Raw genomic sequence first — 57,671 nt, 5'->3', positions numbered from 1 at the left:
GATCAACTATTGCACAAATGGGGTTTATGCTGATTCAATGCGCATTAGGAGCTTATTTAGCGGCTGTTATTCATTTAATGTTACACGGTTTGTTTAAAGCTACACTGTTTTTACAAGCTGGTTCTTCCGTACAACGTTTTGGGGAAGTGAAGCAGTCTAATGAAAAGATGTCCAATTTATGGATGATAGTCGGGCGTGTTTTCGGATTATTTATAGTGATTGCATTTTGGTTTACGACTTCTGGAGAAGGGTATCAATTCGTTAGTGCGTTCGTCTTAGGGTGGTCATTATACTTTTCATGGAAACAGCTTGTTGTTTTTGGAGAGGGAAGAATGGGAAGAATTGTTGGTCTATTTATTTTAGCTGGATTTTCTCTCATTTACTTTACAGTTCATAATTCTCTTTATAAATGGTTGCATACTGACATGTATCAAAGCGTTCAACCTTCAGCTCCAGCCGTTATTTTTGTTATATGTCTCTTATTATTTGGTAGTGCTATTAGTACTCTCGTTACTCGTAACCAATCCTCTACTATATTTGCTGTAATGTACCTTTGGTTCGTTCGAGTAGGTGAGGCGAGAAGAAAGTCAGTAGAAAGTCATCCGAGCTATCTGCAACATTATGTATCAAAAGGAGGTAATCAGTGATGGGCATATCGTCAATCGTAACGAAAGAAACTTTAAAAAAGAAAGAGACAAACATTGAAGTACAAGAAAATAATATGAATGATTTAGTTGAATCTGCTAGCCGAGTGATTGCACCACTTTGGCCGATCGCTACATTTGCAGCTCATCACCCTTGGATGGGGCTTGAAAAACAATCATTTGAACAAGTTGCAGATTGGTTAAAAGAAATTCGTAATGTGGATATATATCCGAGTGCTTCTATGATTCATTCGGCAAAGGCAAAAGGGGAGATTGAGGAATCATTTTTACAAAGTGGCTTGTCTCGTTGGCTTGATTCACAATCTTTTCATATTCCGCGAGAGAAAGCGGAGCGTTTTTGCCAAGAAGCTTTAAAGTTAGAAAGATTACCTTCTAGTTTGTTATCATCGCCAGAAGTAAATAAACTGGCAGAAGAAATGAGCTATATAAATACAAGAAGTATGAAAGACTCTTCTATGCAACCTGTAAGTGCACTTATAGAGAGTCAAAAGGGTGAAAACCTATCTGATATTCTTAATTATCACATCATTAAATGGTGTAAATTATATTTGGATGACTCCGGGGCAAGCTGGACGATGCCAAACCGAGAGAAAGGCTTGTATCGTGCATGGCACCACCTTATTACATTTGATCCAGCGCTCAGTAAAAATGAGCGTAAAGTTTTAAAAGATTGGCCACAGGATGCCCAGGTAGCTTTAACAAGAGCTTTATCTGAATTAGGAATCTCTGAATCTAACATGCAAGCTTACCTTGAAGGGCACTTGCTTGCTTTGCCTGGGTGGGCAGGAATGATACGATGGCGTTCCCGACAATCAATTCAGGAACAGGAACTCGTTATCGAATATTTAGCAGTTCGAATTTCTATGGAGCTAGCCATTGTAAAACCTTATTTACCTTTAACAAATCAAAAGGCTGAGAAAAAAGTTGCGATTGTCCCACTTATAGCTTCTTGGATTTATTGGGGGAATATTTCAACCCAGGAATGGTCACAAATGCCTGCAGCTGAACAAAGTGAATTATTAGCATTTGCATATCATTTTGATGAAAATATTCGCAGGAAACTTTGGTTGGAAGCTTGGGAACAGACGCATGCAGAGCAATTAAGGGAGAAGATCGCTTCTAAACAACGTGCAACGAATGATAAAAAACATGTATTAGCTCAATTAGCATTCTGTATTGATGTACGTTCAGAACCGTTTCGTCGCCACCTAGAAAAATTAGGTCCGTTCGAAACGTTTGGAATAGCCGGTTTCTTCGGGTTACCAATTGCGACTAGTGAACTAGGTAGTAATGAAAGTCATCCTTCTTTGCCAGTTATATTAAAACCGAAACATCAAATAAAAGAACTCACGGATGAAAAGGAATTTAAAAATTATAAACAACGCAAGAAGATAGACAGCTCAGTAAGTTATACGTTTAAGACGATGAAACAAAATGTATTGACAAGTATGTTGTTACCTGAGGTAAGTGGCCCTTTACTTGGCTTACAAATGGTGACAAGAAGTTTTGTGCCAAGAAGAGTAGGTAGTTTCATTCGTAATCTTCGTAAAACGATGTTGCAAAAGCCCGATACAACATTCTCGCTTAATCATGTTCATGATACAAAATGCGAGATACCTATCGGTTTTACGAAAGAAGAAAAAGTGAATTATGTGTGTCAAGCTTTAAAAATGGTGGGATTAACAGAAGGTTTCGCACCTTTAGTTGTAATGTGCGGACATAGTAGTCAAAGTACGAACAACCCTTATGCTGCAGCGCTTGAGTGTGGTGCTTGTGGCGGAGCAGCAGGAGGATTCAATGCAAAAGTTTTTGCTACTTTATGTAATCTTCCAGAAGTAAGAGAGGCGTTGTCTGCTGAAGGTATTAAAATTCCTGAGGACACCATTTTTGTAGCAGCTGAACATAAAACAACAGTGGACGAATTGGAATGGATTTACGTCCCAAAACTTTCGGAAGCTGCGCAAGAAGCATTTGATCGTATTGAGTCGGTTATGCCAAATGTGAGCCAACATGCAAACAGAGAGCGTTTAACACAATTACCTAATTTTAAAATGAAAATAAAAAATCCGAGTAAAGAGGCACATCGATTTGCAGAAGATTGGAGTGAAATACGTCCGGAATGGGGATTAGCTCGTAATGCATCTTTTATTATCGGGCAGCGTGAATTGACGCAGGATTGTGACTTAGAAGGTAGGGCTTTCCTTCATAATTATGATTGGAAACAGGATGAAAGTGGTGATATATTAGCTAACATTATAGCGGGACCAGGAACAGTAGCGCAGTGGATCAATCTACAATATTACGCTTCAACTGTAGCCCCTCATTATTATGGTAGTGGGAATAAAACAACACAAACTGTAACGTCAGGTCTCGGTGTTATGCAGGGAAATGCAAGTGATTTGTTATCAGGCTTACCTTGGCAATCCGTTATGCAGTCAGATAATGAGACGTATCACTCACCACTTCGTTTACTCATTGTAATTCAAGCGCCTACTAAATATATAGAACGTTTGCTAAAGAATGATTTCACATTTCGAGAAAAAGTTAAAAATGGGTGGGTTAGACTGGCGAGTGTTGATCCAGAAGGACAATGGAAAAATTGGTAACAATCATGTCATGAACAATCAACTATCGTTACTAGTTTAAAAGTTTCATAAATACAATCATGAAGAAGGAGTGCTATATATGAATGCAAAGAATAAAAAGGTTTTATTGTTAACAGACATTGAACACGGGATAGAGCCTATTATCCAACAAGTAACTAACGTTCAACGAGAAAACATGTTGACTATACACAGCTACGATTCTGTAATTGTACATCCTTATGGAGATATAATGAGATCTATTATTATTGCTATTTATGAAGAAAATGTGGAAGAAATTTTTGTTGTCGGAATAGAGGATAAAGAAACTAATGTAGTTAATCTACAAATTCAACGTGATTCCATAAAAAATAACAAGGAACTAGACTATCTCTTTAAAAATTGCATGCCTGAATTTTCAAGTGGTAGTCTTGAGGAATGGCTAAGTGGAAAAGAAAATGTTAGTGAAAATATTGAGAAGAGTATAGATATGATTCGTCATCATCCGTTAGTGCCTTCTAATGTTAAAGTTCATGGTTTCAAGATTGATAGAACAGGTGGAAAAGAAACAGTTGTTGAAGTTTCTGCTAATCAAGTAGTAAAACAAATGCATTCTTATGTGTAAATTATCGATAGATAAGCAACTTTTATTTGGACTTATGTCTTTTACAAAGAGCAAAAGAAATCTTCTATAAATGGGGATCTTTTGCTCTTTTTGTTTGAATTTTTAATGTGTTTTATAGGAGATATCTAATATGTACATAATAAAAATATATAACCTTTTGGATGAAATTTTAAGGACGGATTAGCAGGTGGGAAATAAAAGTTTATGTTGTGATTTATCCCGCTTTAATGGGCAGTAAGACCCCCACCTCAAAATTCAGCGAAAGCAAAGAAGTTAGGCGGGGGATCAACTGCCCATAAAAGTCCGATTGGTTCAACTAATAATCAGTGGGGGATGAAGAAAACCCCCACTGATTAAAGTTTCACTTTATTTTAAGATTATTATTAAAAATAATGGAGATTCTTTAATTATGACAATAAAACAGTTAAAACCTAAAATAATATGGAAAAAAAGAATGTTGCTAACTATTTGTATTGTTTTCGGATTGATTATTGCGGGAGTTGTTTTTTGGAATGTTTCACCTATTCCAAAAGCGTTTCTCATAAAAAAAGCATTTGAAGGTGGAATGTTTGTTCAATCTAACAATTATAAAAATGCTCTAAAAGAGACACGAATTGTTAAAGATATCAATTATAATTCTAAATTTCCTGATGGTACATTAGATATTATTTATCCCAAAAACCTTACGGGAAAAAAATCTGTTATTTTTTGGGTGCACGGGGGTGGGTTTGTAGGTGGAGATAAATCAGACATTACTGGTTATGCAGTAGAATTAGCTGCTCGTGGTTATACAGTAATAAATATAAATTATGCTCTTGCTCCTAAAAGAAAGTATCCTACACCAGTACTACAACTTGGTGAGGCTTACGAATATATAAAAGAAAATGCAAAGAAATATAATGTGAAACTAGATGACCTGTATTTTGCCGGAGATTCTGCTGGAGCGCAAATATCTGGACAATTCGTTACTATTCAAACATCTCCAGATTATGCGAAATTAACTGGAATCGACGCTATTGTTGGTCCTTCTACAATTAAAGGTATACTGCTATTTTGCGGTCCGTATAATATGCCTGCATTAGCTAAAATGGAAACATCCAAAGAAGTACAAGACTTTATGCGTACTACTGGCTGGGCTTACTTTGGGAAAAAGAAGTTTGAAACATTACCTGAAATGGAAATCGCCTCTATTTATCAACACGTTACAAAAGATTATCCACCAACGTTCATTACAGATGGAAATACTGCATCATTTGAAGAGCAAGCTAAAGCATTAGCTTCTACTTTACAAAATAAAGGAGTACCTGTAGATACACTTTTCTTCGATAAAAATATCTCTGGGAAGTTAGCGCATGAATTTCAATTTAAAATGAACACTCCAGCAGGTCAAGAAGCTTTTAACCAAGTTCTTAAATTTCTAAATGAAAATAAATAATATATATACTATTAACTTTTTATAAGCTTAGTTTAATACCAAATATGAGTGGACAAACATATTGTACTAATAATTTAATGATAGCAAGAATAATTTTGATAAGAAGTATATAGTAAGAATGATTTGGAGATACAGATGGGGATATAACTATTTTATTTAGGACGGTGCACTTTAAATGGATTTACAGACAGGGAAATTATATTGGAACACAACTTTTTCTAATACACCTTCTTATCCTCAATTGGAAGAAGATATAAAATGTGACGTACTAATAATAGGAGCAGGGAGTTCCGGTGCTCAATCCGCATACTATTTAAGTGAATCAGATTTAAAGATTGTTGTCGTTGATAAAAGAAAGGTAGGACACGGAAGTAACCTTACAAATACAGCACTTATTCAATATTTAGGTGACAAGATGTTTTTTGAACTTGTAAATACATTTGGAGAAGAGTATGCAGTTAAGCATATGAAATTATGTGAACAAGCTATTAATGATATTGAATATGCTGATCAAAATTCACCTTATTGCTCTGACTTTAAACGACGTGACAGTTTATATTATGCAAGTTATGAAGAGGATATAAAGAAATTAGAGAAAGAACTGTATTATTTACATAAGCATGATTTTAAAGCGACTTGGCTATCAGAGGAACAAATTGGACAGAGATATCCATTTAAAAAACGTGCAGCTATTTATACGTATAACGATGGTGAAATAAATCCGTATAAATTTACACATAGTTTATTAAAACAAGCTTCTAATAAAGGAGTCCACATTTATGAAGATACAGAGATTGTTGGCAAAAAGTTAGAGAAAGAACGTGCTGTTTTTTATACAAAAGGGGGCAATTCTATTACTGCCGATAAAGTAATTGTGGCTGCAGGATATGAAGGTTTGGAATTTAAAAAGGAAAAGAACGCTACACTAATTAGCTCGTATGCAATTGTTACTAATCCTGTAGAAGATTTATCTTCTTGGTATAAACGTACTCTCATTTGGGAAACTGCGAGACCATATATTTATATGAGAACTACTGCAGATAACAGGATTATTATAGGTGGGTTAGATGAAGATACAAACATTGCTCAAGAAAGAGATTCAAAATTAATCCATAAAAAAGAGAAATTAGTGAATGAATTTAATAAGCTCTTTCCAAATATTACGGTTGAACCTGAATTTTATTTAAGCGCTTTTTATGGTGGTACTCATGATGGTTTACCTATAATTGGAATGTATGAAGAGTTTCCAAATTGTCACTTTATCTATGCGTATGGAGATAATGGATTAGTATATAGTATGGCACTTTCTAAAATGGTTCGAGATGTAATTATTAGCGGTTCAAGTCCAGATTTGAATTTATATTTACAAACTAGACCAAAACTAAATGAATAAGCTATATGTACGCAAAATCACAGTAGTATAAAGAAGTGATCGTTTTAACGGTTTTAATTATTTTATATAAGAAGCAATTCTACATTTGTAATCTCTCCAATATATTTTGGGGGGATTTATTTTTTTATTGAAAAATAGTCTAATTAAACTATAACGAGTATATAGTTTAATTAGACTATTTATTCTGTTGGGTGTGAAAAAAGGAGGAAAGAGGTATGGTTGCAAAAGAGACCAACTTACGCTTAGTAATAGCTGGTTTAATGCTAGGCATTTTAATGGCTGCAATGGATAATACAATTGTTGCTACTTCAATTGGTACAATTGTCTCAGATTTGGGTGGATTGGATAAATTCGTCTGGGTTACTTCTGCTTATATGGTTGCAGTTATGGCTGGTATGCCTATTTTTGGGAAATTATCTGATATGTATGGTAGAAAGAGGTTCTATATTTTTGGTTTATTAATCTTCTTAATTGGTTCTGCATTATGTGGTACTGCGCAAAGCATTGTTCAGCTAAGTATTTATCGTGCAATTCAAGGTATAGGTGGGGGTGCACTTATGCCAATCGCCTTTACCATTGTATTTGATATTTTTCCTATTGAAAAAAGAGGAAAAATGACTGGATTATTAGGGGCCGTATTTGGTTCTTCAAGTGTATTAGGACCTTTATTAGGCGCGTATATAACAGAAAATATTAGTTGGCATTGGATTTTTTACGTCAATATTCCAATTGGTTTAATGTCATTAATTTTTATTTTAAAAGCTTATAAAGAAAATAATCCACCTACTAAGCAAAATATTGATTGGTGGGGGACGATAACGCTCGTAATAGCAGTAATTAGCTTAATGTTCGCTTTAGAATTAGGAGGAAAAAAGTTTAAGTGGGATTCGATACAAATCATTGGGTTATTTACATCGTTTATTGTATTTTTTATTGGCTTCCTATTGGTAGAAAGAAAAGTGAAAGATCCGATCATATCATTTTGGATGTTTAAGCGTAAGGAGTTTGCAATATCTCAAATTATTACATTTTTCTATGGAGCAACATTTGTTATTTTAACAGTATTCATTCCTATTTTTGTTCAGGCTGTATATGGTGGAACAGCAACTAATGCTGGATTAATTTTAACACCAATGATGTTAGGTTCTGTCGTAGGTAGTGCCATTGGCGGAATATTTCAAACGAAAATTAGTTACCGCAACTTAATGTTATTATCTGTAATATCCTTTGGGATAGGTATGTATTTATTAGGAACGATGGATCCGCAAACAAGCCGTGCACTTTTAACGATATACATGATTATAACGGGATTTGGGGTTGGATTTTCGTTTTCTTTACTTCCTACAGTTTCTATTCATAATATGGAACCGAGATTCCGTGGCTCAGCTACTTCAACAAATTCATTCTTTCGTTCACTAGGTATGACAATTGGGGTAACGATTTTTGGCTCCATTCAAAATAGTACCTTTACAGCTAATTTAAAGGATGCTTTTAAGGGAATAGAACACGGTTCCAACATGTTAAATAATTTAGGTGATCCAAGTGCAATATTTCGCTCAGATATAAGGGCCAGTATCCCTACTTTTATTCTTGAAAAAATTATAGCCGCTATGTCATCTTCAATTACTACTGTATTTCTATTAGCTTTAATTCCAATTATCGTTTCATTTATGGCAATATTATTTATGGGGAATGTCAAAGCTGGTACAAAGGATAATAAAGTGAATTCGAATTCATAAATTTTATAAAACAAAAAGATTCTTTGCTTATTTTTAGCTTATACTATTGGTATAGGTTATTAAGGAGTGGAGAATTATGAATACAAAGCTTTTTATGCTGGGTCTTCTTATGGAGAAGAATAGACATCCGTATGAAGTCCAGCAACTTTTAAAAAATAGTGAAATGAAATATTATATAAAAATTACAAAAGGCTCTTTATATTATACATTTGAGCAACTTGAAAAGAAGGGCTTTATAGAAGTTGTTGATATTATTCGTAATGAACAACGCCCTGAACGAACTATTTACGGTATTACTCAAAGTGGTAAACAAGAATTTGAGCATTTATTATTAGAGCAAATGATAAAGAAAGAGGATATGCATCGTCCTATATATGAAGCGTTACTTTTTGCACAATATGGGGAGGAACAATTAATTCTAGAACAGCTAAAAATTAAAATCTCTCAACTGACGTTATATCTTACTACTCTTCAAAAAGTATATGAAGAGAAGTGTGGAAAAGAGAGTTTAGCTAAGCTATATATATTATCTAGTGTCATTTTACATTTAAGAACAGAGTTAAAGATTTTACAGAGTTTATATAATAACGTAAAAAATGAAAAGATAGATAATATAGGAAATGATGTACTTAGAGAGATAGAAAATCAATGTTTATAATGAAGAAGATTATAAAATAAAAAGAACGATTGTTATAATCATTTAAAAATAACAGAAGTACTTGTTCTAATAAAAAATGAATTGTGCTTTAAGAATCAGAAGGGATAGCCATGCAAAATAAAATTATTGTTATGTTTCAAAAAGATTTTCGCTTATATGATAACCCAGCTCTATTTGAAGCTACTCAGTCCGGTGAGGTTGTTCCGGTATATGTACATGATGAAACTTTTTCAATGGGAAATGCGTCAAAGTGGTGGTTACACCATGCAATAATAGATGCAAAGAAGCAACTTGAGGCATTGGGCTCTACTTTAATCATTCGTAAAGGAAGTACGGAGGAAGAAATACTTTCTCTCATAGAACAGTTAGGTATAACGGCTGTATATTGGAATATTTGTTATGATCCGGACAGATTACAATTTAATCAAAACATGAAAATGATGTTAGAAGATAAAGGTATTACATGTAAGGAATTTAATTCACATTTATTATTAGAACCGTGGATGATTAAAAAGAAAGATAACACTGAATATAAGGTGTTTACGCCTTTTTATAATGCATTTCAAAAGCAGGTAATATCTAAACCTATTAGTAAAGTGCAGCGTATAAAATGGGGAAGTTCTTTACCAGAAAGCTTATCTGTTACAGAATTACACTTGCTGCCGACTATACCGTGGACATCTCATATAGAATCAATATGGGATCCTACAGAAGAAGGGGCATACAAAACATGTAAGAAATTTTTCTCTAGCAAATTAGCCTCTTATAGTGAAGGAAGAGATTTTCCAAATCAAAATGCTCATTCGATGTTGGCACCTTATCTTTCATTTGGTCAAATATCAGTGAGGTGGATGTATCATTACTTAATCAATAAAAGTACCGAAAGACAATGTAGTCTTTTTGAAAAACAAGTGAATAGCTTTATCCGTCAATTAATTTGGCGAGAGTTTTCTTATTATTTACTATATCATTACCCATTTACAGTATATAAACCTCTTAATAAGAATTTTGAACATTTTCCGTGGAATAATGAAGAGGAGTTATTAACAGTATGGCAGAAGGGTGAAACTGGTTATCCGTTTATTGATGCGGGAATGCGGGAACTATGGCAAACAGGTTTTATGCATAATCGAGCAAGAATGGCTGTAGCCTCTTTTCTTGTAAAGCATTTATTAATTCCGTGGCAAGAAGGAGCAAAATGGTTTATGGATACACTACTAGATGCTGATATTGCAAATAATACCATGGGGTGGCAATGGGTTGCTGGAAGTGGAGCGGATGCATCACCGTACTTTCGTATTTTTAACCCGATTACACAAGGAGAAAAGTTTGATAAAGATGGAGAATATATAAGAAAATGGGTACCAGAATTAAAAGATATGCCTAATAAATATATACATAAACCGTGGGAAGCACCTGAGCATATTTTACAAAAGGCTAATATAAAGCTAGGAGATACATACCCTTTGCCAGTTGTTGATCATAAGGCAGCGCGGGAGAGAGCACTTTGTGCATATAAAAGTATGAAAGAATTCGTATGAAATAGGTTAAACAATATGTATTTGGAACTTGAATATTAGAATTTCATCCATTACAAGGACATACTAATCATATAAAGTTTTTATAACCTTCGAGTAAAAAGGAGAATGTTTATGAAAAAATCTAGTAGTCTAGTATTTTTACTAACATATGGTTTGTTTTATGTTTCTAGTATTTTATTTCCAATTGATCATATGTGGTACGATGCGCTGGAAAAGCCGTCTTGGACGCCTTCTGGCATGACAATCGGAATAGTTTGGACGGTATTATATGGACTTATTGCATTATCAGTTGCAATTATTTACAACAAATATGGATGTAAGCCAAAAACATTTTGGTTTATATTCCTTTTAAATTATATGTGCAATCAAGCGTTCAGCTACTTTCAATTCAGTCAAAAAGATTTATTTTTAGCAACAATAGATTGTTTACTAGTCGCTGTTACTACGTTACTTCTCATAGCGGTTTCTTCCAGTTTGTCTAAAGTATCGACATGGTTGCTCATTCCATATTTTTTATGGGCTACATTTGCTACATATTTATCTTGGAGCATTTATAGTATAAATTAAAGGCGTAAATAAAAACTTGAGCATAATAAAAATGCTCGAGTTTTTATGTGTGCTAATGAAAATCTGAAATATAGAATATATACATCTTAGGGAGGTCATCTTTGTGAAGAAATGGATAAAAATTACGCTGTACTCTTTACTCGGTATTTTACTTATAGGAAGTATTACGTTTTTGACTTGGTCTCAGTTTACTTATAAACCAACGAAAGAGGCTTTGTTGTTAGTAGATGATAAAAAAGGTGAAGATCATATCGTTTTTGGAGAGAAAGATGCTAAAATAGGGGTTATTTTTTATCAAGGTGCTAAAGTAGAAGCGGAGGCTTATAGTTACTTGGGAGAAGCTCTTGCAAAAGATGGACACTTTGTAGTAATGCCTAAGTTACCATTAAACTTAGCGATACTTAGAATCAATGCAGTAGACAGTGTAATGGCACAGTATCCTGAAGTTCAAAAATGGTATGTTGCGGGCCATTCAATGGGGGGAGCTATGATTTCTAAGTATGCCTTTCAACATGAGGACAAGGTAGATGGGATCATTTTCTTAGGTTCTTATCCTGCAGATGACTTCTCTACGAAAGCGATTCCGATGTTATCAATTTATGGGGAAGTAGATGCTTTAGCAACTGTAGAAAAAATAGAGGACAATAAAAAGTTTATGTCAAAGAATACAACTATGCACATGATAAAAGGTGGAAACCATGCTCATTTTGGCATGTATGGTGAGCAAAAAGGTGATAATGCTAGCTTAATTACGCCAAAAGCACAACGAGATGAAACAGTGAAAGTAATTGAAGAATGGTTGTTGAAACAATGATAGACGGGAGAGCCAACTCATACGAGACGGCTCTTTTATTTAACTTCTATCTTCAATTTCCCTCTTATTTTCTCCGGAATATCCTCTTCAGCGATAATATCGTAAGAATACACATACTTTCCTTTTACATGAATTTTTAAGTAAGTTTTTCTTATAAAATCATTAGGTGTGTTCGTTCCAACTTTATATTCTGTTTCATTGCTTAATTCATCAACACCTTTTAGTGAGTACACAGCTCTTCCTTTATGATGATAATCTGGAATGCCATATCCCTTCGCAACGGCGTATACATTTTTTTCTTCAGCAATTGGATTAAATCTGTCTAAATCCCCGCGTAATATGAAAGGTAGTAAGTATATAGGAATGCCTATTGCTATTATACAAATTATAAATTTCTTCATGATCGTTTCTCCTTTTATCTATTTACATTTTTCAGTATAGATAAAAGTTCTTATGAATATAGAGGGGAATTCTTTAAGTTTTTCTTAAGAGTTATTTTATTACGGTAAAAGGAGCGAATCTCACATCGTTAGAGTCGTAACTTTGTATGATGATTCTTTTTTACATAACGAACGGATTTAGCTCTACGATATAATGCATTAGAAAAGTTTCATCCATATAGCATTTGGAATGTTACTGGGCAATCGATTTAAAATAGTTAAATATTACTTCTTGAAAGCACACTTTATTACCCATACGATTGTTTAGGATAGTATGTATCTTTATATAATCTTGATATAGATTTCTCTTTATCTTTCTATGAACATGAGATTATCTAAATATGAACAAGCTACACTCTCCTTAGAAAGAAGTGAGGAGAGGGATTTATGGAATATAGTAGAAAAAAACATTTTGTTTATTAACTATCGCAGGACTAGGTATATGTATCGGTATGTCAAATAGTGAAAGTCCTATAAGTGAAAAGAAACCACCTGTCATTGTGCAAGAAGTAGAACAAAAACCAGAAGTAGTTGAAAAAGAGAATATATCAATAGAACAAGAAAAAGAGGTAATAAAGCCATTAGATGTTCCGCTTATCTTACAAAAACCAGAATTGATGCGCGGTTGTGAAGTAACAAGTCTCGCTATGGTATTACAATTTTCAGGAGTGAAAGTAGATAAAATGGAATTGGCTTCAAAGATACACTATGTCCCATTTCAAAGTAATGGTTTGAAGGGAAATATGCATAAAGGGTTTATCGGGGATATGGCTACTTTTGATAAACCAGGATTAGGTGTTTTTGTGGAGCCGATTTTAGAATTGGCAAAGTTGTATGTTCCGGATGAAAAAGTGATGAATCTAAGTTATAAAGAACCTGAACAAATTTATGAAGCGATAGATCGAGGCCTCCCTGTATGGGTATTAACAAATGCTCGTTTTAAACGATTACCTGATAATCAATTTTATACATGGAGAACAGATACAGGGGAAATGAAAGTGACATATCATCAACATAGTGTCGTTGTGACAGATTATGATGAACAATATGTATATATTAACGATCCACTAAAGACGGACAAACATAGAGCGATTAATCGAAATAATTTTGAACAGTCTTGGATTCAGATGGGAAGACAAGCGATGACCATTTCGATTTAAAGAGAACGTAGATTGGATGAGAATAGAAATGAAAAAAGTTTTAATTATAGAAGATGAAAAAATTATAAGAGAGACGGTAGCGCATTATTTCTCGCATGATGGATATGATGTGATAACAGCAGAAGATGGCCAAATTGGATTAGAGTTATTTGCTGCACATGATCATGATGTCAGTTTAATCATACTAGATATTATGCTTCCAGTAATGGATGGGTGGTCAATTTGTAGACGTATTCGCAAGAGCTCAAACGTTCCCATTATTTTATTAACAGCTCGAAGTGATGAGGATGATACATTACTTGGATTTGAACTAGGGGCAGATGATTATGTAACGAAACCATTTAAACCTGCAATTTTATTGGCGAGAGCAAAGCGTTTGTTCAAAGATACAAATCAAAATTTACAATTTCAGGACTGCATTCATTTATGTGGTATTCGCTTAGATAAATCAGCACGTTCTGTTTCAATAGATGGACAAAAGATAGATTTTACACATACAGAGTATGAAATTTTACAATCTTTAATGGAGCATAAGGAACAAGTATTAACGCGAGAGCAATTAATCACAAATATTTGGGGATATGATTATGACGGAGATGATAAAACTCTAACTGCACATATGCGTAATGTACGTTTGAAACTAGGTGAGAAAGCAAAGCACATTACTACAGTTGTTCGTACGGGATATAAGTTTGAGGTAGAGAAATGATGAGAAAGAAAATTGTATTTCAATTATTTTTTCTTACCTTTTTACTATGCTGCATGATCATCGCAACTATCTTTTTTGGACAAATGTATGTGATGAAGTATATGTATGTAGATAAGGAAAAAGAAAATGTTCAGAAATAATTAAAACAATATTATACATTTTATGAAGAATATAAACAGGATGAAAATAAACTCCAGAGTAAAGAACGATCATATGCGAATCAGCAAGGCATTATGATTGCAAGGCTTGATGAAGTAGCAAACATTAAGAAATTACCATCAGGAGATTACTATATAAAAGCGACTGATAAAAATGATCCAAGTCGAACATCTAAAGTCGTATTTAATAATTTAATTAACGCAAAGAAAGATATGGATTCTAACTTCAGCATTTTAATTACGAGTTTAATCGATAAGACGACCAAAACAGCTATCATGGATACAGTGAGTAAAGGGCAAAATAAGGATATCGTCGTTCCTACAACACTAAGGATAAAAGGATACGATGGAAACTTTGTAGCTCCTACATATCATCAGACAATGAAATGCATGATGTCAGGCGCTAAAAATGGAATTAAAATTTTTTCAAAAGAAGAAAGTGATAAATATTATTACTTAGAAGGACTTGTAACAGAAATTAGCTTCCCGAATTATAGCAACCCAGAAATTGATAACGCGTTGTACAGTAATGAAGTATTTGCAAATCGTATTTTGCAATTTCAATCGGATTGGATTAGCGATAAAGTAAAATTAAGCGGAGAAGAATGGGTGCAGAATGAAATTAGTATAGATGGAATCAAGTATCTAGAAACGATAAAACCACTCATGAAAGATGGTCAAGTAAAGGAATTTATTTATACGCTATCTTCGTTACAACCAATTACAAAAGCAACAGATGTAATGAGTGATTATTACATATATATTATAGTATTTGTGCTGGTTCTATCGCTTATTGTATGTTTTTATTACTCGAGAATTATCACTAAGCCATTATTAAAGGTTAATGAAGCAACGAAAAAAATAATGGAATTCCAGTTTCAAGACAAGCTTTCTATCAAGTCGAAAAATGAAATTGGAGAGCTTTCCTCTAACATTAATCAGCTCTCAGAAAGAATGGAAGGGTATATCAATCAGTTAAAAAAGGACTTAGAGAAAGAAAAGAAACTAGAACAGACAAGAAAAGATTTCATTGCAGGTGTTTCACATGAATTAAAAACCCCCCTCAGTGTGATGCAAATATCTGCTTCCATGCTGCAAGATGGTATTGCACCTGAAATGAATCAATACTATTGGGACGCATTAGAAAAAGAAATAGAGAAAATGAATGTACTAATTGATGAAATGTTAAACTTAGCTAAATATGAATCAGGAACATATCAAATACAGATGGAGCAAGTTAATATAGTTGACTTAATTCAAAAGGCAGAACAAGATTTACAAGTTCAAATTGATGAAAAATCCCTACAAATCAAATTAAATATAGATGATGTGTGTGTCAAGGGGAAAACGAATTTATTGGAACAGGTTATAACAAACTTGTTTACAAATGCGATTCGTTATACAGATGCAAAACAAATCATTGTGATTGATGTAAAAGAGAAACAACATGACGTATATATAGGATTTGAAAATAAAGGTTCACATATAGCAGAAGAAAATATAGATAAAATATGGGATCAGTTCTATAGGGGCGATAAATCAAGAAAACGAGTATGTGGTGGAACGGGTCTTGGGCTGTCCATTGTAAAAAATATATTTGATTTACATGATGCGAAATACGGTGTGACCAACACTGAAGACGGTGTATTATTCTACTTCCATTTAGAAAAGTGGGATGGAAAACAGTAGTATAAAATAGTTGGAGTAAACAGTAAAGGTGCAAAATCTAAGGAAGAGAAGTGGCTGAAAGAAAATACGCATCGTGCAGGGTATATCATTCGTTATCCAAAGGAAAAGAAAAATATAACTGGTTATACGTATGAACCGTGGCATATTAGTTATATAGGAGATATTTCAAAAAATATATAAGGAAAAACTAACTTTAGAAGAATATATGAGATAAGAAAACTAAAGTGAATTGAAAATCTGTATTTTTTTAGGGAATAATATTTTATTTTAATAGATTCAAAAACTGCCTATTTAAAAATTTGATAGGCAGTTTTTTACTTTCGGGTACAAAATGAAATGATTTTATTTTGTTCATATATATAGAAAAAAACATATAAATACATCCAAAACACTAATCATTGCCCCTCGTTATTAGCAATAGGATAGCTACTTAAGGACAAAAAAGAATTCGCTAGTTTTTGTGCGAAATGTAAAGGGGGTTCTACCGATTGGATATGAATATACATAATTAAGGGATTCATGTACAGCCAATGATTATGTAAAGCACTGACAATAATTCCTTGTTGTACAATTGATCTCATAAATGCAGGGATCTCTTCTTGTAGAACAGCGATTTCACCTAAATTTAATGCATCACCATTTTGATCTAACGATTCAAAACTTACTCCGACGGGGACTACATAAGTACTTAGTTTTCCTTGAACAAGCACCCTGAAATCGCGGTGAAAAGACATTGAACAACCACCTTGACTTATTTTACTTTTTCCCTTAAGTATTGTAGCAAATTGCTCACAAATGAAATTAAGATTGTGCATAAATTCAATCCCTTTCTTATATAAGTATATGGCTACTATGAAAATATCTATTTAAATACAGGGTTTTGCTTGAATACTAAAAAATGAGTTCTAAAATACTGTACCTATTCACGAAGAATTTAGTTGTTTCTCCTTGTATCTATTTATATTTTTCGGTATAGAAAACAATGCCTATGAATACAGAGGGGAATTCTTTAAGGTTTTCTTAAAAAGATTTTAGTAACAGTTATTTTAACCAAAATTTTCATGGGAATATCTTTAAAAGGAACTTATGTTTTTTGCAAGAAGTGATAAGCTTATATGATTATTCTCTTTTACCAAATCGTATCATGTATTAAAAAAAGGACTTGATCCCCGATATACAAAATTGGCTGTCGTAGGAGATGTAAACCGCAGTGGATCAATCGTATTAGCAGCAACACCGCTATTAAAATCATTAGGAATTAAGAAGATGGCAAGGGTGTACGAAATATCGAAGCGGCCGGATATTATAATTGTGAATCTGATTATACATACGTATATGAAATGTTCAACTTACATAACAGGCTTAACTTTAAAGTATGTTGCGCTGGAAGATTTTCATCAATATAGTATCGATGAGTTTTTCATGGATATGACCGCAAGCATTCATTTGTTTGCGAGTAATTCGTGCGAGTTCGCATTTAAAATTTAAGAGAGAAATATATGAACGTACGCGAATTGAAAGTACGATTGGTATTGCTTCGATATCGCTTTCATATTTCAAGAAGGGATCGTACGGTCAAAAAAGATAATAATCTATTAGGGGTTGAGTTAAAAAAAGGTGACGTAGTCATTGCTTGGATGAGTGCATCCAATATGGATGAAAACATGTATAGCGATCCTTTTTCTATAGACATTCATCGCTCAAATAATAAAAAGCACCTAACTTTCGGAAGTGGTCCACATTTTTGTTTAGGTGCCCCCCTTGCACGATTAGAAATGAAAATTGTATTAGAGGTATTCTTACAAAAGTTTTCTTGTATCGAACCAGTTGAAGGATTTGAATTAGAAAAAAACTTAACTGCTTCTGCTACGGGACAGTCCTTGACTTATCTACCAATGAAAGTTTATGGGATTCAGCCCATACCCATTAACTTAAGAAATTAATTGTTCCCCAAAACGAAAAAACGAGCTGAAATTTTATAAATCACCAGCTCTATAAGAGTATTTTTTCGTTTTTGGGGTATGTAAGAATCTTAGCTTGATAGCATAGGTGGATGAATAGAGGGTCTTTAGTAGACCTTCTTATAAAGAAATGAGAAAAAACATGTGCGAGAGTTTAACAAGCTATATTATGAGTTTGTCTAGAGAGCACATATGAAATTGAAAGGATTTTAAAAAAAGCCAGAATGGTCCCTATCAAAAACCATGATAATACTAGGGGATGATAGTAAAGTCTTAATATTTAACGTTCGAGGCATATGTAGATTTATTGTAAAATAATATTGAATTCAACAATTAGGTAATAGATGTTTTGAAATAATTAGAATTATGGAGGAAGGGTTCAATCAATTCTACAAAACTGAAGTGCATTCTAGTCTTTTGAAGTCCACCTCTTTTTAACTTAGTTAACATAGTTATCGTGTCCGTTAGTTGGTTAATTAATACCTTAATTCATTTTTTTACCAATAAAGTATTGCATCAAAATGCAAAGTTTTTCGAAAATAACTATTTTCGATGTGAGATGAAAATGGGGGAATATCTATTTAGAATCTAATAAAAAAGATAAGATTACGGAGTGTAATCTTATCTTCGCACTAATAATAATAAATTGTATTTTCAAGGTTTCAAAATGACTTTTATACAATCATCTTCACGATTATTGAAAATTTGATAACCGTAGCTCGCTTCTTCAAGGGGGATTTTGTGCGTAATAATCTCTTTTGGATCAAATTCTTTATTTGTTATTTTTTCAAATAGTTCCGGCATAAAATGAATGACAGGTGCTTGTCCCATTTTAAGATTAATATTTCTAACCCAAAATGCACCGAGTGGGAAGGCATTATAGTTGCCGCCATAAACGCCGGTCATTTGAACCGTTCCATATTTTCTTACGGCCTTCGTAGCAATTTGAATAGGGCCGAGAGTTCCACCTTGTAATTTCAATTTTTGTTCTAGAAATTCTAGGGGTGATTTTTTTCCATCCATGCCCACGCAATCAATGACTACATCCGCACCACCATGTGTGATTTCTTTTAAATGTTCTCCCATATCAGGAAATTTTGTAAACTCAAATACCTCAACATTGTTAATCTTTTTTGCATAATTTATCCGATAATCTAAGTAATCGACTGCAATTACGCGTTTAGCACCTTGCATCCAAGCGAATTTTTGTGTCATTAATCCAACAGGTCCACAACCAAGGACGATAACAGTATCACCTCGCTTAACGCCTGCGTTTATTACACTCCAATAAGCTGTTGGCAAAACATCGGATAAAAACAGTAGAGATTCATCTTCCAGTTCGCATGATTCTGGTATAACAAATGGAGTGAAATTTCCAAAAGGAACTTTTAAATATTCAGCTTGTCCGCCCGGATGATTACCAAATTTCTCTGTATAACCAAAGTATCCGCCAGAATCGTAATGGGGGTTGGAGTTGTCACATTGACTTTCCATTTCATGTTGGCAATAAAAACAATGTCCACAAGCAACGTTAAAGGGGATTACGACACGGTCGCCTTTTTTCACTTTCGTAACATCTGGACCTACTTCTTCAACAATGCCCATTGGCTCATGGCCAATAATATATCCTTGCGGTAAAGGCATGTTCCCTTGATATAAATGTAAATCAGAACCGCAAATAGCGGTTGAAGTAATTTTTACAATAATATCATCTTTTTTCTCTAATTTTGCATCATCCACCTGTTTAACTTGTACTTGGTTTGGGCCTTGATAGGTTACAGCTTTCATCTCATATCTCCTTTTTGATTATTTCTCAAAATATACTTTCTATTTAATCGATTGGTGAAATAGAAATCTGTCTTTTATTTACTGAAGAGAATTAGGAAGTATATATAGTGTTGTTATGAAAGTATGTTATACCAGTTATTCTTTCTTATATGTTTTGCCCTACTTTAAGAAAAAAATCAATATTTATTCATATGCTAATTCCCATAAAAAGGATAACTATTATTTCATGATTCGTAGCATATTAAAAGCATTGGAGGTGAAACGATATGGCAAACAATAATAGTGGAAATCGTAATGAATTGTTAGTTCGAGGTGCTGAACAGGCTCTTGATCAAATGAAATATGAAATTGCACAAGAGTTTGGTGTACAACTTGGTGCAGATACAACAGCTCGTTCAAATGGATCTGTTGGTGGTGAAATTACAAAACGTTTAGTAGCAATGGCTGAACAACAACTTGGTGGTAGAGCTAACCGCTAAGTAAATTGACATACAATATAGTAGATATGTAAATCAATTTCTTTTGTATATGTGTAAAAATAAAAACCCTTATAGTAAATGGATTCTCACTCAAAGATTATTGATAATCTTCTTTCATAATCTTTGAGTATTTTATTTGTAAACTACTTTCCTAAACAATAAACACGCAGTGTTGGAAAGGTGTTTTCCATGCATAGTAGAAAATCTTTTGCAGGAAAAAGCATACTTAAAAATTTGATTTCAATATTGAAATCAATATTTATTATGATATTTTCGAAAGGGAGGAATTTAAAAATGGGTATATTAAGTGGAAATCCTCAAAACGAACCGTTACATTACGGAGAAGTATTTGATATTTGGAGTTATCTTTTAGCTGCACAAGGTGCAATTGCAAGCCATCAAGTGTTTATGAATCACACAGGTGACGAAGATTTGAAAAAGTTTTTAGAAAGCTTAATTGAAAATGATATGAATTCGGAAATAGGAGAGTTAAAAACTCTTTTAAAGGTTAATGGCGTAGCTTTACCGCCTGCTCCTCCAGAACGACCAGTTGCATCTATTGAAGATATTCCTCCAGGAGCACGTATTAATGATGTTGAAATAGCAGCAGCTGTTTCTGCAGGATTAGCAGCTGGACTTGTGACATGTAGTCAAGTGATGGGAAAATGTCTTCGAGAAGATGTAGGGATGCTATTCGGACAATTTCATATGAAAAAAGCGCAAGCAGGTGTAACTTTGCTGCGTTTAAGTAAGAAAAAAGGGTGGGTAGTTCCACCTCCATTACATGTAAGAAATTCTGATCAAGCTTAATAAACAAAAATAAAAAAGTGGCATTGGCCACTTTTTTATTTTTTAGATGTATCCCCACTTCGGATTTGTTTATTTAGTTTCTTAAATATAAAAAGTATTTTCATGCTTAATGTATCTTTTTGTCTACATATTTTCCATAATCAGGTACAGCAATTTTATCAAATTCTTGAACGAGTGTGTTGAGGCTTGTTGATAGCAAATCACCTGACATCGGTATCCCATGCCCAGTAACAGCAACTAGAGGCTTTAATTTCTCTAGCTTAATAACTGACTCTTTAGCGGCTTTCCAGTCTGTTGTTAAATAACGAGGTGGTCCGCTTATTTCCTGTTCCTGAGTAATTACTTTATATAAATATTCCTGTTTCACTGTAACAAAAGCGTCCCCAGCAATTAAAGTTCGGTCTTTTTCTCGGAATAATGAAATATGCCCTGGAGTATGTCCTGGTGTATGAATCCATCTAAACTCTGGCATATGAGGAACGGTTCCATCTGCAGGTAATACTTTTACGCTATTTTCTAAATCAATCGGTTCGTTAGGGAACAGAGGAGACATTTTCGCTACTATACCACCTTCAACTGTTGGATCTGGTTCAGGATAGCTTTGTTGTCCAGTCAAGAACGGTATCTCCATTTGATGTGCATAGACTGGAATATCCCAATACTTGATGAGTTCAATTATTCCTCCAACATGATCAAAATGCCCATGAGTTAAAATAATTGCTTTTGGGCGGCTATTTGTACCAAATCGCTTCTCAGTAACAGATATAATTTCATTTGCACATTTAGGCATTCCAGCATCAACTAAAACAAAATTATCGGTATGCGGATTTCCAACAAAACATATGTTGACGATTTGAATCGTGTAGCAAAATAAATCAGGCAATACTTCGAGGCCATGACCACTCTCAATTGAAGTTGCTGGAATAAACTTGTAATCACTTCCATAATTCATTTCATTGTCCACTTTTTCTCCCCCTTAACTTATTCCAATATGACATTATAGTTCCCTAATTTTGAAAATCCATTTTGGGGGATGTTGTTTTCTCCCGCTTTAATGGGCAGTAAGACCCCACTGATTAAAGTTTCACTTTACAGTATACTGACTTTGTTTCTTACTCGTTTATTACATTTACTATCACAAGTGCCCTTATTAAAATGAGGAGAGAAACGTACTTGATTATAGGAAGTTTTTATTTAAGAGGAGGAACTATCATATGGCAAAGGTACTAATGTTTAATTTTCCAGGGGAAGGACATGTGAACCCAACTCTTGCACTTATTGAAGAATTAGTAAAAAGAGGGGAAGAGGTTGTTTATTATTGTGTAGAGGAGTATAAGGAGAAAATTGAAAAAACAGGAGCTTTGTTTCGTCCATATGAAAATTTTTTAGCAAAAGTAGACATGTTGAAAAGGATGAATGGAGAAATAGATCCCTCTGAACTATTATTACATATGGTAAAATCCATGGATAAAATAATAAAGATTGTTATAGAAGAGTTGAAAGAAGAAAAGTATGATTACGTAATATATGATAACAATTTTGCAGTAGGATGGATCATAGCTGAAGCATTACATTTACCTAAAATCTCTTCATGCACAACATTTGCAGTTACGAAAAAGTTATTTAACGCATTGATGAACAATCATAATGAAGGAGACAAAAAATCACCTCTTTATCAAGAAGTTACGCATATTTTAGAAGAGTGGCAAAAGGTATATGGCTTTTCTATGAATGAAAAGAAAAATGTAATGACTTGTGCTGGAAATATTACTATCGTATATACGTCTGAATTTTTCCAACCTGATGTGGAGGAATTGGATGATTCTTATATCTTTGTTGGACCCTCTATTACATCACGGAAAGATATGCAAGAAATTACTTTTAAACAGAAGGAAGAAGAGAAACTCATTTATATTTCTATGGGAACTGTATTTAATCAACAGATGGATTTTTATTACATATGTTTTGAAGCATTTAAAAATTTTCCTGCTACCATCATATTGTCCGTAGGAAAACATATTGACATCAACCAATTGAAAAATATCCCATCTAATTTCAAAGTTTATAATTATGTGCCTCAGTTAGAGGTATTGAAACAAGCTAATCTTTTTATTACACATGGGGGAATGAATAGTTCTAGTGAAAGCTTATATTTTGGCGTTCCTATGATCGTTATCCCAGTTATGGGAGATCAACCGATAGTGGCCCAAAGAATAGAAGATTTAAAAGCTGGCATACAATTAAATCTAAAAAAGCTTACTCCAGTGACATTATATAATGCAGTAATGGAAGTATTATCGAATGATGTATACTTAGAAAATAGTCATAAAATCAAATGTACTTTAAAAAATGCTGGTGGATATATTAAAGCCGCTGAAACAATAGAACTATTTAAGTTGAAGACGGGTATTAAATAAGATGCCCCAGTTGCCAAACACAGCAGCTGGGGCATCTTATTATTTCTTCCTAACTTAATTATACCACGTAAATCAAGTTCGAAATAGACTGTTTATTCGTATTTACTCCTGCTACAATCAAGAACACATGCAAAGTAAGGAGAGATGTTATATGAGTTCTTTCGTTCTCGATTTTCAGGAAATAGAAAAAACGCAGCTTTCACTTGTCGGTGGAAAAGGATTGAATTTAGGGGAGTTATCTAATATTCAAGGGATACAAGTGCCGGAAGGATTTTGTGTGACAACAGTAGGATATGAAAAGGCCATCGAACAAAATGAAGAGCTTCAAACTTTGTTGCAGCAGCTAACCAAGTTGAAAAAGGAAGACCGAGCTCAAATTGGTGAAATTAGTAAGAAAATTAGAGAAGTTATTATGGCGGTAGAAATCCCTTCAGATGTAGTGGAAGCGGTAACTCATTATCTCTCACGTTTTGGAAATGAACATGCGTATGCCGTGCGCTCTAGTGCGACGGCTGAAGATTTACCGTATGCTTCATTTGCTGGTCAACAAGATACGTATTTAAATAGTATCGGAAAAGAAGCGATTTTGCAGCATGTAAGAAAGTGCTGGGCGTCTTTATTTACAGAGCGAGCAATTATGTACCGCATGCAAAATGGTTTTGAACATAATCAAGTTTCTATATGTGTTGTCGTTCAAAAAATGGTTTTCCCTGAGGCTTCGGGAATTTTATTTACGGCTGATCCGGTTACTTCTAACCGAAAGGTGCTATCAATTGATGCCAGTTTTGGACTTGGTGAGGCGTTAGTATCAGGACTGGTCTCTGCCGATAATTATAAAGTAAAAGAAGGCAAAATTACCGAAACGATGATAGCGACTAAAAAATTAGCTATTTATGCTGTAAAAGAGGGCGGAACAGAGACGAAACAAATTGATCCGGCTCAGCAAAAACTTCAAACATTGTCGGAACAACAAATATTACAACTAGAACAGATCGGAAGACAAATTGAAGCTTATTTTGGCTGTCCACAAGATATAGAATGGTGTTTAGTCGATAACGTATTTTATATTGTCCAAAGTCGCCCCATTACGACTGTATATCCAATTCCTGAAGAAAATGATGGGGGAAATCATGTGTATATATCAGTTGGTCACCAACAAATGATGACCGATGCGATGAAACCGCTTGGGTTATCTTTTTTCCTGTTAACGACTAATGCTCCTATGCGTAAAGCGGGAGGACGGCTGTTTGTTGATGCTACACAACAATTAGCTTCACCTGCTAGCAGAGATTATTTAATAAATACTTTAGGGAAATCAGATCCACTCGTAAGAGATGCATTAACGACTATAATCGAGCGAGATCATTTTATTACATTGTTGCCGGATGATGAAAAAGAAAAGATTGTTAGTAAAAGTAAGCAACCTGTAAATTCGCAATCAGAAATATTAGTTACTGCGTTTACTGACCCCGGCTGGACACCGTTGTTTGTGTCTATAAAAGGATTAGTCACTGAAGTTGGCGGACTTATGACGCACGGAGCAGTAATTGCACGTGAATACGGATTACCAGCAGTCGTTGGAGTAGAGAATGCTACAAAATTAATAAAAGACGGACAACAAATACGGGTACATGGGACTGAAGGATATATTGAAATGCTATAAAGACAGGGTATTTATAACAAATGTAATTGATGGATATCTGTTGTACAATCTTAGCCATATCATGCTAGCATAGTGATAAAGGGGGAAACGACAATGGATAAGTTTTCATATTTAATTTTTATAATAGGAGTTTTATTATTAGTTATTGCAATATTTTTTAATAAACCGCGTCGTTAGGTGAAAGACGTATTTATAAAACCTTTAAACTTGAAAATTATTTTTAAGCAACAAGTGTCGTTGTACTTCAGGTAAATAAAAAGGATCATCCGCTATAAATAGTGGATGATTCTTTTATTTTGCGACAGCTCACTTCTTTAAACCAGCCGCATAAAAAGGTCCATGAACTGCGATTGTTGATAAAATACGAGCAATTTCCTCTGGTGTTTCTTTTTGTCCGTTATTTAACCATTGCTGAATCACACCAATATGAGCAGATGCCATATAAGAGGTTAAGTATTGGCTTGGGACAAGTAAATTCTCTTTATTAATGAGAGCGCCATTCGTATCTTCAAATATTGTTTTCCACATAAAGTCTTTCAGTTTTGTTTGGAAAGATAAATCTCCTTTTGGACTTAATACAGCTTTCATAAAATCACTATTTTCATTTAGAAATTCAAGAATAGAAGTGATAAGTAGAAACGGCATTGTTGGGGAAGGGCTTGAGCCGAGATCAGCAATAACTTCCGGAAGTTTCTGTTTAGCAATGCTAGAAAACTTATACATAATTTCTTCTTGGCATTTCGTCATTAAATCAAACTTATCTTGATAATGTGCATAAAACGTACCACGATTTATGTTTGCTTTCGTTGTAATATCTTTCACTGTAATGGCGTCAAAACCTTTTTCTTCAATTAATTCCACAAATGCATTTCGTATGGCAGTTTTCGTGCGAACAACACGTAAATCTAAATTACTCTCACGCAAAATAGGTTCCTCCTTAATTTTAGCCAACACATTTTAAGAATGTGTCTTATAACCGACACATTCACGATTTTTGATTATTGTATAAGGTTCAACTCAAACATATAATTCAAATATAAATAAACAACACGTTGTTGGTTATTGTAAATCAAATGATAGGAGGAGAAAAGAAAATGTTTAAAAATAAACTTTTATGGTTATCACCAGTTATTGCACTACTTGTTGTTTTTATTTTTTCATTAACGTTATTTCCAACTGTTCAGCCTCAGCCGAAAAACTTGCCAATCGCAATTGTAAATGAGGATCAAGGAGTAGAAATTCCGAATCAACCGAAGATGAATATGGGGCAAACGATCGTTGATAATATGAAAAAAACATCAAAATCAGAGGAAGAACCCGCAGTGAAGTGGGTAGAAGTGAAAAATAAAGAAGTAGTTCAAAAAGGCTTAAATAATCAAGAGTATTACGCAGCATTAGTTATTCCAAAAGACTTTAGTACAAAACAAGCATCATTACGAACACCACAGCCATCTTCGCCAGAGGTAGAAATATTCATCAATCAAGGAATGAATACAGCAGCATCATCTATGGCAGGACAAATGTTAAATGGGATCGTTGATAATATGAACAATACTGTTCGTACTCAGCTACTAGATGGATTAAAAGCAAAAGGAGCTACATTAACAGCAGATCAAGTTTCAAATGTAGTAACACCGATTACAAAGAAAGTGACAAATGTAAATGAAACCGGCAAAAATAGTGCGAACGGTAACTCGCCAATGTCTTTATTCCAACCGTTATGGATTGCAAGTTTAGCGAGCGCAGCAATTATCTTTATGGCGATAAGTAAAATGCCGATTCGTACAAGAAACGAAAACTTCGTATTAAAACTAAAGCAAATCGTAACAGGCGCAATTGCTGCATTTGTTATTGGATTCGGTCTTACATGGATTGCGGATGGAATGGTAGGATTAAATATTTCAAATTTCACTGATACAGCACTATTTTTATCTATTACATCCTTTAGTTTCTTCTTAATGATATCGGCCGTACTTTCATTAGTTGGACTAAAAGGAATTGGCGTATTCGCACTCTTACTATTCTTTGGGGCACCGTTATTATCGCACCGGAAATGTTGTCGCCATTTTATCAAGACTGGGTGTACGCATGGTTGCCAATGCGATTTATGATTGAAGGACTGAGAGAAATATTCTTCTTCGGAAAAGGGTTAAGCTGGAGTACACCTCTTACTGTACTCGTTTGGATTGGTGCGGTAAGTATGGTTATTATTCTATTGACTGCTTTCAAACGTAGTGCAATAAAGGAACATAAAACAGAATTAAACGCTTAGAAAAAATAACGTTTCACTCGTAGTGAAGCGTTATTTTTGTGATGAAATAATGATTAGTCGATAGGGAAATGAAGAGTTCGCATTTGTGGTTCTTTTTGTATACATGCTCCTGCTATTACAAATTGCATAAAATGTTATGCGGAATAATGGAGGGGATACAATGTATAATTCGAATTATTATGATTCGTATAGGCAAAATGATAAGCTGATTCGCGATATTGAGAAAGCAATTAATGGAGAGTTTAGTGCAATAAGTTGCTATGCGAAATTAGCCAACATGGCTCCAAATACGGCGGAACGAAATCAAATTCTTGAAATTCGTAACGATGAAATCAAGCATTTCCATCATTTTGTACAAATCTATACAAATTTAACTGGTCAGCAGCCGAAACCACCATTTTTTATAAAAAGGTTTTTTCATATGTATTCCTCCTAATAGATATGTAGCAGTGCTCATTATATCAGTGTTTAAAGGATTTACGTTTTTTTAGAAAAGTACTATTGTTTAATCAAATATTAAAAACCTTGATAATACTTGCTTTTCAATGATTCATATGCTCGATTAGGTAATAATTACCGCTTTTTATTCGGGGAAGAAAGAGAATTGATCATGATTTATAAGGGAGGTACAAACAAATGAAAAGAGGAATTACAGTAGATATTCCAAATGAATATGATAATTTACTTTGGAAAGTGTTAAAGCCAATTGATATTTCTTCATATGATTGGTGGATAGGGAGTGAAGAGTCATACTTAGTAGCACGTGGTGGATTGGATGAGGCATTATTTCCAGAAGAACCAAGTATAGTGGAAGGATCAGATTTGAAAACTTTATTTAAAGACAACATATATTATGTTATTTTTGCAGATTTAAAAGCGTATTCAAAAGGAGAGGAAGTAGTAGATATTGAGACATATGAAGAATTTAAAGAGAGTAAGTGTGAATTAGTTTTACTAGTTGCGGATTGTACATACGTTACGATTTACGCTAAAGATCAAAAAAAGATTGAATTGATGTATGAAAACGCAAGGAATCAAGGTTATTATGTTGAATACGTTACAGACGAAAATGACGGTAGAACGCGATTATCAGTATGATAGTCATTTGAAAGGGGAACGGCAATATGGAGAGAAACACAGTTAAAGAATATACAATTCGAACCGCTACGGAAGAGGAAAGTGATAGCATTATCACGCTATTAAAAGAAGTAGCACAGTGGTTACAACATAAAGAAGTGGATCAGTGGCAGTATTTGTTAAGCGGAGAGGCTACCGCTGAAATACTAGAAAGTATAAAAGAGAAATATACATATGTGGTTACGAAAGAAGATGAAATTGTCGGTACGGTTACAGCATCTCCTAAACAAAATGAATGGGATGAACATATTTTTGGGAAAGAGGAAGTTTCTAATTCATTATATATTCATAGATTTGCGGTGAAACGGAAGTATAAGGGGAACGGAATAGGCGAATGGATGTTACAGTGGATAGAAGAGAATATACAACATGATAAAGAGTTTTTAAAACTAGATTGTGTAGGGCATAATCTTACGTTGAATGATTTCTATAAGCGATGTGGTTTTGAATTTATCGGTAGTACGGATGGACATAGTATGTTTCAGAAGAGAATAATATAGTTGAAAAGAAATAAGAAAAAGCGTAGGGACCCCTACGCTTTTTCTTATTTCTTTTCACTGTCTTTTAAAACTTGCTTTATTTTTAAGTGAACTACTTGGGCAGCTAGATACCCAAGACCTCTAGCTGCTTGCAGTTGAGTTTTTTTTACAATTTTCTGTTTGAGCAATGTTTTTTCATGATTAATATTTATTTTTTTCATAGTGTATATGCCCCTTAAAAATATCCTTATTATAGTTATTTTAATTTATTAATATAGATAATGCAATTTGTATTTAAAATCTGTTTACATATTTGGATATGAAAGAAGGAATCCAACATGATTATACAGAATATTTAGATAATAGGAGGTGTCGAATTTTGAGTGAAATTGAATTAAAAAGGAATGTAATTAAGACTGGGAGTGAGAAGGGGGTTATTCTTCGGTTTATACTCGCTAGTTTAGTTGGGGTGTTTATGTTTTTCGTACCAGTTACGATAAATGGTGCTTCTTCTATTATGATTGATCATATCGTATCCTGGATAAGGGCTTCTGTCCCGAGCGTAGTACCTTATTACGCTCTACTCGTTATGGCAATAGGTGCAATTTATCCGTTTTATACGAAAAAATGGAATACATCTATCGTAGATATTTGTTTTTCTATTTTAAAAGTAGTTGGCGTCGTTTTTGGTGTATTATATTGTTTGAAAGTAGGGCCAGCTTGGTTCTTTGCACCAGATGTAGGGCCGTTTTTATATGAGAAATTAGTCATATCGGTAAGCTTACTCGTTCCAATTGGTTCGGCTTTTTTAGCGTTATTAGTCGGGTACGGATTACTTGAATTTATCGGTACGTTTTGCCGTCCCATTATGAGACCGTTATGGAAAACACCAGGCCGGTCAGCAATCGATGCGGTTGCCTCCTTTGTGGGGAGTTATTCGTTGGCCTTATTAATTACAAATCGCGTGTATAAAGAAGGAAAGTATACGACAAAAGAAGCAGCGATCATCGCTACAGGTTTTTCTACAGTATCCGCAACATTTATGATTATCATCGCAAAAACATTAGACATTATGCATTTATGGAATGTTTATTTTTGGACGACTCTCGTTGTAACATTCATCGTAACTGCTATCACCGTAAGAATCCCGCCTCTTAGTAGAAAACCAGATACATATGTAACGGAAGAAGGGTTCCCAGAGCCCGTTTATAAAGAGAAAATGCTAGAACGTGCTTGGGAAGATGCGCTAGAGGTATCAAAGTCTGCACCGAGCATGATGAAAAATATTGCAGTGAACTTAAAAGATGGTTTTATTATGACGATGGGAATTTTACCATCGATTATGTCTGTAGGGTTAATTGGTATTGTCTTAGCGAAGTTCACGCCAATATTTGATTGGGTCAGCTACATTTTCTATCCTTTTACATGGCTATTACAATTACCAGAAGCAGACTTAGCTGCTAAAGCGGCATCCGTTGGTATTGCAGAAATGTTTTTACCATCATTATTAGTAGTTAGTGCACCACTTGTGACAAAGTTTGTCATTGCGGTCGTTTCAGTATCATCTATATTGTTCTTCTCAGCTTCCATCCCTTGCATTTTATCGACAGATATTCCGTTAAAAGTATCAGAACTTATCATTCTCTATGTACAAAGAACGATATTAACGTTGCTTATCATTACACCGATTGCTTATTTGTTGCTTTAAAAAGGGGAAAGGTTTAAAAAAGAATCCTTCTATAAAAGGAAGGATTCTTTTGTTTAGTGTTTTTATCAAGTAAATACCTTAAAATGTACACTTTTTTGATGTTTTATTTGTTTTTCGAATATGAAGTAATACTTCTTAAGAAAATTCCTAACCCTGCAAAAAAGAATCCTAAGCATAATAAGCTGCCTGGCGTTCCCCAAGTAATTTGATCTAGCATTTTTATATCCTCCCATTTATCCCATATTAATTAACTGTAAAACTTTCACTGATTAAAGTTTTACTTTATTATTATATAATGTTTTTTAGTGGTATCCAGATTTCCCCTTAAATAGGTACCGTAATTAACAAAACTCGATGGCAAGTAAGAGTAACGTCCTAACGGAGCGATTAATAAGATCTACCATTAAAGCTACTATTGAACTAATAGAAAGTAGAAAAAATAAACATTTTAATACAGTTAACAAATAAAAACAACTTTTTTAAATATATTCTGTTATTCAGTATGCTAATAGAATTTAAGGGTTAATTTATGGAAAGAAGAAATTGTGATATTAAGAATGCTTATTTGTTACTATTAATTATGTTCTAAAGTGACTCTAGTTGATTCTTTCACAAACAAAGTATTAGCTAAGTATAAGATTTTCCTGATAATTGTAATTAATACTCCAGTGTTCATGAACAATAAAGTTGTTTAAATATGGAAGTTCAACATCTAATCGCTTATAATTAAAATAAGTGAACGGATGTTTTGTTTTTTGGAGGGAAAAGATGGCTAACACTAAGCAAAGACTAAACAAAAGAAGAAAAGCTTTAAATGAAATTCAAAATTTAGTAGATAATGCAGCCCATTTATTAATTATTCATTACTCGTGTGAGAGTTTTTATGACATTAAAGATGGTCGAACACCTAGAATCACTTCTATAGCTGTTAGGTATTTTAATACTGGACAAACTGAAACTTTTTCTATCCATAAGGTTGCAGAGAAGAAAGGTTATTTAGCAGAAATTGAAAGTCATTATGATGAACTTGAAAAAATTATGTTAGGTGAATTTTATAAATTTGTGAAAACTCATTTGAACTATAACTGGGTTCATTGGAATATGAGGGATATTAACTATGGATTTCAAGCTATAGACCATAGGTTCAGTGTATTAGGTGGAAAACCAATTTCAATACTTGATTCTCAGAAATTTGATTTAGCGAGAAAACTAATGGATATATATGCAGATTATGCAGATCATCCTCGACTTGAAAAATTGATAGAACTAAATAATATTACTAAAAAAGATTTTTTAAGCGGTGCAGAAGAGGCAGAAGCTTTTGAAGAATTAAAGTACGTCGAGTTACATCGCTCAACACTTAGAAAAGTAGATATCTTTCACTCAATACTTGAACGAGTGATTGATAAGAGTCTGAAAACCAAAAGTAAATGGCATCATATTTATGGATTTACACCACAAGGAATGTTTGAATCTATAAAGGATCATTGGATATTTGCATTAATTTCCTTAATAGTCGGAGCAGCTTTATCAGCAGTCCTAGGCATCGTATTTTTAGATTTTTTCTAATTTTTTGGAGCGTACGCTAAGAGGTTAAATTGCTTGGGCAATGCGGAAATTTTTCAGAATATCAAGGGAGGTAGAGGTGTTTAATAGAACAGGGATTATTTATGAAATTCAAATACAGAATTAATACATAATCCTGTATTTGAATTTAAGATGAAAGGTACAATATTATCTATTAAATAGTTGGCAAGTTAACGAAAAAGTATTTATAAAGGTGGATATATTAATATGGAGAGAAACAAAAGAAAAGATTTATTTTGCTTATATTACATCAATTTTAATAAAGTATTTGAGATAGCCATGTTATTAGATAACCAGATTATTACTGGTGAAGAAACACAAAAAAATAGCACTCATAGTTTAAAATTAGCTGCAAAAATAAAAAATATGTTGGCAATGGTTTTTGAAGGTACTGCAGATATAGGATATAACTATTCTAAAGGTTCACAATTAAAAAAAACTGTAGAAATTAAAATGACTAATTCCGTTGTTCTTAAAGAATTAATTGAAGAAGTTAAATTAAGTGATAAAAATATCGAAAATGCAAGAGAAGGAAAATTAATTTTAATTGATGAGGTAAATTTGAGTTTAGTAAATGAAGAGGAAACTCGACAAATCAAGTTAGTTAAACAAGGGGTACTAGATAGATTTATTCATGAGGATATTTCTTTAGGTGAAATAATGAAACCGATGCTCAACGATTATTCATATCAACTGACGGGTAAGAAAGGTGAAGAAAATTATCTTATTAAAATTCCGGCTAACGCTGATAATGAATTTGAAAACAATTATACTATAGACGATTTACTTTTGGGAAAAGTTACTTTGATTGGTATATATAATGGACTTAAAAGTTCAAATGATTTGAAAAATACATTTACATATCTAAAAGGAAATGAAACACAAAATGATGGGATTATAGATAGTCAAACAGGTGAAGAAATTAATGAAATAGAAAAATATCATTATATTGATATCCTTGCAATTACTCAAAAGATTCATATGTAAGAGGTGAAGCATTTGTTATCGTATAAAGTAGATTACTACTGTCAAAAGAATTATAGAAAATATGTTGAACAAAGAAGAGTTGAAGGGATAAATATTATAACAATACCATTACTGGAAATGAATCAAGGTGGAATGGATGAGTTTTTAACTGAATCAGTAGTCGATATAGATTTGACAAGCGCTATTAGAATTGCCAAAGTAAATGATACAATAAATTATTTATTAGAAAAAATTCTATACTTACTTGTGAATCACGATGTTAACTTTATTATTGAGGAAAAATATCTAAATGATCTACTGAATGTATTTCCTTATTTCGTAGAAGGAGAAAAAGTAGATATGGAAATTAATGAAGCTGAGATTATTGAAGAAATCATATCGGAAGATAATAAGAAATTAATAGTTGATGATGAAAAAAAAATTGATGAATTAACAGTTTTTCTGAATGAGCATTTAATTGGCCATCAGGCTTTTAAAGAAAGGTTTCTAGAAGAACTTAAAGTATATAAATATTTTAACAAGGTTATTAAAGATCAGCCTATATATTCAATTTTCTTATTAGGGCCTTCAGGGACGGGGAAAACGGAAATAGGTAGAACTTTACATAAATATTTAGATCAATCAAGTAGTTTAGCAAAGATTAATCTAGCGAATTATAAAAGTGAAAGTTCGTTATCTGGTCTAATAGGAAGCCCTCCCGGTTATATTGGTAGCCAAGAAGAAAGTGATTTAGTTAGAAAAATTAAAAATAGTAATGCAGGGTTATTAATTATAGATGAATTCGAAAAAGCAGATGGATCTATTCATAATTTCTTTCTACAACTTTTAGAAGAAGGAGAATTTGATGATGCTCTTGGTAACATCCATAAACTAAATGGATATGTTGTTGTCTTCACTTCAAATTTTAAAAGAAATGAGTTTTTAGAAAAAGTTCCTTCAGAGCTCAGGTCTAGATTTAATTTAATAATTGAATGTTCGTATTTAAATTTTGAGCAAAGAAAAGCATATTTAGAAAAAATACTTGGAGAATATAGTATACAAGCTGGTTTGCTTCTAAATAAACAAGAATTAGATGAGCTAATATTAACCATTGAATTTAAAGAAGAGCATAATTTAAGAAAACTTAAACAAATGGCCAGAAAGGCTTTTTTTGATACATACAGTGAGAGACTTAAATGATATTACAAAAAATAAGGTTAGAGGGAGTAAAATTTGACTAATTCAGAAAAAATGTATTCTATAAAAAAGGACTATAGTGGTGAAAAGAGTTTAATTATAATACCAGTTGGTAAGTTTAATATTTCAAATAGATATCAAATTGAAGATATTACCATTTATCCAATTGGTACAGTTAATACGGAAGAGTTTTTTGAAACAAAAGTAGATTTTGATTTCGCGGAAGTTAAAGAAGACTTTTTAAATTCGGCTTTTATAGTATTCCCTATAATAATTCAAAAGAAACATCCCTTTGGCAATTTTACTGTGGAGCAAAAGAACCAATTGTTAAATTCTAATTTCAGTAAAGCAGAAGAAGTATTAAATATATTTAAGTATATTTACTGTAATTTAGATAAATCATCACTTTTAACTCAAAAAGCAGGATATATTAACAATATTTATAGTGGAGCATTAATATACTATCCGCATTTAGGTATGTCGGATTATTTAAGAGAAAAATACAAGGTGAATAATGAATTTATTGGAAAGGGATTAATAGTAGAATTAAAAGAGATTAAAGAAATATTAGACAAACATACTGTTATTTTAGATAGAAGTTGTGGAGAAGTTGGAAATATCATTAAGCATGCACTACAGCTGTATGCGAATATAGTAGAAGCTAGTAGTAACACTAATAAGTATGTACAAGCTTTAAGTTTGATTGAATATCTTACAAACCCCTTTGAATTTGAAAAAATGAAAAAGTTAAAAGGACATGTTATAGCGTTTTCCGTTGATAATAAGAAATCTTATCACGAGTTGTCTGAACGCTTTAAGTTTTTAACAGGATTAAAAGATGAACAAGGGATAGAAATAGGGCTAAGAACCAATATAGTACATAACGGAAAATTGCTAGAGCAAATGTTGGACAAACCGCATGAACCAGAATTTATTATAAAAGAGTTACAATATTATATATGTAATTATTTAGAGGCGTGTTTTGAAAGTTATAAAGAGTCTTGGGAGAAATTTACAGAAAAAAGAGAGAAGAGAAAGAATGAAATAGAAAATAACCCGAATAAATTTGCAGGTAAATATGAGTCAGATACATTGGTATTAATTGATTTTGATTTTTTTAATCAAGCATTAAAGGAAGTATATCAAATGTACCCGCAACATTATCAAAAAAAGTTTGATATGGGAAGTTTTTTGTATGCTTGTATAGCCCAGGTTGGGTTAGAGAGACAAGGGTTTAAGATACCGTTTCACTTTATTACAAGTTCAAATGATAAAATTTATAATGATATTCAACCGAAAAATATATTGGATTATGAGCAACTAGGTGTTGATACATCTTTAGCAGAATTTGATATTAATGTATCTCAAATAGAAGGAAATTACCTTGCGAATTTCAAAAATATTCTTTATCAATATACATTAGAAAGAAATTATGTCTTAGTTCCATCTAGTAAGTTTGATAATATCATTTTAATCTCTGATAGAAATAATATTCATATGGACTTTTTTGGGGGAATTGAACAATCAGTTAAACAAATATATTTAGGGAGATTAGATAAGCATAGAACAACAGCATATCCGAGCTTTATTTGGTTTGATATACAGATATTATTTATGGGGATATTAGGTATTGAATTATGGGAAGAAGCAAAGCCAGATTTTATATTTGAGGTTAATTAAATAATTGTTGAACTAAAAAACATAATTAAGGAATTTTATAGTTTATACATTTGTAGTGAACCTTTATAAAAGTTCAGATTGGAGATGGTAAATGTGAAAAAATTATTTGTTATTGGGAATGGCTTTGATATATCTCATGGCCTAAAGACAACATACGATGATTTTCGAAAATATTTAATTTCAGACCATGAAATTGAAATGGATAGTTTAGTTATTCCTGAATCGACACAAATGCCAGACGGGGAAATTAAATATAATGAACTGGAAATTTTATCTATGTTGTTTTTCTTGATTAGTGAAGCTGAATCTAATACTGAAAAATGGAGTAATGTAGAAGCATCTTTAGCGAATCTGAATTTTGATGAAGCTTTTGATTGTTATTCTGAGGTTTTAGATAAAGATGGAGATTTAGATTTATGGAAAACATCATATAATAATGAGGATATTGCATCAAATCTTGTCATCCCTTCATTAACAATTCAACAGTTATTTTCAAATTGGATTAATACGATAGATATTATTAGCGTAAAAACAAAGGTTGATTTCTTGAAATTAATAGAAGAGGAAGATTTATTTTTAACATTTAACTATACAGATACATTAGAGGGAGTTTATCATGTATCAAACGAAAGAATTTGCTATATTCATGGGAAACAAAATGAAGAAATTTATTTTGGACATGGGAATAATGAAGATAAAACAGACTACTATATGAAGAATTATATTGGATCGGAAAATGGTTTAGTTGAAATTCATGAACAATTACGTAAGAAAACTGAAATAGCTTTAAAAGAAAATATGCATTTTTTCGAAAATCTAACAGATTCCAATATTAGCGAAATATATTCTTACGGGTTTTCATTTAGTGAAGTTGATATGATATATCTAAAAGAGATTTGTAAACGGATGAATACTCAAAAACTAATATGGTATTTCAATGACTTTGATGAATGGAATCATAATGATTATATTGATATTTTAATAAAGTGCGGATTCAAGGGTGATTTTAGTACTTTTAATATTTCGAATAAAGAACTTACAGAGATTGACTAATAAGTATAAGGAGATGTAGTTTAAATAACTTTATTATTTTTTATGAACAATTTAAGTAGAACGAATAAATTTTTATTTAATAAAGTAGCTGTTTCAGACTGATGCAATATGTAATTGCTTATCGTAATCAAATGAGAATCATTTTTTTATAAAAGTGATTCTATTAATTATATCCTATTATAATTATAAAACGTTTCTATTTCATGTGATATAGTAACAACAAAGGGGGCTTACAAATGGAAATCATTCACGAAAGAGTAAAGCTACGGTTAATGGATAGTGATGATGTCGAAACTTTGTTTTCGATTGTAGAAGGAAATCGGGAAATTTGGGCGTATTTAATCTCTAAAATGGATAGTGTGCAAGATATGCAGCAATATGTGCAAAAAGCGATACAAGGTTATGGAAAAGGTACGCAAATTCCTTTCGTTGTAGTGGATTTACAGACAAATGCCATTGTAGGGAGTACACGTCTATATAATATTTCAGTAGAAGATAAAACAGTCGAGTTAGGACAAACGTGGTATCATCCAAGTGTCCAGCGTACGAGTATAAATACAGAGTGTAAGTGTATGCTTCTCCAGTATGCTTTTGAAAAACTGCATATGCTGAGGGTACAAATTAAGACGGATGCAAGAAATGAAAAAGCACAACGAGCAATTGAAAGGTTAGGAGCAGTAAAAGAGGGCGTGCTTAGAAATGAAAGAAAATTACCGAATGGACATGTGAGAGATGCGGTTGTGTATAGTATTATCGCAAGCGAATGGCCAGTTGTGAAAGCACGTCTATTAGAAAAATTAGAATTGTATAAAGAAAAGCTATAATTCGTGTTTTGAAAGGTATATTATTTGTAATACATAAAAAATATACCTTTTTTCTTACAAAATGCTACTTTATTTTAATTCCTTTTGTTTCATCGTTCCCTTCTGAGAAAAAATTCGTTACAATGTAGTTGTATGGTAATAAACTTATGAATTTAAAACATGTAATGAAAACCGCAAATGAAAATGAATTGATAATCCTCAATTTTAAATGAAAACCCTTTTATACATAAATAACAAGTAAAGTTCCTTCTTTTAAATAAACTCAAACAAAACGATTTGATATAAATGTTTTTTTATAGAAGTATGGATGATGTACGGAGGCAATTACAAATGAAAGAAAATAAGAAGAGTAAGAAAAGACGAATCTTTCAAGTATTTTTACTAATGATTTGTTCTGCTATTTTATATGTAAGTTATGCAGCTTACGATATTTGGAGTTATCGTTTTAAAACAGATGATAGCGTGAAAACGGATGCTGGTATCGTACTAGGAGCAGCTTCTTGGAACGGAAAACCATCTCCTGTATTTAAAGAAAGAATTAATCATGCGATTTCTTTATATAAGAACGGAAATATTAAAAAGATTATTTTTACAGGTGGTACAAAGTTCGAGGCAGAGCTTGAGGAAGCGCGTACGGCAAGAGTATATGCAATGAAACAAGGTGTAAAAGATGAAGATATTTTAATTGAAACAAAATCCCTTTTCACTGAAGAAAATTTAAAGAATGCGAAGGAAGTTGGAATAGAGAACGGAATACGCACATACACGATTGTAAGTGATCCACTTCATATGAAACGCGCAATGAGAATCGCAAAACATATTAATATTGAAGCGTATGCTTCACCAACGCCGACATCAGCATATAAAACGTTAGATACAGAAATACCATTCTTCTTTAAAGAATTATTCTCGTATATTGGATATGTAACCTCGTTACCATTAAAGGCATTGAAGGGAGATTAATAAGAAAAGAACCTATCTTTAAATAGGAACTTTTCTTATTAGTCAAAAACATTGTATTTTTATCGGAATAGTGAAACAATAGAGAGGTAGCTTCATATAATCATAATGACAAAATGAACGGTTTATGAATCGAGCATAAAGGAGATTATAGTATGGCACTCTCATTTGTTGAAACAGAAAAACAATTTTTTATTATTGAACAACTAAATAAATTGATTCCGAAGTTCATGGAAAGGGAGCATCAACTAAGTGAATTAGGATCATTTCCGCATGAAAATATAAATGATTTGAAGAATATCGGATATACGAAATTAACGTTACCGAACGAATTTGGTGGCAGTGCGATTTCTTTATATGACTTCGTTTTATTTCAAGAAAAAATTGCAGAAGGCTGCGGAGCAACTGCCTTATCGATTGGCTGGCATCTTGACATTGTAAAAGAGCTAGCGGAAAATCGCTCTTGGAATGATGAGATGTTCAAATGGTTTTGCGAAGAAGTGCGTAACGGTGCGCTCTTTAATAGGGCAGCAACAGAACCGAAAACAGGAAGCCCGACGCGTGGCGGTAAACCAGAAACAATAGCGGTTCAACAAGGCGAGAAGTGGGTTATAAATGGAAGGAAAACTTTTACAACGATGGCGCCAATACTTGATTATTTTATTATTTCAGCAAGTATGGAAGGCCGAGAAGAAGTTGGAGAATTTGTCATTCCAAGAAATACACTCGGTGTATCCATTGAAGAAACGTGGGATAGCGTCGCGATGCGAGGGACTGCTAGTCATGACCTTGTCTTACAAAATGTAGAGATAGAAAGTCGCTTTTTTACAGATGTAAAGGACGGAAAAGTAAAACAAAAGGGTATTGGCTGGTTGCTACATATACCAGCATGTTATTTAGGAATTGCACAATCAGCAAGAAATTATGCAGTTCAGTTTGCGGGATCATACAAACCAAATAGTTTAAACCATTCTATTAGTTTATTACCGAATGTTAGAAGATTAGTTGGAGAATTAGAACTCGAGCTTATGCAAGCTCGCGTCTTTTTATATCAAATTGCGAAAAAATACGATGAGGCAGAAGATAAACTGTCACTACAAGTAGAGCTGGCAGCAGTGAAATACGCCGTAACAAATGCGGCGATATCCATAGTGGATAAATCAATGCGCATCGTAGGAGCAAAAAGTTTATCAGAAAAAAATCCGCTCCATCGTTATTATTTAAACGTTAGAGCAGGACTACACAATCCGCCGATGGATGATGCAACACTATCTATGTTGGCGGATGCGGCGTTTCGGTCGTAGGTTTAAAAACATACTAGCAAGAGAAAGAAGATCCTATTGTTGGATCTTCTTTTTTTATAAAAATTAATAGAAAGGGAATTCTATTAAATTAGTAATCATATTACTTAAAAATTAAGCGTAAGAATAGAGTAAATGAAGGGAGATATAAAATGAATAAAGTGAAACTGAAAGTATTTCATATAAAGTATGTAATGATATGTATTTTATTCACGATTATATGTATTCTCACTTCATTCTTCATTTCTAGTAATTCAAACGTATTTAAATCGTATTATGTTAATCAATTATTAGGAACGAATTCTACGAAAGGCCTCATGTATATGATAGGTAGTGAAAATCGTTATTTTGCAGAAGAATTTCATAAAGAAAAAGGACGAGCGTCTTTGGAATCTTTTTTACTTTCACTTTCTACAAATATTAATGTAAATGACCTCCGAAGCTTATTAACTCGAGAACTTCCAAATATGAATCAATTTTATTCGGAAATATTAATTGCCGGGGAAGGAACAGATTATACGAACATTCCTGAAGAATCTAGTATTCCTTTAGAGAATATTAAGAATGAAGGTACTGCTGTTAAACACCCAAAGAGTGAGAAAGAAAACAATTCAAATACACAAAATAACGGTGAAAATAAAGTTTTTATTTATCATACACATAGTTGGGAGTCGTTTATTCCTCTCATCCCAGGTGCTACTGTACCTGATGATGCCTCAAGTACAAATAATGAAGTGAACATTACGTTTGTTGGAAATTATTTAAAACAAAAGCTAGAAGAAAAAGGAATAGGTGTTTCACATGATACGACAAATATGAGAGATTTTCTGCGAAATAAAAATTTAAATTGGGCGCAATCCTACAAAGGATCCCGTCAAATATTACAAGATAAATTGGCACAAGATAAAAATATTATGTTTCCCATTGATCTTCATAGGGACGATGCACGAAAAAATATTACGAAGAAAACGATTAATGGAAAGGATTATGCACGACTCTATTTTATTTTAGGTCGAGAAAATCCTAACTATGAAAAAAATAAAAAAATAGTAACGGCAATCAATTCATATTTAGATGAAAAGTATTACGGTTTAAGCCGAGGCATTTTTATTAAAGATCGTAAAAGCGGGAACGGAGTATATAATCAAGACCTTTCTCCAAATGCTTTACTTATTGAAATGGGAGGCGTAGATAATACACCAGAAGAATTATATGCTTCCGTTGATGCATTAGTAGAAGCATTTAGCCACTATTATAATGAAGTAACTAAGAAAAATAATTAAAATAAAAAGGAGTGACATCTAGTCAGAAGTGCTAGGGGGTTACTCCTTTTTTGTAGAATATAAAATCACCAATAGATGTTAGTAGTTAAAAAATCTTTCTTTTCATTCTTCTTTTTCTAGTTTTATAGGAGAATGCTATGCTTCTTATTTCAACTACTGTATAATAAGGAAAAAGCACGAAAAGAGGTCATCTCATGCTAGAGGTTATTGCAACATGTTTAGAAGATGTAAAACGAATTGAACGAGCTGGCGGGAAGCGAATTGAATTAATTTCATCTTATACAGAAGGCGGTTTAACGCCGAGTTATGCATTTATTAAAAAAGCGGTAGAAGCAGTACATATACCGATTCACGTTATGATTCGCCCGCATGCGAAGTCTTTTACATATACGGAAGAAGAAATTGAAATGATGAAAGAAGATATTGTAGTTGCTCAGAAATTAGGAGTAGCTGGTGTTGTATTAGGTGTATTAAATGAAAAGAATGAAGTGGATGAAGAGAAACTAGCGAATTTATTATCTGTGGTAGATGGGATAAATGTTACATATCACCGTGCAATAGACGACATAGAAAATCCAGTAGAAGCAATGAAAACTTTAAAGAAGTTTCATAAAGTGACTCACGTCTTAACTTCAGGTGGACAAGGAAATATAGTGGAGAATATTCCACTGCTAACAGAAATGCAAAAGATAAGCGATGGTCAAATTCAACTTGTAGTTGGAGCTGGCGTGACGAAAGAAAATATAAAGCGATTGCTAGATGAAACTGGCATTTCGCAAGCTCATGTCGGTACAGCAGTAAGAGAAGGGAAATCATGTTTTGCTGAAATTGATCTTAATTTAGTACAAGAATTAGTTCAAATTATACAATAAACAATAAAGAAAGAGGAGAAACGATGAAGGAAAATACGAAGAAAGAATTATTCTCATGGGCTAAAACGATAGGATTTACCCTTGTATTAATCGCAATTATTCGCGGTGTATTATTTACACCGTCATTAGTACAAGGCGAATCGATGATGCCTACACTAGAAAATAACGAACGAGTTCTTGTGAATAAGATTGGTTATAGTATAAGTGGATTAGAACGCTTTGATATTATCGTCTTCCACGGAAAAGAAGGATACGATTTAGTAAAACGAGTAATTGGTTTACCAGGCGATACAGTGGAGTATAAAAATGATGTATTATATGTAAACGGAAAAGCGATGGAAGAACCATATTTAAAAGAGTTTAAAGAAAAAGCAGCAGGCCGTGTATTAACTCCAGACTTTACGTTAGAACAAATTACAGGAAAAACGAAAGTGCCAGAAGGCCAAGTGTTTGTTTTAGGAGATAATCGTGAAGTTTCTAAAGACGGTCGTATGTTTGGATTTATTTCAGAAGATGAAATTGTCGGAAAAGGACAAGCTGTTTTCTGGCCGTTGAAACAAGTAAGAGCGTTATAAAGAAAAAGTATGGGAGAAATATTCTTCCATACTTTTTTTATGCCTATTTATTTAAACGTTTGGTTTTGCTATAACTTGAGCTTTTGAAAGAGAACCATCATTATTTCTAAATTTTATTTTGTATTCACCTTACATAAAGGTTAAGTAGCTGAAAAATATATTGATAGAATTGAAAGAATATTTTATAATTTTAAGTTATATGTTTGTTTCGAAAAACGGAATTTAAGTTCCGAAATTTGGAACAAGAGGGAGATAGAATGAGTATAAATAAAACGGCAGTTAAGACAATGGATATTTTAGAGTTGTTTTATGAGCATGAAGAGCTAAGTTTAACAGAGATGGTTCAGCTTACAAGTATGCCGAAAACATCTGTTTATCGTTTAATTGGCTCGTTAGAAGAAATGGAGTTTTTACAAAAAAACGAAAAGGGGAAATATCGTTTAGGAGTCGTGTTTTTACGGTTCGGTCAACTTGTTTCACAAAGACTATCCGTAAGAAATATTGCGATTCCATATATGAAAGAGCTTAGAGATAGTTTAGGGCAGGCAGTTAATTTAATTATTCAAGATGGTAATGATGCGATTTATGTGGAAAAGATGGAAGGTGCTCAACCTGTACGTGTGTATACGGCGGTTGGAAGAAGAGCGCCACTTTATGCGGGTGCATGTCCGAGAATTTTATTATCGTATTTCTCTGAGGAAGAAAAACGAAAATACATAGAGGAAACGGATTTAAAGCAATTTGCAGATGGAACAATTGTAGATAAGAAACAATTGCTAGAAGTGTTACAAATGGCAAAAAAGGAAGGACATACAATTAGCTACTCTGAGTTAGAAAATCATACAGCGGCTATAGCAGCGCCCATTTTCGCAAGCGATGGAACGGTTGTAGCAGGCATTAGTATTTCGGGATTAGCAATTGAGTATAGCGAAAGTAACATTCCTTATTTTATCGCGAAGGTAAAAGAGACAGCGAATCGCATTTCGAAAGAACTCGGCTTTTTGGCATAGAAAGAGGGAGTAGGATGAAATTTTCTGCGTTAGGGGATCAAGCGATTATTGTTACATTTGGTGAAAGAATTGGAATGGATACTTACGAAAAAGTGCAGCGATTATTTCAAGCGCTGCAGCAACATCCGTTTGTAGGGATGGTTGAGTGTGTTCCGTCGTTTACTTCATTAGCTGTTTACTATAATTTGTATGAAGTATGGAAGGAAAATGATAGAAAGATAAGACCGTATGATTACGTATGCCAATACATAACTGGAATGTTACATACGTATAAGGAAGAGCTGAAACGAGATGTGAAACATATTTCTATACCTGTTTGTTACGGGGGAGAATATGGACCTGATTTAGAAGAGGTCGCACATTATCACGGTTTACAAGTAGAAGATGTCATTCGAATACATAGTGAAACAACGTATTTTGTGTATATGTTAGGTTTTACACCAGGGTTCCCGTATTTAGGAGGACTATCAAAAGAACTAGAAACGCCTAGAAAAGAAACACCGCGGTTACAAATCTCTCCTGGTTCAGTAGGAATCGGCGGAAATCAAACAGGCATTTATCCGCTTGAAACACCGGGTGGATGGAATATTATTGGACGAACACCAATCTCCTTATTTAATCCGGAAGAAAAAACACCAACCTTTATTCAAAGCGGCATGTATTTACGATTTATCCCAATAACGAAGGAAGAGTACGTATCACTTGAGGGGGCTAAAGAATGGATGTAGAAGTTTTGCATGCGGGAATGTTTACAACAGTCCAAGATTTAGGACGATCTCATTACCAACGATACGGCGTACCCGTTGGCGGGGCGATGGATCAAAGTGCACTTCGGATGATCAATATGTTAGTTGGTAATGAAGAAAATGAAGCGGCGCTTGAAATGACGATTATGGGACCGAAATTGTTAATAAAGAAAACGACGTTACTTGCGATTGGCGGTGCGGATATGGAACCGTTATTGAATGGGGAGCGTATACCATTATGGCGTCCCATTTTAGCGGAAGAAGGTAGTATGCTTTGCTTTGGAAAAGTGAAAAGTGGTTGCAGAGCGTATGTGACTTTTGCAGGTGGTATACATATTGATCGTACGATGGGGAGCAAAAGTACTTACATACGTGCTGCGATTGGTGGTATTGAGGGAAGAATGCTGAAAAAAGGAGATTATTTTCAAATTGGTGAACGATCAGAAATGGCAAATTGTTTCATTCAAGACTTACAAAAGGATGAGCACATAAAAACAAAATGGGCAATTAGTAGCAGCGTACGACCAAAATATAAGAAGTATCCTAAACTTCGCGTTATAACTGATTTTGAATATGATCAATTTACAGAAGAAAGCAAAAAGGCATTTTTTACGAAAGAGTATAAAGTATCTAATTACGCTGATCGTATGGGCTATAGAGTTGAAGGAGAAGTTTTAAATAGAGCCGTTGAAAAAGAGATTTTATCGAGTCCGGTTACATATGGGACCATCCAAATTCCAAATGGTGGACAGCCGATTATATTAATGGTAGATAGGCAAACGACAGGTGGCTATCCGAGAATGGGAAATATCATTTCAGTAGATTTACCTCTTCTTGCCCAGCTAAAACCTGGGGATTATGTTTCATTTGAGAAAATTACGCTTGAAGAAGCGGAACAATTGTACATAGAACAAGAAGTAAATATGAATCTATTAAAGAAATTCATTGTTTTACGAAGCTGAAATTAGGAGGGAAACAGTGTGACTACAATTGATTTAAACTGTGATTTAGGAGAAAGTTTTGGCACTTATAAAATGGGGAATGATGATGAAATTCTTCCGTTCGTATCCTCTATAAATGTTGCTTGCGGTTTTCATGCAGGTGATCCGTCTGTTATGCGGCAAACGGTTGAAAAAGCTCTGCAGCATAACGTAGCGATAGGGGCACACCCTGGTTTTCCAGACTTAATTGGATTTGGTAGAAGGAACATGAATGTTTCAGCAAGTGAAGTATATGATTATGTTTTATATCAAATTGGCGCATTAGACGCATTTGTAAAAGCAGCTGGCGGGAAGATGCAGCATGTGAAACCGCACGGTGCTCTATATAATATGGCGGCAACTAATCCGGAAATTGCAGATGCAATCGCAAAGGCAATGTATCATATGAATCCAAATTTATTACTTTACGGATTAGCAAATAGCGAGGCGTTTATACAGGCTGCGGAAAAATATAATATAACTCTCGTACAAGAAGCTTTTGCAGATCGTACGTATAAGCAAGATGGAACATTAACGAGTCGTACGGAAGAAAATGCGCTTATAAAAAATGAAGACGAAGCGATAAAGCAAGTGCTTCAAATGGTGAAAGAAGGGTATGTAAATTCGGTGAATGGCGAGAAAGTAGAAGTTCAAGCGAAAACGATTTGTTTACATGGTGATAGTGAAAAAGCAGTGCAATTTGCGGAGAGAATATACAGAACATTCGAACTTAATGGTATTTCTATTTGTGTACCGAAGTAAAAATATGAGGGGAAGTGCTGAAATGATTAAATTAATCGGGATACTACTCGTTGCAGTGGGCTTTTTATTTAGATTAAATACACTATTAGTCGTTATGGTTGCAGGTATTGTTACTGGTATGGTTTCAGGATTAAGCTTTTATGATGTCATCAGTATGTTCGGTAAATTTTTCATAGAAAATAGATATATGTCTATGCCAATTATATTAACTTTACCGGTAATCGGAATTTTAGAGCGTTACGGTTTAAAAGAAAGAGCAGAAGCACTTATAACGAAATCAAAAGGAGCAACAACTGGAAGAGTATTAATGTCATATTTTACGATAAGAGAATCGTCAGCAGCACTTGGACTGAATATTGGTGGTCATGCACAAACGGTAAGACCACTCGTTGCGCCGATGGCCGAAGGGGCTGCGCAAGGTAAATACGGTAAGCTTCCTGAAAAGTTAAGAGAAAAGATTAAAGCAAATGCAGCAGCTGCGGAAAATACAGCATGGTTTTTCGGAGAGGATATATTTATCGCAACTGGTGCCATTTTATTAATGAAGGGATTCTTCGATTCAGTAGGTATGCATGTCGGTGTATGGGATATGGCGCTTTGGGGTATTCCAACTGCAATATCTGCACTTATCGTAAGCTGGATTAGATTTAGAAGGTTTGATAAATATATAGCAAAAACGATGACATCAAAAGAAAAAGAAGAGAAGGAGGCAATATAAGATGAATATCATTACAATGGATACAATTTATTACGTATTAGGTATAATCGTTGCCTTTATCGCTGTTCGTATCGCGTTTGATCGTGAACATCCAAATCGATTTGGTTCTAGCCTATTTTGGGCGTTATTTGCAGTTACATTTTTATTCGGAAATGTAATCCCTTCGTTTTACGTTGGCTGTATTGTACTCGCTATGGTTGTGTTAGCTTCACTAAATAAAGTAACAAAATCAGAGGAGAAAGAAGTTCCAGTACAAAAACGTGTAAAACATGCGGAGAAATTAAAAAATAAAATCTTTATGCCTGCACTATTAATTCCTATTTTTACAATTATCGGTACGTTAACGTTAGGGAAAATGAAATGGGGAAATGTCTTCCTTGTTGATCCAGACAAAGTAACGCTAGTAGCATTAGCACTAGGAGCATTACTTGCATTCGTTGCGGCGATGCGTATTACAAAATCGAAGATAACAACTCCTGTACAAGAAGGAAGTAGACTATTACAAGCTGTCGGCTGGGCTGTCATTTTACCACAAATGTTAGCGGCACTTGGCGGTATTTTCGCAAAATCTGGCGTTGGACAAGTCGTTTCTGATTTAGTCGGCCAAGTGTTACCGACAGAGTATCCGTTCGTTGCTGTTATGGCGTACTGTTTAGGGATGATGCTTTTCACAGTCGTAATGGGAAATGCTTTCGCAGCGTTTGCTGTTATTACTGGTGGAATTGGTTTACCTTTAATTGTACAAATGCACGGCGGAAACCCAGCGATTATGGCAGCGCTCGGTATGTTTGCTGGATATTGCGGAACGTTACTTACACCAATGGCAGCAAACTTTAATATCGTTCCTGCGATGCTATTAGAGCTAAAAGATAAAAATGCTGTTATTAAAGCGCAAGTACCAATCGCTCTTTCCATCTTTATCATAAATATGTTTATTATGTACGGTCTTGTATATCGTTTCTAATTAGGAGGGGAAAACTATGAAAACAGTATTATTAACAGGGTTCGATCCGTTTGGCGGAGAAAACATCAATCCAGCTTGGGAAGTTGCAAAAAATTTGCATGAAAAAACAATCGGAGAATACAAGATTATTAGTAAACAAGTCCCAACTGTATTTCATAAATCAATCAGCGTATTAAAAGAGTATATAGAAGAATTAGCACCGGAATTTATTATATGTATTGGACAAGCAGGGGGTAGACCAGATATTACGATAGAGCGTGTCGCAATTAATATTGATGATGCAAGAATTGCTGACAATGAAGGGAACCAGCCGGTAGATGTACCAGTCGTAGAAGAAGGACCAGCTGCTTACTGGTCTACACTTCCGATGAAAGCAATTGTAAAAAGACTTCAAGAAGAAGGCATACCAGCTTCCGTTTCACAAACAGCAGGTACATTCGTTTGTAATCACTTATTCTATGGTCTCATGCATGAACTAGAGAAGCGTGATAAGAAAATAAAAGGCGGATTTATTCATATTCCGTTTTTACCAGAGCAAGCGAGTAATTATCCAGGGCAACCGAGTATGTCACTTTCTACTATTCGTAAAGGGATAGAGTTGGCAGTTGAAGTAACGACGACAGTTGAGGTAGATATAGTGGAAATTGGGGGCTCGACGCATTAAGTAGAATGAATTGTACGACACCTCCTGTAAACAACTGGTATAATAAGTATAGCAATATACATAGAGGTGATTTTTGTGCAACAATTTGAAGAAGTACGTTCAATTTTAGAAAAGGCGAAGAAAATTACAGTATTAACAGGCGCTGGTGCAAGTACGGAAAGTGGTATCCCAGATTTTCGTTCAGCAAATGGATTGTATGCTGATGAGAATGTGGAGATGTATTTATCAAGAGGATATTATAATAGAAGTCCGAAAGAATTTTGGAAGCATTATAAAGAAATCTTTCAAATTAATACGTTTCATCAATATAAGCCAAATCGTGGCCATCGCTTTTTAGCTGAATTAGAAGAACAAGGGAAAGATATTACGATTTTAACGCAAAATATTGACGGTTTACATCAAGTAGGTGGTAGTAAACATGTTATTGATTTACATGGAACACTGCAAACTGCACATTGTCCGAAGTGTAAAACGGGGTATGATTTGCAGTATATGATAGATCATGAAGTGCCGCGCTGCGAGAAGTGTAATTTCATTTTAAATCCAGACGTTGTTTTATACGGAGATACATTGCCGCAATATCAAAATGCGATAAAACGTTTATATGAAACAGATGTGCTTATCGTTATGGGAACGTCATTAAAAGTACAACCTGTCGCTTCATTCCCGCAAATCGCAAAGAGAGAAGTAGGAGCAACAACCATCTTAGTAAATGAAGAGTTAACAGGACAAGAATATAACTTTGATTATGTTTTTCAAAATAAGATTGGTGAATTTGTTGAAGGATTGTCTTCAAGGAAATAAGTTATCGAAAAAACTGAGGTATCCACCTCAGTTTTTTATTTGAGTAATCATTATATTAAGCAATATGAAAACATGTCGATAATGTAGTAACCACATCCCTATAACTCATAAAAAAGTGTTTCGTAGGTAAAATGGCAGAGTAAGAAGTAGTATTATTTTTAACGAATACACAGTCGTCATAAAGTAAGTTAATATGTAGCTGTTGTAAAGGTTCTATTTCGTTTTAAGTATACAACCTTTCTTTTAGAATAACATTCATGTTATTCCTTAATAAGGGAATGGTAATAAATAGGATATAAAATTAAAAAACTGAAAATTAAATCTTTTATTTCTTTTGTAATTAATATAAAATTCTATATATATCATATAAATAAATTTGATACATAATGATTTTCCGTAGAAATGTTAATAGAATGAAGCGAGGGAGCGAAATGAGACAGAAAAAGGAGCAGAAGAAACAATCGAAAAAGAAAAAGACTCATATTCCTTTTCGGTTAAATGTACTATTTTTTATCGTCTTTCTTTTATTTTCAGCTATTATAATTCAATTAGGTAAAGTACAGATCATTGATGGAGAAACGTATAGAAATGAAGTGAACAAAAAGGAAGATGTAACGGTAAGTACACCTGTTCCTAGAGGGAAAATGTTTGATCGACAAGGTCAGGTGATTGTAAATAACAAACCACTACGAACCGTTACATATACAAAAATGAAAGGAGTAGACTCGAAAGAAGTTTTACAAGTAGCAAGACAATTAGCACAGTTAATTGAAATGTCGCCAGAGGATATAGACAAGTTAACAGAAACAGACAAAAAGGATTTTTGGATGCAGTTAAATGAAAAGCGGGCAGCAGCAAAAGTAACGAAAGAAGATGAGAGTAAATTTAGGAAGCAGGAGATAGAAGGGAAAGAATTAGATAAAAAAGTTGAAGAGTTACGTAGGGAAAGAATTACACAAGAAGAATTAAGCGAACTTTCAAAAGAGGATCTAGAAGTATTAGCAATTAAAAGCAAAATGAATGCGGGATATAAAATGACGCCGCAAATCGTTAAAAAAGATGTAAGTCAAAATGAATATGCAGTCGTAAGTGAAAGATTGGCAAGCTTGCCTGGAGTAGATACGACAGTAGACTGGGAACGTGAATACCCAAATGATAAAATACTTCGTTCTATCCTTGGTAGCGTTTCTACTGAAAATGAAGGATTGCCAAGAGAACAATTAGATTATTACTTAGTACGTGATTATAACAGAAATGATCGTATTGGTAAGAGTTACATTGAAAAACAATATGAAGATGCACTCCATGGAACGAAAGAACAGACTAGAAGTATTACAGATAAAACAGGAAATGTGATTCGAAATGAAAAAGTAACCGAAGGAAAAAGTGGAAATAATTTAATGTTAACAGTAGATATGGAGTTACAGAAAAAAGTAGAGCAAAGTCTTGAAAAGAATTTACGAGCATTTCATTCTGCAGAGCCGATGATGGATCGTGCATTCGTTGTAATGATGAACCCGAAAAACGGTCAAATTTTATCGATGGCAGGAAAGAAAATTGTAAATAAAGATGGCGGGATGCAAATAGAAGACTACGCTTTAGGAACGATGACAAGTTCTTATGAGTTAGGGTCAACTGTGAAAGGGGCTACATTATTAGCCGGTTATCAAACTGACACAATTAAGCCGTATACGCATTTCTTTGATGCACCAATGTATTTTAAAGGAAGCTCCAAGCCGAAGAAATCGTGGAAAGAATTTGGTGATATTGATGATTTAAGAGCTTTACAAGTTTCATCAAACGTTTATATGTTTAACACGGCTTTAAAAATGGCAGGTATAAATTATGTGCCAAACAATCCATTAGACATTAAACAAGAGACATTTAATAAAATGCGTTACTATTTTAGACAGTTTGGCTTAGGTGTACCGACTGGTATTGATTTGCCGAATGAATCGATTGGTCAAATGGGTAGAACAGATAACATACCTGGTTTTTTACTCGATTATGCGATTGGACAATACGATACATATACGCCGCTGCAACTTGCTCAATATATTTCAACAATTGCAAACGGTGGTTACCGAATGAAACCGCAAATTGTGCAAGAAGTGAGAGAGCAACCACATAGACCAGAGGATGTTGGAAAAGTTATTCGGTCTATTGAGCCAGTTATTTTAAATCGAGTGGATATGAACACCTCATACATTAATCATGTAAAAGAAGGATTTAGAAGAGTTTTTCAAGAGAATGATGGAACTGGTACTGCAACGTTTAAAGGATTACCATATAAACCAGCTGGAAAAACGGGAACAGCTGAAACCGTGTATGGTGGAGAAAGTGAAATTGGAAGAGATGAAAACAATAATAGAAAAAAATGTTATAATTTAACTCTTGCCGGTTATGCACCATATGATGCTGATCCAGAAGTAGCTTTTTCAGTTGTTGTACCATGGGTAAATGATGACAAATCAGGAATTAATTCCGCGATTGGTAAAGAGATTTTGGATGCGTATTTTGAATTGAAAACGAAAAGATCGGGTGGAAATCCAGTCCCAGTAGAGCAGCCGAACAAGGCCCAGTAAAAATAATATCACTGCATCGAGACTTATGGTGCAGTGATATATTTTTTGATTTAAAAAGAGTTTGAATAAGGTGGGAATGGATATGAAACAGGAGATTAAGAGAGGTTGGGGGAAATACATACTCTTCGTGTTTGTTTTGGTCGTAGCCTATCATTCTTTTACTTTATGTAAAGTGGAAGGGAAATCGATGCAACCGACTTTATATGAAGAAGACTACGTATTTGTAAATAAAGCAGCGGTACACTTTTCCGATTTAGAGCATGGAGAAATTGTCATTATAAAGGAAGAGGATGAATCAAAATATTATGTGAAACGAGTAATAGGACTTCCTGGTGACGTAATTAACATAACGAATGGATCTGTATATGTGAATGATAAAAAACAAGAAGAACCGTATACAAATAAAGATTTGTTTAATAATACGCAAGTGTTTTATAACTTTCAAAAGACAAAAATCCCGCCAAATAAGTTATTTGTAATGGGCGATAATCGTGAAATTAGTAGAGATAGTCGAAACGGCTTAGGATATATTGAAGAAGATAATATAATAGGAAAAGTGGAATTTGTATATTATCCTTTTTCAAAAATGAAGATCATAGAATAAGTGGGGATTTACAAAACCCCACTTATTAACGTTTCACTTTACCTTCTTTAAAAAACCTTTTGGGTTAAAGGATATGAAAAACTTATGCTTAGATTCATCGATTATGAAATTGTTATTTTTAGCTAAAAACTCTTCAACTGCTTCCATTGGACCAGGCCCCCAATCGGGAGAAACAGGATTTCCATTAATAGATGTATCTTCTACGATAATATAACTGCCTGTAGTAACGATAGATTTATAAAGCAACAATTCTTTTGCTACATGCTCTTTACTATGATCAGAATCTAAAATAACTAAAATTACATCATTAGGTTTGCGCATACTTAATATTGTTTGCACAGCGGTTACTGAAACAGAGGAAGCTGTTAAATACGTAATGCGATCATGGGATGGACGATTTGGTTGTGGAAATATATCGATAGTAAGAACGTGACCTTTTCCAATTAAATCTAATATAGAAGCTAAATATAGTGCACTACCACCATAACAAGTGCCACATTCAATAATTAAGTCGGGTTTTAATTCGTAAATCATTTCTTGATACAAAAATAGATCAGAAGGAAGTTTGAGAATGGGGACTCCAAGCCAATGTGTATCATATAACCAGACTCGACTATCGTAAAATTGTTTTAAAAATTCGCTGCTTATGTTATCGATTTTGAACACTCCTTTCTGAAACGAAAGTTGTACAATATATTATGTGAAATATAATTGTAAGGAGAATGTTTTTTAATAAAAATGAGAAAAATACCTCATTAAAAACCAATTGTTTGTATAATAAAAAACTTTTTTGCAGGAAGTTACAGTTTAAATCTGTAAATGAGGGGAAAAGGAAAGGAGATGAACGTATGTATAAGTACACAATTTGTTTCATTAAAAAGGGAAAGAAAATACTCTTATTGAATAGAAACAAAAAGCCGAATATGGGAATGTGGAATGGTGTTGGTGGAAAAATTGAAGACAATGAAACACCATATGAAGGAATAATTAGAGAAACGCTTGAGGAAACAGGTATAGATCTTCCAAGTGTAACGTATAAAGGGAATGTAGTTTTTAAAAGCAAGGACGAGCCTCAGGGGCGTGAAGGAATGTACGTATTCCTTGCTGACCTGCCAGATGGAGTACATATGGACACACCAGTAAGTACGGCGGAAGGATTATTAGAATGGAAAGAAATTGATTGGATATTAAATAAGGATAATAGAGGTGTAGTTAGCAATTTACCAAAATACTTACCGATAGTATTAACAGAAGAAAATAAGTTAGAGCATATATTCACATATGATAACCGGAATATTATTCATTACACAACTTCATTTTTGACAGAAGATGATGTAAACAAACAGTATATAAAAAGATCACTTTCATACTCTAATTGATAAAATATTTTAAAGAGCAATCAGTATTTTTATGCTGATTGCTTTCATTATATATGTGAGGTGATGATATGTTCCAGAAATACAATTCATTGGCCATAATCGTTATATGTACGATGTTCCTTTTTGTAGCTTGTTCTAAAAGTGATACAGAACTTAAAAACATTCAAAAAGTAGATTACCTCGTATCCTATTCAAATGCAATGAAAGCCGGTGGTTACATATATGCATATGATAAGAAAGGAAATGAGATTAGTAAAATAGAAGTGGATGGCCAAAGTATAATGAGTAATGCAAAAGATGGGGAGGGGTACTACTTCTCATCAAATAGAAATAACAATCATTATGCAATTGATAAGACTGGTAAGATGCAAGAAATCAGTAGACCGAAACAATTACAAGATGTAAACGCAGGGGCATATTTCATCCATGCAGAGCAAGGATATGTATATTATGATGTGAATATTGGGCTGGTAGACGAAAAGAAAGGATATACAAGTGAACTTGTATATTGGAAAGATAGTGACAAAAGACAAGAAAGTGTAGAACTAAAGGGAACGATTCAAGGTGCGCATATTATTGAGAGTCATATATACGCCTTTTCACAAACGCTAGACAAAGTATATATTTCAGAAATAGATTTGATCACAAATAAAAAAACAAACGAATTTGAAATTCCTAATGAAAATGTGTATTTTGCACCAACTGCTCAAAAAATAATTTTTCAAAAGTATAAAGATAAATTATTATTCGTACTAAGTGATAATGTAAATCAAAAGTTACCACCTAAATTAATTATGGTAAATAGGAAGACTAGAGTAGTAGAAAAAGAAACGATATTAGACGAAAAACAATTCATACCTGTTCTATTGCAGGTGATTGAAGATAAGGTGTATGTTTTAAATAATGATGAGAAAATGAAAGAGTTAGATGAGAACTTGAACATCATACGTACATATTCATTACAAAGTGACAAAAATACAAAAATCAATAGAGAGGACAAAGGGATTTCTGATATACAGGTACATGGTAATAAGGTGTATATCTTATACAAAGATATGAATCCAAAGAGTAAAACGAAACAATTGATAGCTGAAATTGAAGGGTATGATTTGTTAAAAGGAGTAAGTATTGAAAAGACTACTTTACAATTAGAGAGGAAATGGGATGATATTACCTTTCTTGTATTAAAAGAGTAAAAAAATGATTTGAAGGGGGTAACTCAAATTATGACATTTAAAAACGAGGAAGAACTAAATAAAGCTTTCGAGGCGGCCAAAGCGAGTCTAGAAATAGAAGGTATGACTGTTACAAAAGAAATGGAAAAAATTATAAAAGAAAAGGTATCCGGAAAGATAACGCACGAGCAACTTATTACATTAGCTGATGTGATTGCAAGACGTGGACGTACTTAACAATCTAGAAACCACCACAAAATTTTAAAAAATAAACGGGGAAAAAGAGATGGTAAATCCATCTCTTTTTCATATGCTCCATGATTAACTGCGAATCGCCTTAATCAGAAAACGATGTTGCGTCACATCAAAATACCCTTTTTGTAAGATGACTTTATGTATACGATATATTTCCTCATAATACCTTTCGACAGTAAAATCAGGAATTTGCCACGGAATCGCTTTTAAATAATAGAGGATAGCGCCAACATCATAAAAGCGTTGGAAAGGGAATGCTTCTTTTGCTTCTAAGATAGTAAATCCATTTTCCTGTAGTTCATTACATGCCGCTTCAAGAGACCAACTTGCAAATTCGTTATTTAGCGGTGCGTTAAACTGCTCATTTAGTTCCGCACAATCGAGACCACCGACTTGTTGTGTAAGAAATGTTCCATTAGGAGAAAGTATTCTATTTACCTCAGAAGCAGAATAGGATTCATGTTGATTCATAATGAAATCAAACTGCCCATCTTGAAATGGTAATGCAGTATCATCAGTTACTTCTAAAACGGTAACCCCTAAAGGCTCTAATTTCTTTCGAGCAATTGGCAAGTTTGGAACATAGCCCTCAGTCGCATAAATAGTTGGCGGGAATGGTTGTAACATAGATAAAAGCTCTCCGCCGCCAGTACCCGTATCGAGCATTGATTTAGCACGTTGCATAAGCTGATAAGCAGTGCTACCGTACGACCATGATAAAGGCTCGCGCTTCATTCGGCCCGTTTCTGAAATGAAAGAAAAATCCCAACCGCTAAAATGTGTATTAGCACTTTCTAATAAAGTTAAAAATAATGGATCACGTTTCATAATTGTATCCTCCTATTTTGTAAGTAAATGATATGGTGAGAAAAGAAAAAAGGAGGACCTCTTATGAAAGGGGAACGGTTTTACGTTTCGTGCTCGAATAGATTCATATACATTCGCTCCTTGTGAGAATGATAATTTATATATTCGGGATAAGTAAGTGAAAGTCCTTTGAATTTGTGAGGGAAGGTTATGCTTTTCAATAATTGGGCCATTAAATGAAATAGTGCAATACGTATTGATTACATGCATTTTAACGTTTTTGAATTTTCTTGAATTATCCTCTTGAACCTCTAGTTACTTTAGGTTTTATAATGAATTTATAATTTTAATAGGGGGATTTAGATGAAAAAGGATAAAAAGTTTTCTATAGGAGAATTCTCAGAAAAAACGGGAATACCAATTCCTACTTTGCATTATTATGATGGAATCGGGTTATTACAACCTGAAAAGAATCCTTCTTCAGGGCACCGCATTTATAAGTATCAAGATATTATAACCTTACAAAAAATTATAAGTTTAAAATTTCTAGGCTATAGTCTAGATAAAGTCGCTAATTTGTTACACGAATCAAGTTTTGGTGTTGATTTGAATGAAAGTTTGTCTCTCCATTTGCAAGTGTTAGAAAGAGAAAAAGAACAAATTGGGCAATCAATACAAGCAATTAAAAGAGTAATGAAGTTAGTCGAAGCGGAAGAAGAGGTAGATAGTAGGGTATTATTTAGTCTTATTTACGGTATGAATACAGAACATACACATAAAGAATGGATGGAACGTCATGAGTTAACGGATATCGTGGAAGAATTATCAAAGAAACGAGAAGAAGATGAAATTGCTTTGGATAAAACGTTTATTCAATTGTCTAAAAAGGTTAAACAATTATATGGTAAACCAGTCGAGGACTTGAAAGTACAAGAGATGGTAAAGGAATATATAGAAGAGTCTTTTTCATTTCTTAGTGAAGATTTGATACAAAAGTTAGCTAATACTAGTGTGGGAGAACTGGATATGCA

At 33.6% G+C, this 57,671-nt stretch carries 52 protein-coding genes and 7 pseudogenes (2 of these 59 only partly in view); 51 read left to right on the top strand and 8 right to left on the bottom strand.

What is annotated here, in order from left to right:
• The 10 genes from PDQ68_RS12290 to PDQ68_RS12245 all read left to right on the top strand — a co-directional run.
• Positions 1 to 647, top strand: partial view of an NADH dehydrogenase subunit 5 gene (locus PDQ68_RS12290; RefSeq protein WP_061182379.1) — the final stretch only. 886 nt of this gene lie to the left of the window's left edge; only the last 647 of its 1,533 coding nucleotides appear in the window; the start codon falls outside the window, past its left edge; the stop codon is at positions 645 to 647.
• Positions 647 to 3,271, top strand: a complete 2,625-nt coding sequence (locus tag PDQ68_RS12285; RefSeq protein WP_270786757.1) for a DUF2309 domain-containing protein — start codon at positions 647 to 649, stop codon at positions 3,269 to 3,271. Before PDQ68_RS12290 ends, PDQ68_RS12285 begins: the two co-directional genes overlap by 1 nt.
• 79 nt (positions 3,272 to 3,350) lie before the next feature.
• Positions 3,351 to 3,872: a carbonic anhydrase gene (locus PDQ68_RS12280; protein WP_000992255.1), complete on the top strand. Its 522-nt coding sequence runs from the start codon at positions 3,351 to 3,353 to the stop codon at positions 3,870 to 3,872.
• Positions 3,873 to 4,281: 409 nt separating this feature from the next.
• Positions 4,282 to 5,307 carry an alpha/beta hydrolase gene (locus PDQ68_RS12275; RefSeq protein ID WP_016717917.1) on the top strand — a complete coding sequence of 342 codons (1,026 nt, stop codon included), beginning with the start codon at positions 4,282 to 4,284 and terminating at the stop codon, positions 5,305 to 5,307.
• A gap of 175 nt (positions 5,308 to 5,482) precedes the next feature.
• Entirely contained in the window at positions 5,483 to 6,700 is a 1,218-nt protein-coding gene (locus tag PDQ68_RS12270) for an NAD(P)/FAD-dependent oxidoreductase (RefSeq protein ID WP_000365728.1), read from the top strand.
• A 215-nt stretch (positions 6,701 to 6,915) separates the two neighbouring features.
• Positions 6,916 to 8,439: an MDR family MFS transporter gene (locus PDQ68_RS12265; protein WP_270786756.1), complete on the top strand. Its 1,524-nt coding sequence runs from the start codon at positions 6,916 to 6,918 to the stop codon at positions 8,437 to 8,439.
• A gap of 76 nt (positions 8,440 to 8,515) precedes the next feature.
• Positions 8,516 to 9,097: a PadR family transcriptional regulator gene (locus PDQ68_RS12260; RefSeq protein WP_001093178.1), complete on the top strand. Its 582-nt coding sequence runs from the start codon at positions 8,516 to 8,518 to the stop codon at positions 9,095 to 9,097.
• Between the two features lie 110 nt (positions 9,098 to 9,207).
• A complete protein-coding gene (locus PDQ68_RS12255; RefSeq protein WP_061182407.1) occupies positions 9,208 to 10,638 on the top strand; it encodes a cryptochrome/photolyase family protein in 1,431 nt (476 codons plus the stop codon).
• A gap of 111 nt (positions 10,639 to 10,749) precedes the next feature.
• The gene (locus PDQ68_RS12250) at positions 10,750 to 11,205 is read left to right on the top strand and encodes a TspO/MBR family protein (RefSeq protein ID WP_061182408.1); all 456 of its coding nucleotides are present in this window, start codon (positions 10,750 to 10,752) and stop codon (positions 11,203 to 11,205) included.
• A 103-nt stretch (positions 11,206 to 11,308) separates the two neighbouring features.
• Complete coding sequence (locus PDQ68_RS12245) at positions 11,309 to 12,019, top strand: alpha/beta hydrolase (RefSeq protein ID WP_061182409.1); 711 nt, start codon at positions 11,309 to 11,311, stop codon at positions 12,017 to 12,019.
• A 35-nt stretch (positions 12,020 to 12,054) separates the two neighbouring features.
• Here PDQ68_RS12245 and PDQ68_RS12240 read toward each other — a convergent pair whose 3' ends face one another.
• The gene (locus tag PDQ68_RS12240; protein WP_016717912.1) at positions 12,055 to 12,420 is read right to left on the bottom strand and encodes a YxeA family protein; all 366 of its coding nucleotides are present in this window, start codon (positions 12,418 to 12,420) and stop codon (positions 12,055 to 12,057) included.
• Positions 12,421 to 12,911: 491 nt separating this feature from the next.
• On the opposite strand from PDQ68_RS12240, the gene PDQ68_RS12235 reads away from it, so the two are divergent.
• The 4 genes and pseudogenes from PDQ68_RS12235 to PDQ68_RS12220 form a co-directional block, all read left to right on the top strand.
• Positions 12,912 to 13,619: a C39 family peptidase gene (locus tag PDQ68_RS12235; RefSeq protein ID WP_235590116.1), complete on the top strand. Its 708-nt coding sequence runs from the start codon at positions 12,912 to 12,914 to the stop codon at positions 13,617 to 13,619.
• Positions 13,620 to 13,647: 28 nt separating this feature from the next.
• Positions 13,648 to 14,328 (top strand): response regulator transcription factor, encoded by a 681-nt coding sequence (locus tag PDQ68_RS12230; RefSeq protein WP_061182411.1) that lies wholly within the window; start codon positions 13,648 to 13,650, stop codon positions 14,326 to 14,328.
• Positions 14,328 to 16,175: pseudogene (locus PDQ68_RS12225) on the top strand (HAMP domain-containing sensor histidine kinase). The gene PDQ68_RS12230 and the pseudogene PDQ68_RS12225 overlap by 1 nt, the downstream one beginning before the upstream one ends.
• A 30-nt stretch (positions 16,176 to 16,205) precedes the next feature.
• Positions 16,206 to 16,389 (top strand): annotated as a pseudogene (locus PDQ68_RS12220) (D-alanyl-D-alanine carboxypeptidase family protein); the annotation flags it as partial.
• Between the two features lie 181 nt (positions 16,390 to 16,570).
• On the opposite strand, the gene PDQ68_RS12215 reads toward PDQ68_RS12220, so the two are convergent.
• Positions 16,571 to 16,990, bottom strand: coding sequence for a DUF1259 domain-containing protein (locus PDQ68_RS12215; RefSeq protein ID WP_061182613.1), 420 nt, complete (start codon positions 16,988 to 16,990; stop codon positions 16,571 to 16,573).
• 329 nt (positions 16,991 to 17,319) lie between these two features.
• Between PDQ68_RS12215 and PDQ68_RS12210 the strand changes: the two are divergent.
• Together PDQ68_RS12210 and PDQ68_RS12205 are read left to right on the top strand one after the other, a co-directional pair.
• A pseudogene (locus PDQ68_RS12210) lies at positions 17,320 to 17,709 on the top strand (Y-family DNA polymerase); the annotation flags it as partial.
• Positions 17,708 to 18,118: pseudogene (locus PDQ68_RS12205) on the top strand (cytochrome P450); the annotation flags it as partial. The pseudogenes PDQ68_RS12210 and PDQ68_RS12205, both read left to right, overlap by 2 nt.
• Positions 18,119 to 18,790: 672 nt before the next feature.
• Here the strand turns inward: PDQ68_RS12205 and PDQ68_RS12200 are convergent.
• Positions 18,791 to 19,924: a zinc-dependent alcohol dehydrogenase gene (locus PDQ68_RS12200; protein ID WP_000649081.1), complete on the bottom strand. Its 1,134-nt coding sequence runs from the start codon at positions 19,922 to 19,924 to the stop codon at positions 18,791 to 18,793.
• A 266-nt stretch (positions 19,925 to 20,190) separates the two neighbouring features.
• Here PDQ68_RS12200 and sasP point away from each other — a divergent pair, with 266 nt between their 5' ends.
• Both sasP and PDQ68_RS12190 read left to right on the top strand, forming a co-directional pair.
• On the top strand, positions 20,191 to 20,403 hold the full coding sequence (gene sasP / locus PDQ68_RS12195) for a small acid-soluble spore protein, SasP family (RefSeq protein ID WP_000002833.1): 213 nt from the start codon (positions 20,191 to 20,193) through the stop codon (positions 20,401 to 20,403).
• 294 nt (positions 20,404 to 20,697) lie between these two features.
• Positions 20,698 to 21,213 (top strand): DUF3231 family protein, encoded by a 516-nt coding sequence (locus PDQ68_RS12190; protein ID WP_061182612.1) that lies wholly within the window; start codon positions 20,698 to 20,700, stop codon positions 21,211 to 21,213.
• Between the two features lie 106 nt (positions 21,214 to 21,319).
• On the opposite strand, the gene PDQ68_RS12185 is transcribed toward PDQ68_RS12190, so the two are convergent.
• The gene (locus tag PDQ68_RS12185; RefSeq protein WP_061182611.1) at positions 21,320 to 22,177 is read right to left on the bottom strand and encodes an MBL fold metallo-hydrolase; all 858 of its coding nucleotides are present in this window, start codon (positions 22,175 to 22,177) and stop codon (positions 21,320 to 21,322) included.
• A gap of 250 nt (positions 22,178 to 22,427) precedes the next feature.
• Between PDQ68_RS12185 and PDQ68_RS12180 the strand changes: the two genes are divergently transcribed.
• From PDQ68_RS12180 to PDQ68_RS29005, 3 genes and pseudogenes are all read left to right on the top strand, one after another.
• Positions 22,428 to 23,630: a macrolide family glycosyltransferase gene (locus PDQ68_RS12180; RefSeq protein ID WP_001151406.1), complete on the top strand. Its 1,203-nt coding sequence runs from the start codon at positions 22,428 to 22,430 to the stop codon at positions 23,628 to 23,630.
• Between the two features lie 151 nt (positions 23,631 to 23,781).
• Positions 23,782 to 25,003, top strand: a pseudogene (locus PDQ68_RS12175) (PEP/pyruvate-binding domain-containing protein); the annotation flags it as partial.
• Between the two features lie 116 nt (positions 25,004 to 25,119).
• Complete coding sequence (locus PDQ68_RS29005) at positions 25,120 to 25,293, top strand: PEP-utilizing enzyme (RefSeq protein WP_410973888.1); 174 nt, start codon at positions 25,120 to 25,122, stop codon at positions 25,291 to 25,293.
• Between the two features lie 306 nt (positions 25,294 to 25,599).
• On the opposite strand, the gene PDQ68_RS12170 is transcribed toward PDQ68_RS29005, so the two are convergent.
• Entirely contained in the window at positions 25,600 to 26,217 is a 618-nt protein-coding gene (locus PDQ68_RS12170; protein ID WP_061182609.1) for a TetR/AcrR family transcriptional regulator, read from the bottom strand.
• A gap of 170 nt (positions 26,218 to 26,387) precedes the next feature.
• On the opposite strand from PDQ68_RS12170, the pseudogene PDQ68_RS12165 reads away from it, so the two are divergent.
• From PDQ68_RS12165 to PDQ68_RS12150, 4 genes and pseudogenes are all read left to right on the top strand, one after another.
• Positions 26,388 to 27,565, top strand: a pseudogene (locus tag PDQ68_RS12165) (YhgE/Pip domain-containing protein).
• A 160-nt stretch (positions 27,566 to 27,725) separates the two neighbouring features.
• Positions 27,726 to 27,959: pseudogene (locus tag PDQ68_RS12160) on the top strand (ferritin-like domain-containing protein); the annotation flags it as partial.
• A gap of 242 nt (positions 27,960 to 28,201) precedes the next feature.
• Positions 28,202 to 28,663, top strand: a complete 462-nt coding sequence (locus tag PDQ68_RS12155; protein WP_061182608.1) for a DUF2691 family protein — start codon at positions 28,202 to 28,204, stop codon at positions 28,661 to 28,663.
• A gap of 26 nt (positions 28,664 to 28,689) precedes the next feature.
• Positions 28,690 to 29,202 (top strand): GNAT family N-acetyltransferase, encoded by a 513-nt coding sequence (locus tag PDQ68_RS12150; protein ID WP_061182607.1) that lies wholly within the window; start codon positions 28,690 to 28,692, stop codon positions 29,200 to 29,202.
• 44 nt (positions 29,203 to 29,246) lie between these two features.
• Here the strand turns inward: PDQ68_RS12150 and PDQ68_RS12145 are convergent, their stop codons facing one another.
• A complete protein-coding gene (locus PDQ68_RS12145) occupies positions 29,247 to 29,402 on the bottom strand; it encodes a hypothetical protein (protein WP_161968549.1) in 156 nt (51 codons plus the stop codon).
• A 158-nt stretch (positions 29,403 to 29,560) separates the two neighbouring features.
• On the opposite strand from PDQ68_RS12145, the gene PDQ68_RS12140 reads away from it, so the two are divergent.
• The 22 genes from PDQ68_RS12140 to lepB (PDQ68_RS12030) all read left to right on the top strand — a co-directional run bounded on the left by PDQ68_RS12140 (position 29,561) and on the right by lepB (PDQ68_RS12030) (position 53,024).
• On the top strand, positions 29,561 to 30,889 hold the full coding sequence (locus tag PDQ68_RS12140) for a YjiH family protein (RefSeq protein ID WP_061182606.1): 1,329 nt from the start codon (positions 29,561 to 29,563) through the stop codon (positions 30,887 to 30,889).
• Positions 30,890 to 31,657: 768 nt separating this feature from the next.
• Positions 31,658 to 32,458, top strand: coding sequence for a hypothetical protein (locus PDQ68_RS12135; RefSeq protein ID WP_242282382.1), 801 nt, complete (start codon positions 31,658 to 31,660; stop codon positions 32,456 to 32,458).
• A 225-nt stretch (positions 32,459 to 32,683) separates the two neighbouring features.
• Entirely contained in the window at positions 32,684 to 33,463 is a 780-nt protein-coding gene (locus PDQ68_RS12130) for a hypothetical protein (RefSeq protein WP_061182322.1), read from the top strand.
• A 12-nt stretch (positions 33,464 to 33,475) separates the two neighbouring features.
• Positions 33,476 to 34,642 carry an AAA family ATPase gene (locus PDQ68_RS12125; RefSeq protein ID WP_061182321.1) on the top strand — a complete coding sequence of 389 codons (1,167 nt, stop codon included), beginning with the start codon at positions 33,476 to 33,478 and terminating at the stop codon, positions 34,640 to 34,642.
• Positions 34,643 to 34,675: 33 nt separating this feature from the next.
• Positions 34,676 to 36,319, top strand: coding sequence for a hypothetical protein (locus PDQ68_RS12120; RefSeq protein ID WP_270786745.1), 1,644 nt, complete (start codon positions 34,676 to 34,678; stop codon positions 36,317 to 36,319).
• Positions 36,320 to 36,412: 93 nt separating this feature from the next.
• Positions 36,413 to 37,372 carry a bacteriophage abortive infection AbiH family protein gene (locus PDQ68_RS12115; protein ID WP_153016964.1) on the top strand — a complete coding sequence of 320 codons (960 nt, stop codon included), beginning with the start codon at positions 36,413 to 36,415 and terminating at the stop codon, positions 37,370 to 37,372.
• A 236-nt stretch (positions 37,373 to 37,608) separates the two neighbouring features.
• The gene (locus PDQ68_RS12110; protein ID WP_061182528.1) at positions 37,609 to 38,196 is read left to right on the top strand and encodes a GNAT family N-acetyltransferase; all 588 of its coding nucleotides are present in this window, start codon (positions 37,609 to 37,611) and stop codon (positions 38,194 to 38,196) included.
• 330 nt (positions 38,197 to 38,526) lie between these two features.
• Entirely contained in the window at positions 38,527 to 39,159 is a 633-nt protein-coding gene (locus PDQ68_RS12105) for a YdcF family protein (RefSeq protein WP_016717896.1), read from the top strand.
• 152 nt (positions 39,160 to 39,311) lie between these two features.
• The gene (locus PDQ68_RS12100) at positions 39,312 to 40,460 is read left to right on the top strand and encodes an acyl-CoA dehydrogenase family protein (RefSeq protein ID WP_270786743.1); all 1,149 of its coding nucleotides are present in this window, start codon (positions 39,312 to 39,314) and stop codon (positions 40,458 to 40,460) included.
• A 149-nt stretch (positions 40,461 to 40,609) separates the two neighbouring features.
• A complete protein-coding gene (spoIIP, locus tag PDQ68_RS12095) occupies positions 40,610 to 41,740 on the top strand; it encodes a stage II sporulation protein P (RefSeq protein ID WP_001045265.1) in 1,131 nt (376 codons plus the stop codon).
• Positions 41,741 to 41,934: 194 nt separating this feature from the next.
• Entirely contained in the window at positions 41,935 to 42,612 is a 678-nt protein-coding gene (locus PDQ68_RS12090) for a copper homeostasis protein CutC (RefSeq protein ID WP_016717891.1), read from the top strand.
• A 23-nt stretch (positions 42,613 to 42,635) separates the two neighbouring features.
• Positions 42,636 to 43,187 (top strand): signal peptidase I, encoded by a 552-nt coding sequence (gene lepB, locus PDQ68_RS12085; protein WP_000662493.1) that lies wholly within the window; start codon positions 42,636 to 42,638, stop codon positions 43,185 to 43,187.
• Between the two features lie 257 nt (positions 43,188 to 43,444).
• Positions 43,445 to 44,197 (top strand): IclR family transcriptional regulator, encoded by a 753-nt coding sequence (locus PDQ68_RS12080; protein ID WP_061182530.1) that lies wholly within the window; start codon positions 43,445 to 43,447, stop codon positions 44,195 to 44,197.
• A 14-nt stretch (positions 44,198 to 44,211) separates the two neighbouring features.
• Positions 44,212 to 44,925, top strand: a complete 714-nt coding sequence (pxpB, locus tag PDQ68_RS12075) for a 5-oxoprolinase subunit PxpB (RefSeq protein ID WP_061182531.1) — start codon at positions 44,212 to 44,214, stop codon at positions 44,923 to 44,925.
• Positions 44,916 to 45,905, top strand: coding sequence for a 5-oxoprolinase subunit C family protein (locus PDQ68_RS12070; RefSeq protein ID WP_061182532.1), 990 nt, complete (start codon positions 44,916 to 44,918; stop codon positions 45,903 to 45,905). Before pxpB ends, PDQ68_RS12070 begins: the two co-directional genes overlap by 10 nt.
• 18 nt (positions 45,906 to 45,923) lie before the next feature.
• Positions 45,924 to 46,685: a 5-oxoprolinase subunit PxpA gene (pxpA, locus tag PDQ68_RS12065; protein WP_061182533.1), complete on the top strand. Its 762-nt coding sequence runs from the start codon at positions 45,924 to 45,926 to the stop codon at positions 46,683 to 46,685.
• A 22-nt stretch (positions 46,686 to 46,707) separates the two neighbouring features.
• Positions 46,708 to 47,403 carry a DUF969 domain-containing protein gene (locus PDQ68_RS12060; RefSeq protein ID WP_000593388.1) on the top strand — a complete coding sequence of 232 codons (696 nt, stop codon included), beginning with the start codon at positions 46,708 to 46,710 and terminating at the stop codon, positions 47,401 to 47,403.
• Between the two features lies 1 nt (position 47,404).
• Positions 47,405 to 48,367, top strand: coding sequence for a DUF979 domain-containing protein (locus tag PDQ68_RS12055; RefSeq protein WP_061182534.1), 963 nt, complete (start codon positions 47,405 to 47,407; stop codon positions 48,365 to 48,367).
• A 16-nt stretch (positions 48,368 to 48,383) separates the two neighbouring features.
• Positions 48,384 to 49,031 (top strand): pyroglutamyl-peptidase I, encoded by a 648-nt coding sequence (gene pcp / locus PDQ68_RS12050; RefSeq protein ID WP_061182535.1) that lies wholly within the window; start codon positions 48,384 to 48,386, stop codon positions 49,029 to 49,031.
• A 75-nt stretch (positions 49,032 to 49,106) separates the two neighbouring features.
• Positions 49,107 to 49,835, top strand: a complete 729-nt coding sequence (locus PDQ68_RS12045; RefSeq protein ID WP_061182536.1) for an NAD-dependent protein deacylase — start codon at positions 49,107 to 49,109, stop codon at positions 49,833 to 49,835.
• Positions 49,836 to 50,266: 431 nt separating this feature from the next.
• The gene (locus tag PDQ68_RS12035) at positions 50,267 to 52,420 is read left to right on the top strand and encodes a peptidoglycan D,D-transpeptidase FtsI family protein (RefSeq protein WP_001249205.1); all 2,154 of its coding nucleotides are present in this window, start codon (positions 50,267 to 50,269) and stop codon (positions 52,418 to 52,420) included.
• Between the two features lie 82 nt (positions 52,421 to 52,502).
• Entirely contained in the window at positions 52,503 to 53,024 is a 522-nt protein-coding gene (gene lepB / locus PDQ68_RS12030) for a signal peptidase I (protein ID WP_000806882.1), read from the top strand.
• 33 nt (positions 53,025 to 53,057) lie between these two features.
• On the opposite strand, the gene PDQ68_RS12025 is transcribed toward lepB (PDQ68_RS12030), so the two are convergent.
• Entirely contained in the window at positions 53,058 to 53,690 is a 633-nt protein-coding gene (locus PDQ68_RS12025; protein ID WP_080444066.1) for a CmcI family methyltransferase, read from the bottom strand.
• A gap of 182 nt (positions 53,691 to 53,872) precedes the next feature.
• Between PDQ68_RS12025 and PDQ68_RS12020 the strand changes: the two genes are divergently transcribed.
• The 3 genes from PDQ68_RS12020 (at position 53,873) to PDQ68_RS12010 (ending at position 55,815) form a co-directional block, all read left to right on the top strand.
• On the top strand, positions 53,873 to 54,403 hold the full coding sequence (locus PDQ68_RS12020) for an NUDIX hydrolase (protein WP_061182593.1): 531 nt from the start codon (positions 53,873 to 53,875) through the stop codon (positions 54,401 to 54,403).
• A gap of 68 nt (positions 54,404 to 54,471) precedes the next feature.
• Positions 54,472 to 55,599 carry a hypothetical protein gene (locus tag PDQ68_RS12015; protein WP_061182592.1) on the top strand — a complete coding sequence of 376 codons (1,128 nt, stop codon included), beginning with the start codon at positions 54,472 to 54,474 and terminating at the stop codon, positions 55,597 to 55,599.
• 30 nt (positions 55,600 to 55,629) lie between these two features.
• Positions 55,630 to 55,815, top strand: coding sequence for an antitoxin VbhA family protein (locus PDQ68_RS12010; protein WP_000143190.1), 186 nt, complete (start codon positions 55,630 to 55,632; stop codon positions 55,813 to 55,815).
• Positions 55,816 to 55,899: 84 nt separating this feature from the next.
• On the opposite strand, the gene PDQ68_RS12005 is transcribed toward PDQ68_RS12010, so the two are convergent.
• Positions 55,900 to 56,661: a class I SAM-dependent methyltransferase gene (locus PDQ68_RS12005; protein WP_061182591.1), complete on the bottom strand. Its 762-nt coding sequence runs from the start codon at positions 56,659 to 56,661 to the stop codon at positions 55,900 to 55,902.
• A gap of 342 nt (positions 56,662 to 57,003) precedes the next feature.
• Here PDQ68_RS12005 and PDQ68_RS12000 point away from each other — a divergent pair, with 342 nt between their 5' ends.
• Positions 57,004 to 57,671, top strand: the 5' portion of a protein-coding gene (locus PDQ68_RS12000; RefSeq protein ID WP_061182590.1) for a MerR family transcriptional regulator. 106 nt of this gene lie beyond the right edge of the window; 668 of the gene's 774 nt are visible here — the first part of the coding sequence; its start codon is at positions 57,004 to 57,006; the stop codon falls past the right edge of the window.

This window comes from Bacillus cereus group sp. Bc010 (assembly GCF_027716745.1).
Taxonomy (GTDB): domain Bacteria; phylum Bacillota; class Bacilli; order Bacillales; family Bacillaceae_G; genus Bacillus_A; species Bacillus_A pacificus.
The sequence above is the reverse complement of the archived record's forward strand: the minus strand, read 5'-3'. Positions and strand labels throughout refer to the sequence as shown.

What these genes read in the sequence shown, in the direction of transcription:
- PDQ68_RS12285 (WP_270786757.1), top strand. Translation starts at nt 647, where the DNA reads ATGGGCATATCGTCAATCGTAACGAAAGAAACTTTAAAAAAGAAAGAG.
- PDQ68_RS12280 (WP_000992255.1), top strand. Translation starts at nt 3,351, where the DNA reads ATGAATGCAAAGAATAAAAAGGTTTTATTGTTAACAGACATTGAACAC.
- PDQ68_RS12275 (WP_016717917.1), top strand. Translation starts at nt 4,282, where the DNA reads ATGACAATAAAACAGTTAAAACCTAAAATAATATGGAAAAAAAGAATG.
- PDQ68_RS12270 (WP_000365728.1), top strand. Translation starts at nt 5,483, where the DNA reads ATGGATTTACAGACAGGGAAATTATATTGGAACACAACTTTTTCTAAT.
- PDQ68_RS12265 (WP_270786756.1), top strand. Translation starts at nt 6,916, where the DNA reads ATGGTTGCAAAAGAGACCAACTTACGCTTAGTAATAGCTGGTTTAATG.
- PDQ68_RS12260 (WP_001093178.1), top strand. Translation starts at nt 8,516, where the DNA reads ATGAATACAAAGCTTTTTATGCTGGGTCTTCTTATGGAGAAGAATAGA.
- PDQ68_RS12255 (WP_061182407.1), top strand. Translation starts at nt 9,208, where the DNA reads ATGCAAAATAAAATTATTGTTATGTTTCAAAAAGATTTTCGCTTATAT.
- PDQ68_RS12250 (WP_061182408.1), top strand. Translation starts at nt 10,750, where the DNA reads ATGAAAAAATCTAGTAGTCTAGTATTTTTACTAACATATGGTTTGTTT.
- PDQ68_RS12240 (WP_016717912.1), bottom strand. Translation starts at nt 12,420, where the DNA reads ATGAAGAAATTTATAATTTGTATAATAGCAATAGGCATTCCTATATAC.
- PDQ68_RS12235 (WP_235590116.1), top strand. Translation starts at nt 12,912, where the DNA reads ATGTCAAATAGTGAAAGTCCTATAAGTGAAAAGAAACCACCTGTCATT.
- PDQ68_RS12230 (WP_061182411.1), top strand. Translation starts at nt 13,648, where the DNA reads ATGAAAAAAGTTTTAATTATAGAAGATGAAAAAATTATAAGAGAGACG.
- PDQ68_RS12215 (WP_061182613.1), bottom strand. Translation starts at nt 16,990, where the DNA reads ATGCACAATCTTAATTTCATTTGTGAGCAATTTGCTACAATACTTAAG.
- PDQ68_RS12200 (WP_000649081.1), bottom strand. Translation starts at nt 19,924, where the DNA reads ATGAAAGCTGTAACCTATCAAGGCCCAAACCAAGTACAAGTTAAACAG.
- sasP (WP_000002833.1), top strand. Translation starts at nt 20,191, where the DNA reads ATGGCAAACAATAATAGTGGAAATCGTAATGAATTGTTAGTTCGAGGT.
- PDQ68_RS12190 (WP_061182612.1), top strand. Translation starts at nt 20,698, where the DNA reads ATGGGTATATTAAGTGGAAATCCTCAAAACGAACCGTTACATTACGGA.
- PDQ68_RS12180 (WP_001151406.1), top strand. Translation starts at nt 22,428, where the DNA reads ATGGCAAAGGTACTAATGTTTAATTTTCCAGGGGAAGGACATGTGAAC.
- PDQ68_RS12155 (WP_061182608.1), top strand. Translation starts at nt 28,202, where the DNA reads ATGAAAAGAGGAATTACAGTAGATATTCCAAATGAATATGATAATTTA.
- PDQ68_RS12150 (WP_061182607.1), top strand. Translation starts at nt 28,690, where the DNA reads ATGGAGAGAAACACAGTTAAAGAATATACAATTCGAACCGCTACGGAA.
- PDQ68_RS12145 (WP_161968549.1), bottom strand. Translation starts at nt 29,402, where the DNA reads ATGAAAAAAATAAATATTAATCATGAAAAAACATTGCTCAAACAGAAA.
- PDQ68_RS12135 (WP_242282382.1), top strand. Translation starts at nt 31,658, where the DNA reads ATGGCTAACACTAAGCAAAGACTAAACAAAAGAAGAAAAGCTTTAAAT.
- PDQ68_RS12130 (WP_061182322.1), top strand. Translation starts at nt 32,684, where the DNA reads ATGGAGAGAAACAAAAGAAAAGATTTATTTTGCTTATATTACATCAAT.
- PDQ68_RS12110 (WP_061182528.1), top strand. Translation starts at nt 37,609, where the DNA reads ATGGAAATCATTCACGAAAGAGTAAAGCTACGGTTAATGGATAGTGAT.
- PDQ68_RS12105 (WP_016717896.1), top strand. Translation starts at nt 38,527, where the DNA reads ATGAAAGAAAATAAGAAGAGTAAGAAAAGACGAATCTTTCAAGTATTT.
- PDQ68_RS12100 (WP_270786743.1), top strand. Translation starts at nt 39,312, where the DNA reads ATGGCACTCTCATTTGTTGAAACAGAAAAACAATTTTTTATTATTGAA.
- spoIIP (WP_001045265.1), top strand. Translation starts at nt 40,610, where the DNA reads ATGAATAAAGTGAAACTGAAAGTATTTCATATAAAGTATGTAATGATA.
- PDQ68_RS12090 (WP_016717891.1), top strand. Translation starts at nt 41,935, where the DNA reads ATGCTAGAGGTTATTGCAACATGTTTAGAAGATGTAAAACGAATTGAA.
- lepB (WP_000662493.1), top strand. Translation starts at nt 42,636, where the DNA reads ATGAAGGAAAATACGAAGAAAGAATTATTCTCATGGGCTAAAACGATA.
- PDQ68_RS12080 (WP_061182530.1), top strand. Translation starts at nt 43,445, where the DNA reads ATGAGTATAAATAAAACGGCAGTTAAGACAATGGATATTTTAGAGTTG.
- pxpB (WP_061182531.1), top strand. Translation starts at nt 44,212, where the DNA reads ATGAAATTTTCTGCGTTAGGGGATCAAGCGATTATTGTTACATTTGGT.
- PDQ68_RS12070 (WP_061182532.1), top strand. Translation starts at nt 44,916, where the DNA reads ATGGATGTAGAAGTTTTGCATGCGGGAATGTTTACAACAGTCCAAGAT.
- PDQ68_RS12060 (WP_000593388.1), top strand. Translation starts at nt 46,708, where the DNA reads ATGATTAAATTAATCGGGATACTACTCGTTGCAGTGGGCTTTTTATTT.
- PDQ68_RS12055 (WP_061182534.1), top strand. Translation starts at nt 47,405, where the DNA reads ATGAATATCATTACAATGGATACAATTTATTACGTATTAGGTATAATC.
- pcp (WP_061182535.1), top strand. Translation starts at nt 48,384, where the DNA reads ATGAAAACAGTATTATTAACAGGGTTCGATCCGTTTGGCGGAGAAAAC.
- PDQ68_RS12035 (WP_001249205.1), top strand. Translation starts at nt 50,267, where the DNA reads ATGAGACAGAAAAAGGAGCAGAAGAAACAATCGAAAAAGAAAAAGACT.
- lepB (WP_000806882.1), top strand. Translation starts at nt 52,503, where the DNA reads ATGAAACAGGAGATTAAGAGAGGTTGGGGGAAATACATACTCTTCGTG.
- PDQ68_RS12020 (WP_061182593.1), top strand. Translation starts at nt 53,873, where the DNA reads ATGTATAAGTACACAATTTGTTTCATTAAAAAGGGAAAGAAAATACTC.
- PDQ68_RS12015 (WP_061182592.1), top strand. Translation starts at nt 54,472, where the DNA reads ATGTTCCAGAAATACAATTCATTGGCCATAATCGTTATATGTACGATG.
- PDQ68_RS12010 (WP_000143190.1), top strand. Translation starts at nt 55,630, where the DNA reads ATGACATTTAAAAACGAGGAAGAACTAAATAAAGCTTTCGAGGCGGCC.
- PDQ68_RS12005 (WP_061182591.1), bottom strand. Translation starts at nt 56,661, where the DNA reads ATGAAACGTGATCCATTATTTTTAACTTTATTAGAAAGTGCTAATACA.